Below are 57,671 nucleotides of genomic sequence, written 5' to 3'. Positions count from 1 at the left end.
CATGCCGCCGATAGCCGCTGCCGCCCCCAAATAGCCATAGGCAAACAGATAAATCAGAGAGACACGGATCCCGATACGGCGAGCGGATTCTGGGCTGCCACCCACGGCATAGAGCTGACGGCCAATATGCGTTTTATTCAGCAAAATCCAGGTCAACAGCGCGATGGCTAACATGATGACTAGCGGCAAGCCAATCTGGTAACTCTCGCCGTTAACGGTGAAGGGCAAAATAGAGCGCTGATCGACCCACCAGTTGGGTAAGTCATAAATACTGTGGCCGTTGGTCAGCCACATCAACATACCGAACAGCAATGACTGCATACTGATGGTGATAATGATCGAAACAATATTCAGGTAGTAAATCAGCACGGCATTAACGAACCCGAGCAACACGCCGATAGCTACCGCAATGACCAGACAGAGCACCGGGCTGGCAATCACATCATTAAGCAACAAGGAGGCGACCACGTATTGCACCACCGAGGCCACGGCTGCAAAGGAGATATCAATCCCCCCGGTGACCAGCACCACAAACAGGCCGAGGGCAAAAATACCGGTCACCGCGTAGCTTTCGGCCAGGTCCAGCACGTTTTGTATTGAGAGAAACTCGCGGCTAAGCAGAGAGAACAGGGCCAACATAAGAACGATGACCCAAGCCAGCCACCCTTCGACGGATTGCGGTTTGAGTCTGCCGAAATTAGCCATTGATGACCTCCGCCAGCTGTTGTTCAGTCATTTGATTCGGGATCAGCTCATTGACGATACGCCCCTGCTGCATATGCAGGATGCGATCGCAGTTGTAATAGGCTTCGGGGATTTCATCAGAGAGCAGCAACACCGAGATACCCACACCGGAGAGACGATGGATCAGCTTGTAAATACTGTCTTTGGCACCGATATCGACCCCCACCGTGGGGGAATCGAGAATTAACACTTTCGGTTTAGTCAGGATCCATTTTGCCAACACCACTTTTTGCTGATTGCCCCCTGACAACGTTGATAGCGCGTTGTCAGCATCTGTGATTTTGATGTCCAAATCTTTCACCCATTCTGCCACCAGCGCGTTCTGTTTGGCTTCATCAATCAGATAAAGTGGGGTACGGATACGTTGCAGAATCGACAGCACCATGTTGTCGGCGATAGATTGTTGCAATACGGCACCGAGGGTCAGGCGATCTTCAGACACATAGCCAATACCTAGCTCAATGGCACGGGTATTGTCTTTAATGCGCACTGGGTTACCGTCAATGGTAATCTTGCCGCTATCAGGATGGGTGATGCCAAATAGGCTAAGGGCCAATTCGGTCCTCCCAGAACCCAGTAAACCACACAGGCCGAGCACTTCGCCGCGATGCAGGCTAAAAGAGATATCTTCGAATTGCCCTTTACGGCTTAGGTTTTCCAGTTGCAACACCACCTTGCCTAATTCGGCATTGGGTAGTTTCTGCTCGTGGGTGATGGTTAGGCCGGTCATCAACTCGGTAATACGCCCGGTAGAAAGCTCAGCGGCTGGCCAGGTCCCCACCTTTTCGCCATCGCGGATCACTGTAATGCGATCTGAAATCTCTTTCACTTCATCCAATCGGTGGCTGACGAAGACGACGGTAATGTGCTTATCCCGCAGGTAATTTACTGTACGCAATAATTGGTTCACTTCGGTGCGCGTCAAGGAGGCGGTAGGCTCATCCATAATCACCAATCGCGCATCGGCAACCAACGCACGGCAGATAGCCACCTGCTGGCGTTGGGCAATAGGCAAATGTTGTACCCGCGTATCGGGATCGATACTAAAGGCCAGTTCATCTAATATCTGGCAGGCTTTCTGTCTGATTTTCTGCTTGTTGAACCAGCCGAAGTAACCTTTCAGGTTATATTCGAAGGCAATATTTTCAGCCACCGTTAGGTTAGGGAACAGCGAAAGGTCTTGGTAAATCACCTGTATGCCTAAAGCCCGTGCGCGATCAGGGGTCAGGCGGTGATAAGATTTGTCATCAATGATAATTTCACTGTCGTCATCGGGGGCATAAACGCCACTAATCGTCTTAATCAGCGTACTTTTTCCGCAACCATTGGCTCCGGCCAGACAGTGCACTTCGCCTTTATTCAACGTCAGAGTGATATTTTTCAGTGCCTGATGACCGCCAAAGCTTTTAGACAGCGCTTTTAACGTGATAAGCGGCACGTCTCTATCAACATCAGAAATATACGTCATCGTGCAGTTCCCCGGAAAACGACCTTAAAACAGCGGGTCGAAATAAGGGCCGGGCAGGTAAGTACCCGGCTTATCTCCCTCGCTGATTACGTCTACCTACAACGCTAATTATCTTGGGTGAAATCATATTTTTTGCTTGCGCGGTGCTTATAAACCGAGCTTCACCAGACGTTTGGTATTGTCGATATCCAGCTTTTCTGGGTTATCACTGAGGATGGTATTGCCTTGGGTTTTGATTTCGCCCATATCCCCCAGTTTGACGCCATCTTTGATAGGCTCACCATTCATTATGGCGGTAGCGACCTGGACGAAGACTTTACCTGCTACCATTGGGTTGGAGATGTAACCGCCATCAATGGCGCCTTTTTCCAGCAACTTAATGCCCTGGCCTGGTGTGAAGGTGCCGAATACACAGGTGGTATCGTTCTTTTTACGCTTATCAATAGCCCGGCCAGCCCCAATAGGGCCTTGTGAACCGAAAGACATAATGCCTTTCAGATCTTTATGTTTAGATAACAAATCATTGGCAGTACGCATGGAGTCATCGACAGACTCGGCGACACCGAAGCGGTCTTCAACCAGCACCATTTTCGGGTAATTGGCTTTTTGATAAGCAATGGCGGCATCTGCCCACTCATTGACCAGCGGTACGGTCAGGCTGCCAACAAACATGGCGTATTTGCCTTCTTCACCCATACACTGCGCCATATCTTTCATATGGTTAGCCCCCATGCTCTGGGTATCGAGCAGTTCAAAATCCCAGTCGGCATTGATCTGACCCGGTGACTCGTGGGTGATAACCTTAATACCGGCTTCTTGCGCTCGCTTCAGTACTGGCTCCAACACTTTGGCATCATTGGGAACCACCCCGATGACATCGACTTTTTTAGCAATTAAGTCTTCAATGGCCCGTACTTGCTCGGCTGGGTCAGCGGTCGTTGGCCCGACTTGCCAGGCGTTAACGCCTAATGCCTGACCTTCCTCTTTGATACCTTGCTCCATCACATTGAACCAGGGAATACCCCCTACTTTAACCACAACACCCATGGTAAAAGGCTTATTCGCCTTTTGCTGTGGGGTGCTGTCAGCAGACCAAGCTGCATGAGAAGCCAGCAAGGTCGTTATTAAGCAAGGCAATATTAACTTTCTCATCATTACATCCTCTGAAAGCGCAATAGGTAAGGCCGGCTTTATAATATTGATATAAAGCTAGTTGGCTTATTTTTATTGTATGGCTATTTTCTGGTACAACGGTTCTCTGGTGTTAACGCGGTTAATCTGGTGATGCTAATAATCCTTAATTAATTTTTGCCTATTTGTCTGATTCAATAATACTTAATTTGGGATTATCGCTACGATAGTTTTGTGAACTTAATCTATTGGTAATAAGAATATTGACTTCATCTAAAGTACATATTTTACAAAAGGCGTATTGATCGAATTTACTGGAGTCTGCCAATAAAATTTTTTGCCCAGACACCTGCAACATCACCTGCTTCAATTTGGCATTAATATCATTGCCGTCCCGAACGCCACTGTCTTGGTTAATCCCCTGACAGGAGAAGAAAAAGGTATTGATCTGGAAATTCCTGATGGCATTTTCTGCCACGGGGCCGTGGAAGTCATCGTGGCGGGCCGAGTATTCACCGCCAATCCCAATGATGCGTACTTTGTCACGGCAGGCCAGCGCTTGAATAATCTTGACCGAATTGGTCACTACGGTAATCTCAATATCTGGTATCTGTCGTGCTAAAAACCAACACGAGCTGCTGTTATCCAGCAAGATACAGTCGCCAGGGCGGATAAACTGCAATGCTGCTTTGGCAATTTTCATTTTAGTATCAGGGTGTTCCTCCGTTCGTTTACGGAAGGATTCCGCCCGATCGATGACATTGAGGCCATCGTGAGTTTCTTTAATATCAATTACCGTTATTTCAGGGCTATCCAGTGCGACAGCGCCGCCAAAACTGCGGATCAGTTTTTGTTTTTTTTGCAACACCGTCAGGTCACGGCGAATCGTCTCCTGCGATACCTGGCACAGAACCGATAGCTCGGTGACCAGCGCGGAACCTTGTTGTTGTACATGAGTGCAAATAATTTTATGGCGTTCAGCTTGTAACATGCTTACCTCAACACTCTGTACTTATCTGATTGTGCTTATCGGACTCGACTTCTTTAAAAATAAGCACCTGTTAAATTCATGCTGCTATATTGGTGCTAATCTGCTGTTTATACAGTGACTGAATTCAAGGATTGCCTTAAGCCACTTTTTACCCGCCATTTATGAGATTAAAGTCACTATTTATAATGTAATTCATACGCTATATAACTTTAAAATGGGTTATTAATCACATAAAAACCCCCTCTTTATTCATTAAATAGTCACGCATGGTAATAAAAAATTAAACTCGGGCATTAAATTAATGACCGAACATGACCGAATTAGGCCGATTTTGTTTGTTTGATGCTTTTGTTCCTATGGGTGACTTTAATTTAATCCTAAATATCGTTAGGTTAGTTTACGGCTACATTTTATTGGTGATTTTAATTATGACTAGCGGGAATTATGGCCTACATAAATAGTGGTTATGGAAAGAAACTAATGACTATAGAAAATAAATAATGGTCATGGAAAACAGTATCCGCCAATAATCTCCACCGTTAATCACTGGTGTTCACTAATGGCCATATTAAAATGAAGGCTATTGATCAAATAACGTCATCCGAATACCGAATGATATTTTTCATTATCGCCTGCCCATATTGAATACTATTTCATGAGGTGCACTATGTTAGAACAGTTAAAACAGCAGGTCTTTGAGGCTAACTTAGCATTACCCCAATATAAGCTGGTGACATTCACTTGGGGGAATGTCAGTGGTATTGATCGCGAACATGGGTTGGTGGTGATTAAGCCCTCTGGCGTTGAATATGATGTCATGAGTGTCAATGACATGGTGGTGGTCGATTTAGCAACCGGTAAGGTCGTGGAAGGGGATAAAAAACCCTCTTCGGATACGGATACCCATCTGGTGTTATATCGTGCTTTTGCTGAGATTGGCGGCATTGTTCATACGCACTCACGCCATGCCACGATTTGGGCGCAGGCGGGCAAATCATTATCAGCATTGGGAACCACCCACGCGGACTATTTTTACGGGCCGATCCCTTGCACCCGCCTGATGACCGAGGCAGAAATTACCGGTAATTATGAACATGAGACCGGTAAGGTGATTGTGGAGACCTTCGCTGAACAGGGGTTGCGAGCGGCAGATATTCCGGCGGTATTGGTCAATGGTCATGGCCCCTTCGCATGGGGGAGCAATGCGGCTAATGCGGTACACAATGCCGTGGTGTTAGAAGAGATAGCCTATATGAATCTGTTTACTCATCAGCTAACGCCCGCCGTAGGAGATATGCAGCAGACATTGTTGGATAAGCATTATTTGCGTAAGCATGGGGCAGCGGCGTATTACGGCCAATAAATCCCCTTCGTCCAATCCCCTTCGTCCTTGACGCTACAGCGTTGTTAGCTGCGTTCACTTACCCGAATCACTTACTAATGTAAGCTCATCGGGATGCGTTCTCTTGCTGCCTGGCTGTAACGCCAATGACGTTGGGGATTCTTTTCGGTCTTTGAGATTACAGCGTTGTTAGCTGCGTTTATTCATCACAAAAATGCTAAACGGGCAACCACTCTCATCGCTTTATTGATTACAGACAAACTCCCCCCTTCTCGAAAGAGGTAAGGTCTGACATAGCAGGAAGGCAAATTTATTATCCTACTTATAAAAACTCCTTTAATCGGGCCATTACGCCCTCACTGAAGACCCCTCTCTCCTGCTGATCTACTTATTTTTTTTGAATTATTCGGGTGCCATCCGTACAGGGTGACTCTCATTTTCTGGAATGCAACTAAGTGGGAATCTTATGAAAGAGACCAACGAATCCCGGCTGTTAACGGCAGGCGTCACCCGCCGAAAACTGGTCCAAACCACGCTTGTCGGCGGACTGGCTATGGCAACCGGGGCGTTTTCGTTACCGTTCCCCCGTCCCGCACGAGCCGTTCAATCCGTACTCAACCCGACTTCAGCCAATGACGGTAAAGTGATATGGAGCGCCTGTACCGTTAACTGCGGCAGCCGCTGCCCGCTGCGTATGCATGTGGCTGAGGGAGAAATCAAATATGTCGAAACGGATAACACCGGCGATGATGATTTTGAGGGGCTACACCAGGTACGAGCCTGTCTGCGAGGGCGCTCTATGCGCCGCCGGGTCTATAACCCAGACCGCTTAAAATACCCGATGAAACGTATTGGTGCCCGTGGTGAAGGGAAATTCAAACGCATCTCGTGGGAGGAGGCATTCGAGACTATCGCTGGCAGCATGCAGAATATTATTAAGGAATATGGCAATGAAGCCATTTACCTGAATTACGGTACCGGTACGATAGGCGGTACCATGACCCGCTCTTGGCCGCCGGGCGCGACGCTCTTGGCTCGCTTGATGAATTGCTGTGGTGGTTACCTCAACCAGTATGGTGATTACAGCACTGCACAGATTGCTGCGGGACTCAATTATACCTACGGTGGCTGGGCCGATGGCAACAGCCCGTCCGATATCGAAAACAGTAAGCTGGTGGTGTTGTTCGGTAATAACCCGGCTGAAACCCGGATGAGTGGCGGTGGGGTCACCTATTATCTGGAACAGGCGCGCGAGAAATCCAATGCCAAAATGATCGTGATTGATCCCCGTTATACCGACACCGCCGCAGGCCGTGAAGATGAATGGATCCCGCTACGACCAGGCACTGATGCCGCATTGGCCTCTGCGTTAGCCTATGTGATGATCACTGAAAATCTGGTGGATCAACCCTTCCTCGACCAATATTGCGTTGGTTATGACGAGAAAACTCTGCCAGAAGGCGCACCCGAAAATAGCCACTACAAAGCTTATATTTTAGGGCAGGGCGCAGATAAAACCGCCAAAACCCCACAATGGGCTGCGGCTATCACCGGTATTCCCGCTGCAAAAATCATTACGCTAGGCCGTGAAATAGGGTCGGTGAAGCCGGCTTATATTTCCCAAGGTTGGGGGCCACAACGTCATTCCAACGGTGAAAATACCAGCCGGGCCATTGCCATGTTGGCAATCTTGACCGGTAATGTCGGCATTAATGGCGGTAACTCCGGTGCTCGCGAAGGTTCCTACAGTTTGCCGTTTGTCCGTATGCCTACCTTTGAAAACCCAGTCAAAACCAGTATCTCTATGTTCTTGTGGACCGATGCCATTGAGCGTGGGCCTGAAATGACCGCCACCCGTGATGGGGTTCAGGGGAAAGATAAGCTGGATGTACCAATCAAATTTATTTGGAACTACGCCAGTAACTGTTTGGTGAATCAGCATTCTGAAATCAACCGTACCCATGACATTCTGCAAGACGATAAGAAATGCGAAATGATTGTGGTCATTGATAACCATATGACCTCATCGGCAGAATACGCCGATATTATCCTGCCAGACTGTACCGCCTCCGAGCAGATGGACTTCTGTCTGGATGCCTCCAGCGGCAATATGGCTTATGTTATTTTTGCTGATCAGGTGATTAAACCGCGTTTTGAGTGCAAAAATATTTATGACATAACCAGCGGGCTGGCAAGGCACATGGGGGTCGAACAGAAGTTTACCGAAGGGCGGACGCAAGAAGAGTGGATGCGTCATCTCTATCAGCAATCGCAAGCCGCAATCCCTGAACTGCCTTCTTTCGAGGAATTCCGCGCTCAAGGCATGTTTAAAAAACGTGATCCGGCAGGCCATCATGTTGCCTATCACGATTTCCGCACCGATCCGGTAGCTAACCCATTGAGTACCCCATCAGGCAAAATTGAGATCTATTCTGCGGCGCTGGCCGAGATTGCCGCGACTTGGGAACTGCAAAAGGATGATGTTATCGATCCGCTGCCCGTGTATGCCGCCGGATTTGAAAGCCATGTTGATCCGCTGATCGAGCAGTACCCGTTGCAGTTAACGGGCTTCCACTACAAGGCCAGAACCCACTCCACTTACGGTAACGTGGATGTGTTGAAAGCCTCCTGTCTTCAGGAGATGTGGATTAACCCGATGGATGCCGAACGACGAGGTATCAGTAATGGCGATATGGTGCGGATCTTCAATGGCCGTGGTGAGGTACAGATTAATGCCAAAGTCACTCCGCGCATGATGCCGGGGGTTGTCGCTTTGGGTGAGGGGGCGTGGTACAGCCCCGATGAGAAGCGGATTGATCGGGCGGGCAGTATCAACGTATTGACCACCCAGCGTCCTTCTCCGTTGGCGAAAGGGAACCCATCCCACACCAACCTCGTTCAAGTCGCCAAGGCATAAGGAGCTGACTGATGACAACGCAATATGGTTTTTACATCGATTCCAGCCGTTGTACAGGGTGTAAAACGTGCGAGCTGGCTTGCAAAGACTTTAAAAATTTATCACCGGATGTCAGCTTTCGACGTATTTACGAATACGCTGGCGGTGATTGGCAGCAGGATAACGGGACATGGCACCAGAATGTGTTCGCTTACTACCTGTCTATCGCCTGTAACCACTGTAGTGACCCCGCCTGCACCAAGGTGTGTCCGAGTGGTGCCATGCATAAGCGTGATGATGGATTTGTGGTGGTCAACGAAGATATCTGTATCGGTTGCCGCTACTGCCATATGGCCTGCCCTTACGGCGCGCCGCAATATGATGCTGAAAAAGGGCACATGACCAAGTGCGACGGTTGTTACGAACGGGTGGCGGTAGGGAAGAAACCTATCTGCGTCGATTCCTGTCCATTGCGCGCATTGGATATGGCCCCTATCGATGAATTACGCGAAAAATACGGTGATTTAGCTGAAATTGCGCCTCTGCCTGCCGCTCACTTCACGCTGCCGAATATCGTACTGAAACCTAATGCCAACAGCCGCCCGGTCAGAGATACCACCGGTCATCTGGCAAATCCGAAGGAGGTATAACATGGGCACAGGATGGCATGAATGGCCACTAATGGTCTTTACCGTACTGGGGCAGTGTGTGGTCGGGGGCTTTATTGTGCTCGGTCTGGCACTGATATTCGGTGGTTTGAGTCGTGGGCAACAACAGCGGGTTCACCGCAGCATGTTTGTGCTTTGGGTACTGATGGCACTGGCTTTTATCGCTTCTACACTGCATTTAGGTTCGCCAATGAGGGCGTTCAACTCATTGAATCGGATCGGTGAGTCCGCACTGAGTAATGAGATTGCCGCTGGTTCGCTGTTCTTTGCAGTAGCCGGTTTTTACTGGTTGTTGGCGGTGTTGGATAAAATGCCTGCCGCGCTTGGCAAGATCTGGCTGGTGGTGGCGATGGTGCTGGGTGTGCTCTTTGTCTACGCCATGTGCCGGGTCTATTCTATTAATACGGTACCGACGTGGGACAGTATTTATACCCCACTGGGCTTTGTCCTGACCATGTTTATCGGTGGCCCGCTACTGGGTTATCTGTTACTGCAATTGGCTGATGTTAATGGCCGGGCGATGTTACAACTGCCGATGATCAGCGTATTGGCACTGATTATCAGTGTGGCCAGTGTCATTATGCAGGCGGCGAGTTTGCCGATGATTTATAGCTCGGTGCAGCAAGCTTCAGCGCTGATCCCCGATTATGGCTCATTGATGGTATGGCGGTTAGTGCTGCTGGTGTTGGGGCTTGGCTGCTGGATTTGCCCGTTGATCAGAGGCCGTCGCCCGATGACGCTGGTGATGGTTTTGGGCACGTTACTGGTTATTGCCGGTGAGTTGATTGGCCGTGGAGTGTTCTACGGGTTACATATGACGGTCGGTATGGCGGTTGGGGGCTAATTCCCAGACGGCGGCGACATTTTGCCATTCTGGGGCTATGCAGTGCCGTGTTATGTACTGATGTACACTCCACGGGCTATGCTTGTACATTCAATGACTTGTACATTCAATGGCTTGTACACTGAGGAGCGCCCAGAATGGCTTTGCTCGCTATGCCTTTGGCGCTCTAAAAACCAAGGTCATACAGGGACGAACAATATGATCGTAACAATATGGTTATAACCATATGGTCATAACAACATGGTCGTAAGAAAATGATTAAAACAGATATGACTTATCAAGACATTGTTTATCAAGACATTGTTTATCAAAAAATCGTACTAACGGGGCGGGTGCTGGGTGCGCTTTTTTATTGTGAACCGGATAGCGCGGAGTGCCGTGATATTGTGGTGCAATTGCGTAATGGCACATGGGCCGCTGAATGGCCTTATGGCAGTGAAGACGAATTGATGTCAATTGCGGCATTACTGGCGGCAGATCAATCAACTGATCATCAGTCAGCAGCAACCCCGTTAGCAGAAACATTAGAAGAAGCCTGGCAACGGCTGTTTATTGGCCCTTATGCCTTGCCTGCGCCGCCTTGGGGATCCGTTTATCTGGATAAAGACATTGTGCTGTTTGGCGATTCCACGCTAAAACTGCGTAACTGGATGCTGCAACGGCACGTTGAAGTCACATTGAAGCAGCAGGAGCCTGAAGATCATTTCGGTTTATTGATGATGATGGCGGCCTGGCTGGCAGAGCATCAGCCGGTAGATCTCCCGGTTTTGTTGGCTGATCACTTATTACCCTGGAGTTATCGTTATCTGGCGCTGTTGCAATCCGATGCCGGCCACCCGTTTTATCAAGGGTTGGCAACGTTGGCCAGCCTAACCTTGACCCATTGGCAACATGAATTGCAGGTGACACCGGCTGTGGTTGAGTTATATCGCTAAATCTGAACATCTGAACTTATTTATTCGAGAACCCACTTATTCGATAACCCGCGTGATTTTTACCGATATTACCGGTCAGGCTAATTAGTGAATCAAGGGAGGGCCAGTTTTTTGCTTGGCGGCCTCAGAAACGCTCGGGCGTGACACCGGTAATCATCTGGCTGCACCCACTGGCTGTATTCCTTAAAATGTCCCGCAAACGCGGGACAAAGAAACAGAATAATTCAGCCTCTCTTATTCGGCATCATGCGCAATAGAGTATTATCTTTCAAAACGTAGTGATGCAATAAGGCCGCAAGAGTATGAAGACCAATAACGAAATAGCTCATATTTGCCAGAAATAGATGATACGCCTTCAGTGTATCCGCCAGATCAAAATTCGCCTGCTCGGCATGGGGCATTATCAGACCAAAGGCTATCCACGAGCTTCCTCGATAGTAAAGTATAGCGATACCGATTATAGGCAACGCGATAAACAGCAAGTAAATAACCCAATGTCCTACATGCGCCAACCCTACTATCATGGGGCTAAGCTTCGGTACTATCGGCGGTGTCGGGTACCTCAGTCGTATCAATATCCTTGTTATCATCAACACCAGGATAGCGATCCCACAGGAAAAGTGGATCATTTTCATCCAGGACTGATAGCTACGAGGTGCAAACCCGCGCAACTCCATGGAGCTCCAGGCGATAATAACCAGTAATAGGACTAGCCAATGAATACCTATTTGCAGGCAGGAATACTTATTGTGCATATACTTTCCTGAGATATACCCGTCGCCCTTCACGATGCAGGGGGTTAGCTGCCCTTATTACTCGGCCCGTCCATGAGCCTCGCCTCTGCGAGGCCGCTGCAAGCAGCGTTCAAATCTGCTCCCAGCAGATTTGTCACCCCAGTCACTGAGTTATCTAAGCTCTTGGGAATTGACTCGGTTGCTGCCTACCTGCATATTGAAGTCACTTGGGTATATAATTATTTTATATAAATACCTGTCTGGAGGTATATTCAATATTCCTCTATAAATTAATAAAATTTTAACGATATCTACTATGATAGGTATTACGAATATTGATTATTTTTCCAACCGATTTTTTTACCTCCTGAATATTTCCTTCTTCCGCCCATTGTTTTGTTTTGTCTATCTGTTCCATTAGTAGGTCAAAACCATGCCGATAGTCTTTTATTTCCGGACTATCCTCGGCTTTCCCTTCAAGCTTGGGTGGGATTTTTTTTTGAGCATCAAGGGCGGCATTACGCATTTTTTCCAATGATGATTTAATAACTTTTGCATCGGTTGATGAACTTACAATACCCAAATTGGCTATCAGAATATTCATATCATCCTGAAGGCTGGCGGCAAAAGTATAACTTGTAATGAGTAATGAGAAGATTCCCGCAATCATTGGAATTTTTCGCATTATTGTTACCTCTTATATTATGACTTTATTCTATTATAAATAGAGGGGGGAAGATAAATCCCCCCTGCTGATTTAGTTGTTTTTTATATCAAAGCGATCAAGGTTCATGACTTTTTCCCATACTTTAGTAAAGTCATGAACAAATTTTTCTTTGGAATCATCAGAGGCATAAACTTCAGCAACCGCTCTGAGTTCAGGGTTCGAGCCAAAGACTAAATCGACAGAACTTGCTGTCCATTTAAGTTTTCCCGTTTTCCTGTCATATCCATCGAAATATCCTTTATCTTTAGGTGATTTAGTCCATTTGGTTGACATATCAAGCAGATTGACAAAAAAGTTGTTATTAAGCTGCCCTGGAGTATTCGTCAACACACCAGCCTTAGAACCCCCGGAGTTAACATCCAGTACACGAAGTCCACCAATAAGTACTGTCATTTCGGGCACTGTCAGTTCCAGTTTATTCGCCCGATCAATCAACGATGCGATAGGAGAAACCGTGTTTCTTTTTGCATCGTAGTAATTACGGAATCCATCTGCTGTGGGTTCCAGTACCGCAAAAGAACTGACATCAGTTTCTTCCTGAGAAGCATCTGTCCGACCAGGTGTAAATGGAATACTGATACTGTATCCCGCTTTTTTAGCTGCATCCTCAATAGCTGCATTTCCGCCTAGAACAATCAGGTCCGATAGGGATACTTTTTTACCATCGCTTCTGTCTTTATTGAAATTGTTCTGAACATCTATCAGTGCCGTCAGTACACTGTGCAGCTCTGCGGGATCGTTGACTGGCCAGTCTTTTTGTGGTGCCAGACGAATTCGGGCACCGTTATCACCGCCACGGAAATCGGTACCACGAAATGTGGATGCTGAAGCCCAAGCGGCCTTAATCAGTTTTGTATCAGATAAACCTGTCTTCAATATTTTATCTTTCAGTTCAGAAATATCCGTACTGTCAATCATCTTATAATTGGCTGCAGGAAGCGGGTCTTGCCAGATAAATGTTTCTTTAGGTACATCAGCCCCTAGATAACGCGCGGCTGGCCCCATATCACGGTGCGTCAGTTTGAACCAAGCGCGGGCAAATGCCATCTTGAATTCTTCAGGGTTTTCCAGAAAACGTGTCGTGATTTTCTTGTATTCAGGATCAACTTTTAGGGCAATATCCGTTGTGAACATCATTAAAGGATGGAGCTTAGTTGGATCGGTTGCATCCGGAACGACATTGGCTGCATCTTTAGGCTTCCATTGCCAGGCCCCTGCTGGGCTCTTGGTCAATACCCACTCATGTTTGTATAAATTACTTAAGTATTGCATCGTAAAATGCGTAGGATCGGTTGTCCATGCACCTTCCAAGCCACTGGTTATCGTGTCCTTACCATTACCTGAACCACATTTATTCGCCCATCCTAAACCTTGTTGCTCTAACCCCGCTTCACCCGGTGCTGCACCCAGGCATTTTGCAGGAGACGCTGCGCCATGCGCTTTACCGAAGGTATGCCCTCCCGCAATCAATGCCACCGTCTCCTCATCATTCATTGCCATTCCTGCAAACGCTTCACGAATATCTTTTGCTGAAGCAACTGGGTCTGGTTTACCATTTGGTCCTTCGGGGTTTACGTAAATCAACCCCATTTGTGTCGCCGCCAGCGGTTTTGGCAGCTTGCCATTTTTATCCCTGTTATCAGACAGTATCTTATTGCCTGCTCCCCAGTAGACCAGGTCGGATTGCCAATCATCCTCACGGCCTCCTGCAAATCCCAGCGTTTTAAATCCCATAGATTCAAGCGCAACATTGCCGGTAAGAACCATCAGATCACCCCATGATATCTTAGCGCCATATTTCTTTTTTATAGGCCACAGAAGCCGACGCGCTTTATCAAGGTTGGCGTTGTCTGGCCAGCTATTGAGTGGCTCGAATCTTTGCTGCCCACCATCGGCACCGCCACGGCCATCATATACGCGGTATGTTCCTGCACCATGCCATGCCATACGAATAAAAAATGGGCCATAATTACCATAATCGGCAGGCCACCAGTCTTGTGATGTGGTAAGAACTGTTTTTATATCTTTCTTTACTGCGTCAAGATCCAGTGTTTTAAACTGTTGAGCATAATTAAAATCCTTTCCGTAAGGATTGGACTCTATATTGTGTAAACGAAGTGGAGAGAGGTCGAGGCTTTTTGGTAGGTAAAAACTATCAGCATTAGATGTTTCTACTGCCCAAGCCGTAGATGTATTATTTACAATGGCGAGAGTTATTAGTACAGGTAAGATTTTTTTTAACATGTATGGATCCCCTTTAACCAAAAGGCAACTATTCTTTAGCATGATTAACTTGAAAAATACAACTCGTTAGTCCTATTAATATGATAGATTCTATCTATTATAGATAAGGTATATATAGGGATTATGGCCTGCGAATATTGCGAGTTTCTAAGAGGGAATAACAACGTCTGACAACGATGCTGATCGAATCGCAAGAATAGAAGAAGATAGGTTTCTATGAATAACTCTGTGTAACCGCCGCGATATTAATTCAAGGTGACCGCCCATGCGGCCCGAGGATAAACGCCCTTGCCAACTGCCCATTCTGAAGCGGCAGGCTTCCTTTTTCACTCTACCCCGTGAGTCTCTGCAAAAGTGCAGTTTGTTTCTAAGATATCCCTCCGCCCGTATCGACTAATTTGTGACCGACTTCTACTTTCCTTGCTCTGATATTGGACAAGGCGTGGGGCGTTTGTATTATTAGATTGAATATAAATTTAATAGTGAATATATATTCAATGCGGAGAAAAATAATGAAAAATACCCTACTGAAATCCTGTCTTACCGCAGCATTAATCTCAATGGCAGGCGTTGCTGGTGCGGCCAGTAATGGTCTGATCGCCATCATCACCCCCTCCCATGATAACCCGTTCTTTAAAGCAGAGGCTGAAGGTGCCAAAGCGAAAGCGACGGAGCTGGGATACACCACACTGGTTGCTTCGCATGATGACGATGTGAACAAACAGAACCAACTCATTGAGACTGCTATCGCCCGTAAAGCCAAAGCGATCATTCTGGATAACGCAGGCTCTGACGCGACCATCGGCCCATTGAAAAAAGCCAAAGCCGCTGGTATCCCGGCCTTCCTTATTGACCGTGAAATCAATGAAACCGGGATTGCCGTTTCTCAGATTGTCTCTAACAACTATCAGGGTGCACAGCTGGGCGCTGAGAAGTTTGTCACTCTGATGGGGGGCAAAGGTAAATATATTGAATTACTGGGGCGCGAGTCTGACACCAACGCTCATGTACGTTCGCAAGGCTATCACGACGTCATCGATGAACATAGCGACATGAAAATGGTTGCTCAACAGACGGCAAACTGGAGCCAGACTGAAGCATTCAACCGTATGGAGTCCATTTTGCAGGCTAACCCAGATATCACTGGGGTCATTTCTGGTAACGACACGATGGCATTAGGGGCCGAAGCCGCATTAAAAGCGGCGGGCCGCAATGATGTGGTGGTGGTGGGATTTGATGGCAGTGACTATGTCCGCGACTCGATCATTAGCAACGGCAATATCAAAGCCACCGTATTGCAGCCGGGTTGGGCGCAAGCGCAGATGGCCGTCGTCCAGGCCGATCAGTATCTGAAAACCGGTAAAACCGGACTGGAAGAGAAACAGCTGATGGACTGCGTATTGATTGATGAAAACAACGCTAAGAACCTGAATGTCTTTGCGCTGAAAGACTAGCCGCTACAAGCGTGTTCGCTAAAGCCAGTGCGATAAAACATCCGCTTTAGCCGTAATGAGGGGCGATATCGCCCCTCCTTTCAGGAGGCATTATGGGGTTCCGTACGATATCGAAAGCAGGCGCTTTGCTGATGATCAGTGCTGTACTGGTGGCTTGCACCGTCGTGGATTTGGATGAAAACGGCAAACCGATCCTGCCGGTCGATCCGAACGCGGTGGTCAGTGACTATAACCAGACGCCAGATAAAGTGGCGGCCACTATTTGGGCGAAAAATGTCATGCCATTTGCCAATAGCAGCGCCATCAGTTGGCAAGAGGTGAAACAACAGCAAAGCCAGCCTGCGGTCGGGAAAAATAGCCAAAGCCGCTTTGTCCGCTTTACCGGCAAGGTCGTGGCAGTAGAAACCGAAGGGCGGGAAGGGGTGATCCGTTTGGCTATCGACGGTGATGAACAGGTCTTGCAATTGGGGCCAATTGTCAAAGGCAATGCTATTCGCGATGCCTCCACCTTTATTCGCTTTGACGATTTTAAAAACCAGGTGCAATACGCCCAGCTTGCCAAGGCATTAAGTCTGCGTGCGTTGCAGGATGTGGCCAAACCCGATGCCAGTTGGATTGGGCAGCAGGTTGAGGTACTGGCGGCAGTCACATTGACGCCAACCAGCCTGAGCAATGGTGTGCCACTGAGTTTGAATAAGGAGAGCCACTGATGAACCACAGACCTGACATTGTCATGCGTGCTGAGGACATTTCGATGCGTTTTCCTGGCACATTGGCACTCGATAGCGTCAGTTACAACGTCTATCGCGGCAAAGTTAACGTCATTATTGGCGAAAACGGAGCTGGCAAATCAACACTGATGAAAATTCTGGCCGGGGTACAGCAGCAAACCTCTGGGCAAATTTACCTAAACGGGCAGAGAGTCAGCATTGCCAATACTCGCGAGGCGACGGCACTGGGCATCGGCATGGTGCATCAGGAACTGAATTTATCGGAAAACCTCAATGTGGCGGAAAATATTTTTCTTGGCCGCGAAATCCAGCAAGGTTTGAAACCGATTAATCAGGCCGCGCAGGAACGGGTTACTGAACAACTGATGGTGCGCCTTGATCAGGTCATTTCACCGCAAGAGAAAGTGTCAAACCTGAAAGTGGGCCAGCAGCAGTTGATTGAAATTGCCAAGGCACTGGCAGAGCAAGCCGATATCCTGATTTTGGATGAGCCAACCTCAGCTCTCAGTAAAACGGAGGTTGATATCCTGTTCCGTGTGATCCGCGAACTCACTCGGCAAGGGGTTTCCATCATTTATATTTCCCACCGATTGGAAGAATTGATGGCGATTGGCGATTACATCACTATTTTACGCGATGGGCGCTTTCAGGCTGAAGCCGCAGTAAAAGACATTGATGTGCCGTGGATTGTTCGTGAAATGCTGGGTAGCGATCCGGTTTCCAGCTTCCTTCGTCCGGGGCGTACCTTTGGTGAACCAATGATGGAGGTGGAAGATGTCACCTTCATCAATGAATCCGGTAATACCGTGGTTAATCATGTCTCATTGCACGTCCGGGCAGGCGAGATTGTCGGTATTTATGGCCTGATGGGGGCGGGCCGTACCGAATTGTTCGAGTGTTTACTGGGCACGCAACAAAACTATCTTGGCACCGTTCGGCTCAATGGCACGGTCATGAATGCCAAAACCTCCACCGCAGAGCGTATCCGCCTTGGGATGAGCCTGGTGCCGGAAGACCGCAAAAAAGCCGGGATTTTCCCTGTCTCATCGGTTGCCTGTAATTTGACCATCTCCAGCTTATGGCGTCGGCTGAAACACCGCTTTGCTATCTGGCAGGAGAGTGAAGCGCAGGTGGTGGTGGCGACTATCGGTGATCTGTCGATCAAAGTTTCTTCACCCGATGTCGAAATTCAGGCACTCAGCGGGGGCAATCAGCAAAAAGTGGTCATTGGCCGCTCGTTACTGACCAGCCCGAACATTTTGCTGCTGGATGAACCGACGCGTGGCATTGATGTTGGCGCAAAAGCAGATGTGTTTGAAATGATGGTGAAACTCTCTGAGCAGGGGATCGGCATTCTGTTTTCCACCTCCGACCTAAAAGAAATTATGGCGGTATCCGACCGCATTCTGGTGATGTCGAACGGCAAACTGACGGCGAATTTATCCCGTCAATCGGCCAGTGAATCGGCATTGGTTACAGCAAGCGCACAAGGGTTTGAATGATGAAAGCAACAACTGGCACTGCGTTGGCGAGTCACCAGCCCGGTGGAGCGTCATGGTCACGGGAAAATATGCTGCTGCTTCTGTTAAAGATGCGCACCTTTATTGCCCTGTTTCTGATCCTGGGCTTCTTTTCAATCATGGTCCCTGGGTTCTTAGCCACGGGTAGTTTGATCATCATGGTGAAGCATATTGCGATTAATGCCTTCCTCGCACTGGGCATCACCTTCGTCATTATTACCGCCGGTATCGATCTCTCCATCGGCGCGACGCTGGGCCTGTGCGGCATGATTGCCGGTTGGATGATCACCCAAGGCATTGTCTTGCCGATGTTTGGCATCGCTATCTTTCCCAGTGTTTGGGTCGTGGTTCCGGTGGTGTTGGTTATCGGAGCACTCATTGGTGCGGTTAATGGCTGGATCATTACTCGCTACAACGTCGCCCCGTTTATTTGCACCCTTGGCACCATGTATGTGGTGCGTGGTGCCTCGATGCTGATCTCTGGCGGCGAAACCTTCCCCGGCCTACAGGGCAACCCGCAACTGGGCAATACCGGTTTTGACCTGCTGGGATCAGGAACGCTATTGGGTCTGCCGATCGCCATCTGGATCATGTTCATTCTGGCGCTGGTGATTGCTTATGTTGCCCGCCGCCTCCCGTTTGGCCGCCATGTTTATGCTATTGGGGATAACGAACGGGCCGCTGAACTTTCTGGCGTCAAAGTGCGTCAGGTGAAAATCTGGGTTTACACCCTATCTGGCTTCTGTGCTGCGATAGCGGGGATTATCGTGTCTGCCCAACTGGTTGCCAGCCACCCGGCCAATGGTAGTGGCTTCGAAATGAATGCCATCGCCGCGGTTGTTCTGGGCGGGACATCACTGGCTGGGGGGCGGGGTACCATTCTGGGTACGCTGATTGGCGCTTTTGTTATCGGCATCTTGGCTGATGGGCTGGTGATGATGGGCATCAGTGAATTCTGGCAAATGGTGATCAAAGGCATCGTGATTATCGTGGCCGTGATTATTGATCAGATGCAAAACCGGATGCAGCACAAAGCGGCGATTGTGTCGCAAAAAGTGACCGCTATGCCCTCTGATGCCGTCCCTCAGGTGGTAAAAAGTGAGTAACGGCCAGGTCATGCGTAAATAACGGCTAAAGGACTGAACGGCTCGAATTGAGATGAACTGAATAACAGGCCACTGCATAGGGCAGTTTGAGTGTGGTGAGTCACAAAACACTGAAGACGTTATACCGGAGGGAGATCTCCGGACAGGCTTGATGAAAGCTATTTTTTAGCCCTATCAAGAATAAATATTCGGTAATGAGTAAAAATTCAAGTGAGGTAATATCATGAATCCGTATTCACTGTCAATCGATGAGCTGGTGAGAAAGGCGCGGGCTATCCGACGCCGTATTGTCCTGCTTAATGCGAACAGCCCCGCAGGTGGGCATACCGGTGCTGATCTTTCGCAGGTAGAGATTCTGACGGCACTCTATTTTCGCATCCTCAATTGTGCGCCGGAGAGGCTTACGGATCCTGAGCGCGATATTTATGTGCAATCTAAAGGCCATGCGGTTGGCGGCTATTATTGCTGTCTGGCCGAAGCCCTCTATTTCCCAGAAGAGTGGTTGGCGACTTATCAACGTGCTGACTCTCATCTGCCAGGCCATCCGGTAAAACATAAGACACCGGGTATAGAACTCAATACCGGGGCTTTAGGGCACGGTTTACCGGTGGCAGTCGGTATCGCACTGGCAGCAAAACGCGCTAACAGCAAACGTCGGGTCTTTGTCCTGACAGGCGATGGTGAATTGGCCGAAGGCAGTAACTGGGAAGCCGCGTTAGTAGCTGCTCACTATCAATTAGACAATTTGGTGATCATCAACGACAAAAATAAACTCCAATTGGCAGGGACCACTAAATCAATTATGAACACCGATCCACTGGCAGATAAATGGCGGGCATTTGGTCTGCAAGTCACTGAATGCCGTGGGAATGATATGCAATCGGTGGTGGAAACATTGGAGACATTACAACAAAACGGTAAACCCAATGTGGTGATCGCCAACACCGAAAAAGGTGCGGGGATCTCGTTTATTCAAGGGCGTGTGGAGTGGCACCACCGGGTGCCGAAAGGTGCTGAAATTGATCTGGCGCTGGAGGAATTAAACGATGAGTAATGCAGAACATTTGGCCTCAGTGATGGTCGAGCAGTTTATCAAGGCGGTCGATAACGGGGTTGATTTGGTCCCCGTGGTTGCTGACTCTACTTCAACGGCAAAAATCGGGCCGTTTATCACGCGCTTCCCTGATCGAGTGGTCAACGTTGGGATTGCCGAACAAGCGATGGTAGGCATGGCGGTCGGTCTATCCATGGGGGGAAAAATTGCGGTGACCTGTAATGCCGCACCGTTTCTGATTTCGCGTGCTAACGAGCAGTTGAAAATTGATGTTTGTTACAACAACAGCAATGTAAAACTGTTTGGTTTGAACTCCGGTGCCAGCTACGGGCCACTGGCCAGTACGCATCACTGTATCGATGACATCGCCATCCTACGTGGCTTCGGTAATATCGAAATCTACGCCCCTGCTGATCCACAGGAGTGCCGTCAGATCATTGAGTATGCGTTGGCCCATCAGGGACCGGTATATATTCGGTTGGATGGCAAAGCGTTACCGCCACTGCATGATGAGCATTATCGATTTGCTCCCGGTCAAATTAATGTCTTGCAAGAGGGACGGGATATTGCTCTGGTCGCGATGGGATCTACAGTACATGAAGCGGTCAGCGCGGCAGCCATACTGGCAGACAACAATATTTCTGCTGCGGTGGTCAACGTTTCCTCTATCCGCCCGTGTGATACTCAGCAACTGTTCGCCATCCTCCAACAGAGTCAGCGGGTGATTACCATAGAAGAGCACAATATTAATGGCGGCGTGGGTAGCCTGGTAGCAGAAGTGTTGGCTGAGGCGGGGAGTGGTACTCCATTAGTGAGACTGGGTATTCCTGACGGCGGTTATGCGATTGCCGCTGATCGGGCTGAGATGCGAGCCTATCATGGTTTTGATGCGGCAGGCATTGTGGCCCGTGCTCTGCGGTTTTGCCGAGGGGAATAACAATGTCAACGCCAATCATTCTGGCTATTGATGAAGGGACAACCAACGCCAAGGCCATTGCGGTAGATCGCGCCGGGCGGATTCTGGCAAAAGCATCGGTACCATTACAACTGGAGCATCCTCAGCCCGGCTGGGCAGAACAGGATCCGCTGGCGATTTGGCTGGCGGTTTCTCAGGCGGTTGAGGGGTGCCTAAATCAATTGGCGGGCGCACAGGTGGCGGGGATTGCCATCAGTAATCAGCGTGAATCGGTACTGATTTGGGAACGGGAAACCGGCACGCCGCTCACGCCAGTCGTAAGCTGGCAGTGCCGTCGTTCAGAGGCTTTCTGTCTGGCTTTGCGCCAATTACCGGCTGCGGCGATGATTGCGGAACGGACTGGATTGCAGATTGATCCCCTGTTTCCTGCGGCCAAAATTCACGGCATGTTGGCGCAGATCCCCCATGGCGCTGAACGTGCCGCTCACGGTGAGCTGTGTGTTGGCACTCTTGATTGCTGGCTGACCTGGCAGTTTAGCGAAGGGCAAAGTTTCTCGACTGACTTCTCTAATGCGGCCCGAACCCAGCTGTTTAATATCCATTTAGGCCAATGGGACCCCGATTTGCTGGCGCTGTTTGGTATCCCAAGTCTTTGCCTGCCAGCCGTCTTACCCTCGGCATCCATCCACGGACACACCGCGTGCACCGGTATTATCGGCTTGGCGCAGGGCGTGCCTATCGTGGCACAAATTGGTGATTCGCACGCCGCGCTGTACGGACAAGGCGGCGACCAGGCCGGTGAAATCAAAGCCACTTATGGCACCGGTTCATCTCTAATGACGACCCTAAAACAGGCCAGTGCACAAAGCTACGGCTTAAGCACCACCATTGCCTGGCATGACGGCGAATTACGCTATGCCCTTGAAGGTAACATCACTCATACCGGCTCGGGTGTGGCATGGGTCTCGCGCATGTTAGGTATCAGTGACTTGTCACGTCTGACTGATATGGCACAAAGCCAATCAGGCAATCAAGGCGTCTATTTTGTACCGGCATTATCAGGACTGGGTGCGCCTTATTGGGACAGTCAGGCACGTGGTTTGTTCTGTGGCCTGACGGATGCCACGACACCGGCAGTACTGGCGCGGGCAGCGCTTGAATCGGTCGCCTATCAAATAGCCGATGTCTTTTTTGCGATGGAGAACGCGGCCCATCATCGCCTTGAACGGCTGCGAGTTGATGGTGGCGCGACCAGTAATCGCTGGCTGATGCAATTTCAGGCCGATTTATTACAGCGCACACTGATACGTAATCACACCGCAGAAGTGTCAGCGCTGGGTGCCGCTTATTTGGGAGGGAAAACCCTTGGCTGGTGGCAGGATAGCCAGCAACTGGCTACGCTCCCCCGTGAAGTGGAATACATCGAACCGCGCATTCAAAGTGCGGAGATGCAAGATAACTATAGCCTCTGGCAAACGGCCATCGCGCGTGCGCGTTTTCAGCCGAAATAACCCACACTAGGAGTAAGCATATGTCAGCAATACCTCGCAAGTTAACTTTTGCGGTGATTATCGGCAATCGGGGGTTCTTCCCAAGCTATCTGGTGAGCGACGCGCGCCGGGATGCTCAGGCGCTCTTTGACCGGCTGGGGATTAACATCATTATGCTTAATGAAGAGCAAACGCCACTAGGTGGTGTGGAAAACTGGCGTGATGCCAAGGTGTGCGCTGAATTATTCCGTAAACACAGTGAAGAGATCCATGGTGTAGTCGTTATTCTGCCTAATTTTGGCGATGAAAAAAGTGTCTCTGATGCTATTCGTTTATCTGGACTGAAAGTGCCGGTTCTGGTACAGGCAGAGGAAGATTCGCTGGATAAAATGGGGCTGGCAACCCGTCGTGACAGCTTCTGCGGCAAGATTTCACTGTGTAATAACCTGCGCCAATATGGCATTCCTTTCACATTGACCAAACAGCATGTCTGTAGCTTGAACAGTGAGATATTCAGCCGTGATGTCGAGCAGTTTGTGCAATTGTGCCGTGTCGTACATGCCATGAAGCGGGTGCGGGTTGGGGCTATTGGTGCCCGGCCAACTAACTTTAATACCGTACGCTATAGCGAGAAGCTATTGGAGAATTTGGGGATTACGGTAGAAACCCTCGATTTATCCGAGGTGTTTTTCCGGGTGGCTAACCTCAGTGATAACGATATCCGTGTCGGCGAAAAACTGGCATTACTGAAAGCCAATGGTGATACCAGCGCCATTCCACAAGACAAACTGCATAAAATGGCGAAGTTGTTTGTGGTGATCAGTGAATGGATTATTGCCAATGACATTGATACTACGGCAATGCAATGTTGGACGTCATTACAGCAGAACTTGGGGATCAACGTCTGTTCCATTATGAGCGTGATGTCGGGGCAATTGATGCCAAGTGCCTGTGAAGTGGATGTGATGGGTGCATTATCGATGTATGCGTTGGCCAGTTGCTCGCTGGCACCGGCATCCATAGCCGACTGGAATAATAACTTTGGTGCTGAACGAGATAAATGTGTGTTGTTCCATTGTGGCAACTTTGCCAGTGAAAGTTTGGAGAGTTCAACCATGGGTACCGCTGATATTATCGGGACAACTGTGGGGTGTGAGAATACCTGTGGCGCAGTTCATGGCCGGATGAAGTCTGGGCCATTGACCTATTTCCGCCTATCTTCTGACGATTTCACGGGGCAGGTCCGGGCTTATGTCGGCGAAGGGCGCTCTGTCAGTGATGAGTTGAATACAGTGGGCTGCCGCGCAGTGGTGGAAGTACCACAGTTGGAAAGTTTGCTCACGCATATTTGCAACAACGGTTTTGAACACCATGTGGCGATGAACCATTCAGCTACTGCTCAGGTCCTGCAAGAAGCATTCAGTAAATATCTGGGCGTTGATTGCTACTGGCATGGGAGGCCGTGAAACTGAGGCCCACAGCCTGTGATGGGGCAATTAGATAATCCGCGGCGTAACACGCTAGTTGTCTATACCCTAAAATAACGAGGCTAATGGCACCTGGATCACGATACAAAGCCAGACTGCTGACAAACCTCGATGATTCGATCTTGAACGGTGAGGATAGGCAGAAAAGTAAAGTGTCCGCCCCATGGCTGGGGCTGTTAACTAATATGTTGGCAGGGGGCTAGAGTAATGTTTCTGCGGTCAATCGGTCGGTAATCAGCACATCAATGTAGTTACCGGTCAGTGCGCCCCGAATAGCAGCACTTTTCTCTATCCCCCCTGCCAGTGCTACGACCCGTGGACACGCCCGCAATTGTGGTAATGACATTCCAATGACCGGGTCTTCCTCATCGCTGAGTACCGCGTTACCCGCCGCATCAAAATAATGTAAACACAAATCCCCCACAGCCCCGCGTTCGGCCAGTAATTTCAGCATCTCTTCATGATAATAGTTACCGGAATTTTTCAGTAATTGGGAGGGTTCCAGAACACCGACCCCCACTAATGCCAGATCAACTTCGGCAAATTTATTCACGACATCGGCCACTTCACCACTGGATATCAGGCGGGCACGATCCTCAGTAGAACGTTCAATGCTTTGTGCGGGCAGGAGATAGGCAGGGCAATTTAAAATATTTGCCAATGATTGAGTCAACAATGTGGCCTGCACGTTGCCATTAGGGCCAACACCTCCAAGCAATTGAATCACGCCGCTGGTTTTGATATTGAGGGGATGAAGGTTATCGACCATTGCCCGGATGGTGCTGCTCCATGAAGAAATACCCACCATATCGTTTGGACGAATACTGGTTTGCATATAATGGGCGGCAGCTGAGCCAATAGCCTGTTTTATCTGTGCGGGGCTGGCGTCATCGGTAATATCCACCACAATAGCCTGATCTATACCATAGTGTTTTTGAATACGTGATTCGATACCAATAAACATATTAGCGGGTTGAATCACACTGATTTTAACCACACCTTCTTTGACACAACGAGTTATCGCACGAGACACGAAGGATTGAGATAAATGCAGACTATCAGCAATCTCGGATTGCTTCATACCTTCGGTGTAATACAACGTGGCAATCTTTACCAGTAACCGTTGTTCATCTTGTCTTGACATGGTTCCATCCCGCTGAAGACCTCATGCTGGTATTTTTATTCAATGCTGAATAAATAACAAGCAGTACTCGATTTGCCTGTAGCCCAACCGCATATTATTGGCAGTGGTGCTGAGTGATGACCCCGCTGAATCAAGGTTACCAGTAATGTACTGAGGAAGAACGACGCTTACTTTGATAGGTATCATATTATTTTGCGACGCAACCCTGGTGTGTAATTAAATGTAAACCACATCATTGTGAGTGAGGTGATGAAGTTGTGTCGGCGTCAGGTATGTTGCCCTCCGGGGTGCTAATGGTTGCGGGTTGCTCTGGTGGTGGCATAACGTCGTGGATCATCTGCTCGTCAAAGCAGGGGTTCAATGCAGATGATAGCGGCGAACTGACCAGGCAATCGGGGATCGTCATGTGAGGTACTGGCGCATCATTAACAAATTCGTCTTGGTCCTGTTTTACGGTTCTGCTTAGCGCTATCAGGCCTAAGCCGCAGAGAGAAAAGAATGCATATAGGATATTCCCTCCCAATGGTGCAATCAGTGCGCCTACGACGAGAGGCCCAATACTGGCACCGACACCAAATGACATTAATAAACACGCCGCGAGTGAGACCCGCCTTTCTGGTTCAATCAGGTCATTGGCGAGTGCGACGACCAGCGGATAAAGCGTGAACTGCAACAGACTGACGACAAAGCCCAAACAGAGTAGGAATCGGAAAGAAATATTGGGTATCAGTGCCAGCGGTAATGCAGTTAATGCCAGTAAGAGTGCGTTAATTCGGATCAATTGCGTCCGGTTATAGCGGTCTGATAACCAACTGAGTGGAAATTGGGCCACAAGGCCGGCAAAGATAGATAATGCCATAAACAAGCCCGTCTCCTGTGTTGAGAGGGATTGTAAGCTGCTATAAACCGGAGCCAAACCATAAAACGAGCCAACAATCATGCCGATAACCAATGTTGACGCCAGTATTTTGGGGATCGAACTGACAAAAAATTTCAGCTCCATCGGTGCCGGGGACATTTGCTGAGCATTACTGCGTGTTGTCAGTGCAACAGGTACCAAACAGAGCGCAAAAAAGAGGGCAATAATCATTAAGGTAATCAGCCCCAGCGCAGGCTGAAACATAAGCACCACCTGGCCCAAGGCTAGCCCCGCATAGGTGGCCGCCATATAAAAACCAAATACTGCGCCACGCTGATTCGATGCCGCCTGATCATTAAGCCAGCTTTCCAGCACCATAAACTGGCACATCATGCAGAGGCCAATAATCAAGCGCAGAACCACCCATATGGGGATATATTCAGTAAGCCCATGACTTAATACGGCAGCGGTAATAATACCGGCACAGGCGACATAAGCGCGAATATGGCCGACTCTGGCGATCAGGAAATGACCGACTTTGCCACCGATAACCAGACCGATGTAATTAGCGGCAATGATAGCTCCGATTAATAGTGCTGAAACGTTGAACGCGGTTAAACGTAGCGAAATATAGGTGGTCAATAAACCTGAACCTAATAGCATCAATACCGTTGCGCTATAAAGTGGGAAGAAGGTATTAAGAGTTTTTTTCACGCTATTGTCCTTAGTTTCTCATCGCGGATAAATTACTGGCACCGCAGATGTCACTGTCGCCTCTTATTTTGTTGATAAGAAAGGCGATCATGAATTTTTAGTCCCTTCTACAAAGGGTTTTCTCCCCTCTCACCGCTATTCGCTCGGCTCTTTTGATACTAACAGCTAAGCCCCACAGGTAAAGCTTTGTACGGGAAAGTACTTATTTTCATTACATGCTGCGAGGTGTTTCGCATAACTGAGTGTGGTTGCTATCGCAAGCTAAAGAAGTGCTACTATCGGCAGCAAGAAATTTATTTAGAATGGGGGGCAACAATGAGCGAAGGACAACTACGTCAACTCAGTATTGCGGTTGGGCATAAGTTAAAAGAACACGGGGCATGGGTGACCTGTGCAGAATCCTGTACCGGGGGGTGGGTAGCCAAAGCCCTGACGGATATTGCTGGCAGCTCTGCTTATTTTGACCGCGGTTTTGTCACCTACAGCAATACGGCAAAGCATGATTTACTGGGTGTATCTGAAACGACCTTGGCGCGTTATGGTGCGGTGAGTGAAGCCGTGGTACGTGAAATGGCAATGGGGGCATTGAAACAAGCCAATGCAGACTTTGCTGTTTCCATCAGTGGGATTGCGGGGCCTGATGGTGGCAGTACAGATAAACCGGTAGGCACTGTCTGGTTTGGCTTTATCTCACGCGAAGGGCCAATTAGTGCAAAAAAACAACATTTTTACGGTGATCGTGACTCAGTACGGTTGCAAGCAGCTGTTTTCGCACTACAAACACTAATCGATGACTTTCTGTAAAAATAGGCTTGATACTGTATGATTGTACAGTATAATTAGCTGTAATTTCTTGTACAAAATAACATTCAGTGGCGATGGTAGGGGCAACCCTGGCATACCAGAGAGGGAATAAAAATGGCTATTGATGAGAATAAACAAAAGGCGTTAGCAGCAGCACTCGGCCAAATTGAAAAACAATTCGGTAAAGGCTCTATTATGCGCCTTGGCGAAGACCGCTCAATGGATGTTGAAACCATCTCTACCGGTTCCCTTTCCCTTGATATTGCACTGGGGGCTGGTGGCTTGCCAATGGGGCGTATCGTTGAGATTTATGGCCCAGAGTCATCAGGTAAGACGACTCTGACATTACAGGTTATCGCCTCCGCACAGCGTGAAGGCAAAACTTGTGCATTTATCGATGCCGAACATGCCCTTGACCCAATCTATGCCAAGAAATTGGGCGTAGATATTGATAACCTGCTGTGTTCTCAGCCCGATACTGGCGAGCAGGCACTGGAAATCTGTGATGCGCTGACTCGCTCTGGCGCGGTTGACGTTATTATCGTTGACTCCGTAGCGGCATTGACACCAAAAGCTGAAATTGAAGGTGAAATTGGCGACTCTCACATGGGCCTTGCGGCGCGTATGATGAGTCAGGCTATGCGTAAGCTGGCGGGTAACCTGAAGAATGCGAATACCTTACTGATTTTTATCAACCAAATCCGCATGAAAATTGGCGTGATGTTTGGTAACCCAGAAACCACTACCGGCGGTAACGCTCTTAAATTTTATGCCTCTGTACGTCTGGATATCCGCCGTATTGGTGCAGTAAAAGAGGGTGATGTGGTCGTGGGAAGTGAAACCCGCGTTAAAGTCGTTAAAAACAAGATTGCTGCGCCATTCAAACAAGCTGAATTCCAGATCCTTTATGGCGAAGGCATCAATATCAATGGCGAACTCGTTGATTTGGGTGTTAAACATAAACTGATCGAGAAAGCTGGTGCATGGTATAGCTACAACGGTGACAAAATTGGTCAGGGTAAAGCCAATGCCAGCAACTATTTAAAAGAAAATCCAGCCATTGCTGCTGAGTTAGATAAAAAACTGCGTGAAATGCTACTCAATGGCGGCAATGGTGAGCAACCTGTTGCTGCGGCGGCAGTAGAATTCGCCGATGGTGCAGATGAAACCAACGAAGAGTTTTAGTTCGCAAGTTTAACAAGTTAGAGTAAACAAACAGACCGTCACTTGTGGCGGTCTGTTTGTTTGAGTAAATAACATCAGTAAGTGATTTGAACGCTGCTTGCAGTGGCCTAGTAATGAGCGCAGCTAACACCGCTGTAGCGGCAAGTAAGAAGGGTATATGAATGACCAGTTAAGTCGCGCAATGAGACTACTCTCCCAGCGTGACCATAGTGAATCTGAACTGCGTCGCAAGCTTGCGGTACCGCCATTTTCGGCAAAAGGGAATTGGGGAAAGGGTTCAGGTGGTAAAAGCAGTGATGTAGTTGAAAGCAATCTAGTTGAAAGCAATCTAGTCGAAAATAAGCTAGTTGAAAGTAATGCAATTGAAGAGAGTGATCCTCAGGTTATCGAGCAGGTTATTGACTATTGTTATCAACACAATTGGTTGGATGATTCCCGTTTTGCCGTCAGTTATATTAAGAGTCGTAGCCGTAAAGGATATGGCGTACAGCGTATCCGTTCAGAACTGATGCAAAAAGGTGTCGATAAAGAACGAATTCTGGCTGCTTTTGAGAACAGTGAAATCGACTGGTGCCAACTGGCAAAAGAGGTCGCCCAGCGTAAATTTAGTGAAACTTTACCTGTTGAATGGAAAGAAAAGGCTAAAGTTCAGCGTTATCTCCTCTATCGTGGCTTCTTCCAAGAAGAAATTCAGTCGATTTACACTGATTCTGTCGAATGAATGCACGTGGGATTTTACTTCCTTCTGAAGAAAATTTATCTTATTCCAACTTTTGTTCGTGAGCTTATCCATTGCGTTGTCGCGAATCTGTACACGATTTGCTCACGGGCCATCCTTTTAGCTTGATTTCAGGACAATTATGAGCAAGAGCACCGCTGAGATCCGTCAAGCGTTTCTCGATTTCTTCCATAGCAAGGGACACCAGGTTGTATCAAGCAGCTCTTTGGTCCCTAATAATGACCCTACGCTGTTGTTTACCAATGCCGGGATGAACCAGTTTAAGGACGTTTTCTTAGGTTTGGATAAACGGGCCTATTCCCGTGCGACGACCTCTCAGCGCTGCGTGCGAGCGGGTGGTAAGCATAACGACCTGGAAAACGTAGGTTATACCGCACGTCATCATACTTTCTTCGAAATGTTGGGTAACTTCAGCTTCGGCGATTACTTCAAGCATGATGCTATCAACTTCGCTTGGGAGTTACTGACCAGTGAACAGTGGTTTAATTTACCAAAAGAAAAACTTTGGGTAACGGTATACGAGACCGATGACGAAGCCTATAACATCTGGGCTAATGAAGTCGGTGTTCCTCATGAGCGTATCATCCGTATCGGTGATAACAAAGGTGGTGCCTTTGCCTCAGATAACTTCTGGCAAATGGGTGACACCGGCCCTTGTGGCCCATGTTCAGAGATTTTCTTTGACCATGGTGATCATATATGGGGGGGCCCGCCAGGATCTGCAGAAGAAGATGGCGATCGCTATATCGAGATCTGGAATATCGTCTTTATGCAGTTTAACCGTCAGTCTGACGGCACGATGCTGCCATTGCCTAAGCCATCGGTTGATACTGGCATGGGGCTGGAGCGTATTGCTGCGGTATTACAGCATGTTAATTCTAATTATGAGATTGACCTGTTCCGCGATTTGATTACTGCAGTCGCAGATGTCACGGGAGCGACGGATCTGTCCAGCAAATCGTTGCGGGTTATTGCTGATCACATTCGCTCTTGCGCTTTCTTGATTTCAGATGGTGTGATCCCATCGAATGAAAACCGTGGCTATGTCTTACGCCGTATTATTCGCCGTGCAATTCGCCACGGGAATATGCTGGGTGCAAAAGAGACTTTCTTCTACAAACTGGTTGCTCCCTTGATCGCGGTTATGGGGCCTGCTGCTGCTGAGTTAAAGCAACAGCAAGCGATGGTAGAACAAGTATTAAAGACGGAAGAAGAACAGTTCGCCAGGACGTTAGAGCGTGGTCTGGCGCTGCTTGATGATGAGCTCAGCAAGCTTACCGGCGATACCCTTGATGGAGAAACGGCTTTCCGCTTGTACGATACCTACGGCTTCCCTGTTGATCTAACGGCAGATGTTTGTCGCGAACGTAACCTGAAAGTCGATGAAGCTGGTTTTGAGCAAGCAATGGAGGCTCAGCGTCGTCGGGCCCGTGAATCCAGTGGTTTTGGCGCAGATTATAACAGCCTGATCCGTGTTGATAGCGCAAGCCAATTTTCTGGTTATGACCATGTGCAACAACACGCGACGGTTACCGCTCTATTCCGTAATGGCGAGGCTGTTGATGAGATTCACGCGGGTGAAGAAGCCGTTGTCGTACTGAATCGGACACCATTCTACGGTGAATCAGGCGGGCAGGTTGGCGATAAAGGGGAGCTGAAAAATGCGACTGCAACCTTTAGCGTTACTGATACTCAGAAATATGGTCAGGCTATCGGGCATGTAGGAATATTGACTACCGGTACGTTACGGGTTAACCACAGCGTCGAAGCATTGGTTGATGTTGTGCGTCGTAACCGCATTCGTCTGAATCACTCCGCGACCCACTTATTGCATGCTGCGTTGCGTAACGTCTTAGGCGAGCATGTGGCCCAGAAGGGGTCACTGGTTAATGACAAATATCTGCGCTTTGACTTCTCCCATTTTGAAGCAATGAAGCCGGAACAAATCCGGTTGGTAGAAGATCTGGTCAATGAACAAATCCGCCGTAACATGCCGGTTCAGACCGAAGTGATGGAACTGGATGCGGCGAAAGAAAAAGGTGCGATGGCACTGTTCGGCGAGAAATATGATGACCAAGTACGTGTTCTGACCATGGGTGACTTCTCGACAGAGTTGTGTGGGGGAACTCATGCCAGCCGTACGGGGGATATAGGGTTATTCCGTATACTGACAGAATCTGGCACGGCTGCTGGTATTCGTCGCATTGAAGCCGTCACTGGCGAGGGCGCGATTGCTTTATTGCATCAGCAAAGTGACCTGTTACAGGACGTCGCTCATCTGGTGAAAGGTGATATTCATAATCTGGCAGATAAAGTCCGGGCGGTATTGGACCGCAGCAAAATGCTTGAGCGCGAGTTGCAACAGTTGAAAGATCAACAGGCGGCTCAAGAAAGTGCTTCGTTGTCCTCAAGTGCGAAACTGATCAATGGTGTGAAGCTTTTGGTCAGTCAGTTGGATAACGTTGAACCAAAAATGCTACGGACAATGGTCGATGACCTTAAAAATCAACTGGGTTCTGCCATTATCGTATTGGCCACCACAACTGATGATAAGGTAAGTTTGATTGTTGGGGTGACCAAGGACCTGACAGGTAAAGTAAAAGCGGGTGAATTAATCGCGGACATTGCTCAGCAGGTGGGCGGTAAAGGCGGTGGTCGTCCTGATATGGCTCAGGCGGGGGGGACTGATGTGCAGGCTTTGCCAGAGGCATTAGCCAGCGTAGAAGCATGGGTAGCATCCCGGATGTAAGTAATCATCTATTAAATCAACACGCCATATCTCGGTACTAGGTATGGCGTTTTTTAATTTTCCTGTCATAGTTCAATCACAAAGTTAAACGCAAAGTTGTTTGCTTCAGCTAAACTTGTATTAGTTAGGGACTCGACCAAGCTACTTACATTTTATATGAATGTAATGGCTTACGTTTTCACGGTGTATGATGGATAATGGCGGGGAAACAGAGAGACCCGACTCTTTTAATTTTTCAAGGAGCAAAGAATGCTTATTCTGACTCGTCGAGTTGGTGAAACACTCATGATTGGCGATGAGGTTACGGTTACTGTATTAGGGGTTAAAGGCAACCAGGTTCGAATTGGTGTAAATGCTCCGAAAGAGGTTTCTGTTCACCGTGAAGAAATCTACCAGCGCATCCAAGCAGAAAAGTCTCAACCGACGACTTACTGATTTTGAAGCAGCGTCTCGTGTTACACGAGGCGCTACTGCTGTTTATTGTTCCCACTCTCTGTTTTGTTTCCCTTAATTCTCTTTTCTTTTGGCTATTTCTCTATACTCCGCCTGTCCGGTTACTATTGCTCGGATAAATTCAATTTTCTCTGTATTTGGCTATATCCCAATAATCGCTATCTTGTCTGTTGATAAAACACTCTTTTTGGTTTCAAACTGGTCATGTTGTGTGTGAAGTGTGCAAATAAACGCGAGTTGGGAAAAATTGTTTGACTTATAAGTGCGGGAAAGTAATATGTGCGCCACGCAGTGCCGATGAGCTTCTTCAAAAGCAAGTTAGGTACAATTCGCAAGAAGCGTATGGTGAGGTGGCCGAGAGGCTGAAGGCGCTCCCCTGCTAAGGGAGTATACGGTCAAAAGCTGTATCGAGGGTTCGAATCCCTCCCTCACCGCCATTTACTATGCACCCATAGCTCAGCTGGATAGAGTACTCGGCTACGAACCGAGCGGTCGGAAGTTCGAATCTTCCTGGGTGCACCATATTTTGCAGTATGGTGAAATAGATAAATGAACATCAGGTAGTGTCAAAGAATTATTGCACCCATAGCTCAGCTGGATAGAGTACTCGGCTACGAACCGAGCGGTCGGAAGTTCGAATCTTCCTGGGTGCACCATATTAAGAAACCTCGCTATAGCGGGGTTTTCTGCTTTTGGCTCCCGTAAATTATCAAAACGAGCATCAGAACCGAGTGGTCGGAAGTTCGAGCCGAGCGTAGCGAGACAACGTTGCTTTAGCAACGGCCCGCAGGGCGAGGCGTAAGCCGAGTCATCTTCCTGGGTGCACCATATTAAGAAACCTCGCTGCGGCGGGGTTTTCTGCTTTTGGCAGTCATAAATTCACCCTACGCTACACATCTGAATTCTCTTATCCTATTTTTTACTCGCTTACTAAGCTGTTTTTACGCCATCTAATAGCAATTTAATTAAGTGATAAGTCTGTTTTCTATATAAAATTCAATTAATTATACAGTGAGCGACAATTTAGTTAGTTTGCGATAAAGTAGCTTTTCATTTTATTCATGGGGGGGGCTAACGATGTACGATCTTTATGAAGGTCTGATTTTTGATATGGATGGCACCCTCTTAGATACAGAGTCTACCCATCGTCAGGCATGGCGGCAGGTGCTTGCACCTTATGGCATGCACTTTGATGAGCAAGCTATGGTCGCTTTAAATGGCGCTCCTACCTGGAAAATTGCTGGTGTGATAATTGCTCATCACCAATCAGATCTGGATCCACATTTCTTAGCTGCACAGAAAACCTCGTTGGTGAATACGATGCTATTAGATAACGTGAAGCCTCTACCGCTTATAGACGTGGTTAAATCCTATTATGGTCGGCTACCTATGGCTGTTGGTACGGGAAGCGAACACAGCATGGCAGAGATGCTTTTACGCCATCTTGGCTTACGTAATTATTTTGATGTCATCGTAGGGGCTGATGATGTGACAAAACATAAGCCAGAACCCGAGACATTTTTACGCTGTGCAGAACTACTCGGTGTCCGACCGGATAAGTGTGTTGTCTTTGAAGATGCTGATTTTGGTATAGAAGCGGCAAAACGAGCGAATATGGCAATAGTCGATGTGCGTTTGCTGTGAGTAGTACTCTTGCTATTGCTTCATTGTTCGGGAGTAGTTTTCTCAGTGCAACGCTCTTACCCGGCAATTCTGAAATTCTGTTGGTCACCCTATTAACTGCGGATAGTGCACCCGTAGCGATACTGGTGTTATCTGCTACTGTCGGAAACACCTTAGGGGGATTAACCAATGTTGTTATAGGTCGTTTATTACCGGAATTAAAGCCACAGCGTGGTATGGGGGTGGCACTTGGCTGGCTCCAACGCTTTGGTCCGGCGGCTCTGTTATTAAGCTGGTTACCGATAGTAGGCGATTTGATGTGCGTGTTGGCAGGCTGGTTGCGTATGCCTTGGGGTTTTGTGGCTTTTTTCTTATTTTTGGGAAAAGCATTGCGTTACATTGTGTTAACGATGATTACGCTGCAAGGGATCGCTTGGTGGCAATAAAAGATGTGACAAACTTACGTAGTCACATCTATGCAGTTTCAGTATGCTGATGAGTTATGGTTTTCAAGAGCGGGAGGTCGATTTGATCCCGGATGTATCACACGCGTTGACTTGGTTGGAAGCGCATCCTAAAGCCCTAAAAGGGATCCGTCGCGGTATCGAGCGGGAAACATTGAGAGTGACTGCCGATGGCCATTTAGCCTCGACGGGCCATCCAGAATCACTGGGTGCCGCTTTGACACATCAATGGATCACTACCGATTTCGCTGAGGCACTACTTGAGTTTATTACTCCTGTCGATGGTGACATTGATCATCTGTTGACTTTTTTACGTGATATTCATCGTTATACTGCACGTAAGTTGGGTGATGAGCGCATGTGGCCGCTGAGCATGCCTTGTTTTATTGAGTCTGAACAGGATATCGAGCTCGCTAAATATGGTTCGTCTAATATTGGCCGCTTTAAAACACTTTACCGTGAAGGGTTAAAAAACCGTTACGGTGCGCTGATGCAAACGATTTCAGGTGTGCATTATAACTTTTCTTTGCCACTGGAGTTTTGGCAGGCATGGGCAGGTGTCACCGATGAGCAAAGTGGTAAGGAGGAGATTTCTGCAGGTTATTTCCGTCTGATCCGGAACTATTACCGTTTTGGCTGGGTTATTCCTTATCTGTTTGGTGCCTCACCGGCTATTTGCTCATCGTTCCTGCAGGGGCGTGAGACGGCGTTACCGTTTGAGCGCAATGGTAAGGGAATGTGTTATTTACCCTATGCTACGTCATTGCGGCTGAGTGATTTAGGCTATACCAATAAATCGCAAAGTAATTTAGGTATCACATTTAATGACCTACATACCTACGTCGACGGTCTGAAACGTGCGATTCAAACACCATCAGAGGAGTACGCGACTTTAGGTCTGAAAGACGGCGATCGCCATCTGCAACTGAATACTAATGTGTTGCAGATAGAGAATGAGTTATATGCCCCTATTCGGCCTAAACGGGTTACCCACGCTGGAGAATCACCGTCAGACGCTTTACTTCGTGGCGGTATTGAATATATAGAAGTGCGTTCGCTGGACATTAACCCATTCTCACCTATTGGTGTTGATGCGGTGCAAGCGCGTTTCCTCGATTTGTTCCTGATTTGGTGTGTGCTAGCTGATGCACCAGAGATGAGCAGTGATGAACTGCTGTGTACGCGTAAAAACTGGAATCGGGTCATTTTAGAAGGGCGTAAACCGGGGCAGACCATTGGGATGGGATGTAGTGATTCCCGTCAACCGCTGGAGAAGGTTGGTAAGGCACTGTTTGCTGATTTACGTCGGGTTGCAGAGGTTCTGGATGGTAGCGATAGCACGGCGTATCAGCAGGTTTGTGATGAACTTGTCGCATCGTTTGATGATCCTGACCTGACGTTCTCTGCCCGTATTCTAAAGGTAATGCAAGAGAAAGGGATCGGTGGTGTTGGGCTTGAATTGGCTGAGCATTATCGGGAAATGCTGCAAAACGAGCCACTGGAATTGCTGACGGAAGAACAGTTATCCGCAGAGCGTGATGCTTCACGGCAACGGCAACATGAGCTAGAACTCAAAGATAAGCTAAGCTTTGAAGAGTATTTGGCGCTTCATGGTGGCCAATAAAAAAGAAAAGGCCACATCACTGTGGCCAAATTAACATCTCTAATAGAAGGGATGATGATAACAAATGCGCGTCTTTCATAGATTAAGACGCGCAGGATGAGTAAAAGTTTCATCAGTTGCAAAAAAAGATTAGAAAAATATGACTTTTTTATGAGGAGGTAACTAAATGCCATTATTGGATAGCTTTACCGTAGACCATACCATTATGAAAGCACCGGCAGTACGTGTCGCTAAGACGATGAAAACTCCTCATGGCGACGAGATAACGGTTTTTGATTTACGCTTCTGTGTGCCGAATAAAGAAGTGATGCCGGAGAAAGGGATTCATACGCTAGAACACTTATTCGCTGGGTTTATGCGGAACCACCTCAATGGTAATGGTGTTGAAATTATTGATATCTCGCCAATGGGATGTCGCACGGGTTTCTACATGAGTCTGATAGGTACACCTGATGAACAGCGGGTTGCTGATGCCTGGAAAGCGGCAATGGAGGACGTGCTGAAGGTCACTGACCAGCGGAAGATCCCTGAGCTGAATGAATATCAGTGCGGGACTTATCATATGCACTCGCTGGAAGAAGCTCAGAGTATTGCTAAAGATATTATTGACCGTGATGTGCGTATCAATCACAACGAAGAGTTGGCACTGCCGAAAGAGAAACTGACTGAACTGCATATTTAGTGTTCAGTCGGCAGGGGAATGATAAAGGCGCTGATTAAAGCGTCTTTTTTATTAGATTAACTATCGCTTGTTAAACTGGCTATCGCTTAGACAGAATTATTTATAGGGTCGAATGTTCTGCGGAAGTCATTGGGGTCACTTTAACCCGTTTAATCATATTTTCCTGCACATCAAGCACTTCAATTTGGTAATTTCCAATGCGTACTTGAACATGTGCTTGCGGAATTTCTTCTAGTTCTTCTAGCAACATGCCATTGATAGTGCGGGCATCGACGGGTAATGACCAGTTAAAGGCTTTGTTCACTTCGCGGACGCTGGCACTGCCATCAATCAGTACCGAACCATCACTTTGTGGATTAACTTCTTCCGCAAGCGTTGGGGACATTGAGGTGGTAAAATCACCCACGATCTCCTCCAGAATATCTTCAACCGTCACTAAACCTTGGATATCACCATATTCATCGACAATCATGCCAACTTTCTTTTTATTCCGTTGGAATTTTACCAGTTGTACATTAAGTGGCGTGCCTTCGGGGATAAAGTAGATCTCATCGGCTGCACGCAGTAGGTTCTCTTTATTAAATTCCTTTTTCTCAGTCATCAACCGATAGGCTTCCCGCACACGTAGCATGCCAATAGCGTCATCCAAGGACTGGCGATATAACACAATACGGCCATGGGGCGAGTGTGTAAGCTGGCGCATGATTGACTTCCAATCATCATTAATATCGATACCGACGACTTCATTACGCGGCACCATGATATCGCTGACGGTCACTTTCTCTAGATCTAATACTGAAATCAGCATGTCTTGATTGCGACGAGAGATTTTTGATTGGGACTCACTCACTATCGTGCGTAATTCATCTTTACTCATCGCATCACTGCTATGCACATTTCCTCTAATGCCACATAAATGCATCAACCCGCGAGTAATGGTATTCAGTAGCCACACGAGTGGCAGCATGATTTTCTGCAGAGGGGCCAGTAGCATGCTGCTAGGGAATGCTACACGTTCGGGATAAAGGGCGGCGATAGTTTTTGGCATGACTTCAGCAAAAATCAGGACCACAAAAGTTAACACCCCGGTTGCGATGGCCACTCCGGCATCACCGTATAAACGGATACCGATAATCGTCGCCAGCGCAGATGCCAGTATGTTAACCAGATTATTGCCAATCAATACCAAACTTATCAGGCGATCTGGGCGGTGTAGGAGTTTTTCCACCCGACGTGCGGCACGGTTGCCTTGTTTGGATAAGTGACGCAGACGATACCGGTTAAGTGTCATCATGCCGGTTTCTGATGCAGAGAAGTAAGCTGAAACGATGATCATAATGACTAAGATAATGATCAATGAGCTAGTTGATACGTGCTCCAACACAGTATTCCTTATCGTGATGAGGCCTCAGCCAGTTCCGTTGGGCCTGTGTAGGTGGTTGCGGTAATCACTAGCGAACCATAATTTCCTGGACCAGACGGCTGCCAAAATAAGCCAGTGTAAGTAGAAATGCGCCCGCAAAACTGAACCAAATGACCCTACGCCCACGCCAACCTTCATGATAATGGCCCCACAGTAAAACGATATAGACAAACCAGGCCATAATCGATAACACAGCTTTATGGACATTTTCTTTACTGAAGAGATTATCCATGTAAAGCAAACCGGTACAAAGTGTCAGTGTAAGCAATACCACACCAATTTGGGTGATATGGAACATTTTCCGTTCAATGCTCATTAATGGCGGCATATCAGCATTAAATGTCAGTTTCTTATGTTTTAACTGATAATCAAGCCAAGCCAGTTGTAGTGCATACAGCGCCGCGATGATAAGCGTGGCATAAGCAAAAAGCGCCAGACCGATGTGGATAAATATCTCTGGGCTGGCCTCCAAATGGGTAATAAACTCCCCAGGAAGTAGGCTGGCTAGGGCTAGATTGATCATGGCGAAGCTATAGACGATAGGGAGTAAAAACCAGCCACGCCCTTGTGAGGCGACAATGGTCATAATCGTACAGATCATCAGCCCCACAATGGAACCAATGTTCAATAACGTAAGATTCTGACCAACGCCAACATCAAAAATTTGATGTTTCAAGGCAATAGCGTGGCACACTAGCGCCACGACAGCAGAAACCAGCGCTAACCGCCGGTAAGCACTGTTTTTTCGCACCAAACTTGGGATAATCAGCCCCAAGCTGAGCGAATAGGCAATCAAAGCCAAAATGGAAAACACAGGCATAGCGGTATATGGGTATCGGCTAAGTGAATTAGGTAGCCAGTATAGCGTTGAGATCGTTCCTCTCCAACCGTTCTCCGACGTGAGAGCAGAGATCGTTTGCACTTCGTGTTATAATCCTCTAATTGTGTCGCCAGAGCGGCCTGTTTCCACGTTGAGTATGAGACAATGTTTGAGAACTTAACTGATCGATTGTCGCGCACACTGCGCAATATCAGCGGCCGTGGCCGGCTGACAGAAGAAAATATTAAAGAAACGCTGCGTGAAGTCCGCATGGCATTGCTTGAAGCTGACGTCGCTCTGCCTGTTGTTCGTGACTTTATAAACCGGGTAAAAGAGCGTGCTGTTGGGCATGAAGTTAATAAAAGTCTGACGCCAGGCCAAGAATTCGTCAAAATAGTTAAAAATGAATTGATCAGTGCCATGGGCGAGGTCAATAACGAACTGAATCTGGCTGCACAACCGCCAGCAGTTGTGTTAATGGCTGGCTTGCAAGGTGCGGGTAAGACCACCAGTGTAGCGAAACTGGGAAAATTCCTTAAAGAAAAACAGAAGAAAAAAGTGCTGGTCGTGTCTGCTGACGTTTATCGCCCAGCGGCGATCAAACAGTTGGAAACTCTGGCTCAGGGTGTTGGCATTGATTTCTTCCCGTCTGATGCACAGGAAAAACCGATTGATATTGTGAATCGTGCCCTGCAACAGGCAAAGCTTAAATTTTATGATGTTCTGATTGTCGATACCGCGGGTCGCTTACACGTTGATGAAGCGATGATGGATGAAATCAAACAAGTTCATGCGGCGATTAAGCCTGTTGAAACCTTGTTTGTCGTCGATGCGATGACCGGTCAGGATGCGGCGAATACTGCCAAAGCATTCAACGAAGCACTGCCACTCACCGGTGTCGTGCTGACTAAAGTGGATGGCGATGCGCGCGGCGGTGCGGCTTTATCTATCCGCCATATCACCGGTAAACCCATTAAATTCCTTGGCGTCGGTGAGAAATCTGATGCACTGGAACCGTTCCATCCAGACCGAATAGCTTCACGTATCTTAGGTATGGGCGATGTGCTGTCGCTGATTGAAGATATCGAAAGTAAAGTTGACCGTGTGCAAGCGGAGAAACTGGCAACAAAACTGAAAAAAGGCGATGGCTTCGATCTCAATGATTTTCTCGACCAGTTGAAGCAGATGCGCAACATGGGGGGGATGGCCAGCATGTTGAGTAAAATGCCAGGGGCAGGTCAGTTGCCAGAAAACGTAAAATCGCAAATGGATGATAAAGTCACGGTGCGGATGGAGGCGATCATCAATTCTATGACGCTAAAAGAGCGCGCAAAACCTGAAATCATCAAAGGTTCACGTAAGCGCCGTATCGCAACCGGTTCTGGTGTGCAGGTACAGGATGTTAACCGTTTGCTGAAACAGTTCGATGAAATGCAGCGCATGATGAAAAAAATGAAAAATGGCGGTTTGGCCAAAATGATGCGGGGCATGAAAGGTATGATGCCACCCGGGTTTCCAGGCCGCTAACAGTCATCTCACACTGTGGCGTTAACCGGTGTGAAGTGAGTAAAGATTTCCCGCTGAAAATGGCGGTAAACGATGAAAATGGTACTCAGCACAAAATGTGCGAACAGGAATCTACGCTTTAGATTGCTTTTTTCGCCAAAATGAGTAAAATTTTCGGGCTTTTTATATTGCAACTGGACCCCGTTCCCCGATGGGGTCCAGTTGTTTTATTAACTAAAGAGGATGTTATGGTAACAATTCGTTTGGCTCGTGGCGGCGCTAAAAAGCGTCCGTTCTATCAAGTAGTAGTGACCGACAGCCGTAATGCTCGTGACGGTCGTTTTATCGAACGTGTAGGCTTCTTTAACCCGATCGCATCTGGTCAGGCTGAAGCTCTGCGTTTAGACCTGGACCGTATCGAACATTGGATCGGCCTGGGTGCTACCGTTTCTGATCGCGTATCTGTGCTGATCAAAGACGCGAAGAAAGCAGCTTAATCTGTCACGGTGGTGGTTATTATGAGCAAGCAACTCAATCCTGCGGTTCCCGACCAGCCGATTGTTCTCGGTAAAATGGGTTCTACTTACGGCATTCGCGGTTGGCTCAGAGTATTTTCATCCACCGAGAACGCCGAAAGCATTTTTGACTATCAGCCGTGGTTTATCCAGCAGGCGGGTAAGTGGCAGCATGTCGAGTTGGAAGACTGGAAGCGCCATAGTCAGGATCTGATCATCAAAGTGAAAGGTGTTGATGATCGGGATGCCGCGAATTTACTGACTAATTGCGAAATTATCGTAGATTCCACACAACTCCCTGCATTGGAAGAGGATGATTACTACTGGAAAGACCTTATGGGTTGCCAGGTAGTAACCACCACTGGTTATGAACTGGGTAAAATCATCGATATGATGGAAACCGGTTCTAACGATGTCATGGTCGTGAAGGCAAATCTGAAAGATGCATTCGGTATGAAGGAGCGGTTGGTCCCGTTTCTTCATGGGCAGGTTATCAAGAAAGTCGATCTCACTGCTCAACGTGTTGAAGTAGATTGGGATCCTGGTTTTTGACCTCCGAATTAAACGGCGATAATGAGTGGAACAAAACAATGTGGATCGGTGTTATTAGCCTGTTTCCTGAGATGTTCCGCGCAATAACCGATTACGGGGTAACTGGCCGGGCAGTAAAAAATGGCCTGCTGAGCGTGCAGTGTTGGAGTCCTCGTGACTTCACCTACGATCGGCATCGTACCGTGGATGACCGCCCATATGGCGGAGGCCCGGGAATGCTGATGATGGTGCAACCGTTAAGGGAAGCCATTCATGCAGCAAAAGCAGCGGCAGGCGAGGGAGCAAAGGTGATTTATCTGTCACCTCAAGGGCGCAAACTGGACCAACAGGGTGTTTGCGAACTGGCGATGAATCAGAAAATGATTCTGGTTTGTGGCCGGTACGAAGGAGTTGATGAGCGCGTAATCAAAACAGAAATTGATGAAGAATGGTCAATTGGCGATTACGTTCTTAGCGGTGGCGAGCTGCCAGCAATGACATTGATTGATTCCGTCTCCCGTCTTATTCCGGGCGTACTAGGACATCATGCCTCAGCGGAGGAAGACTCCTTTGTTGATGGGTTGCTGGATTGCCCACACTACACTCGTCCTGAGGTGTTAGAAGGGATGGAGGTACCGTCAGTATTACTGTCAGGTAACCATGCCGAGATTCGTCGCTGGCGCTTAAAGCAGTCGCTGGGCCGTACCTGGCTTAGAAGACCTGAACTTCTGGAAAGCCTAGCTCTGACTGACGAGCAAATGGTGTTGCTGGCTGAGTTCCAACGGGAACATAAGCCCTGAGCAACAGAACTATGAAGGGAACATTGTGCCGTGCGCAAATGGTCCTGATATATCAGTTTACCTAGGGTAAGAGACTTATTATGAGCAATATTATCAAGCAAATCGAACAAGAGCAGATGAAGCAAGATGTACCTGCATTCCGTCCGGGCGATTCCGTGGAAGTTAAGGTATGGGTTGTTGAAGGTTCTAAAAAGCGTCTGCAGGCATTCGAGGGCGTGGTTATCGCTATTCGTAACCGCGGTCTGCATTCTGCGTTCACCGTTCGTAAAATTTCCAACGGCGAAGGTGTTGAGCGTGTATTCCAAACTCACTCCCCAGTAATCGACAGCATTACTGTGAAGCGTCGTGGTGCCGTTCGTCAAGCGAAACTGTACTATCTGCGTGAGCGTACTGGTAAGTCTGCTCGTATTAAAGAGCGTCTTGGCTAAGATACAGCTAACGCTGCATCCAAAAGTTAATACTTATAAAGGGGCTAGCCATGGGTTAGCCCTTTTTTTACTTTTTTTAGTATACAAATATTATTTTTGAAAAAAATATTTTGAGACGCAAATATTAGGTATTAAAACAAGGAAGAGGCAGGGAGGAGAATTAGCGCGGCATCACACCACGCTATAAATACCAATGGCAGGTTACAGGCCGTAAACCAACGTTATTGACGTCGTAGTGTCCGTATTTTTGGGCGCACTGGCTGGCGGCTTAGTATTATAGGTCGCGATATAAGCTAAACGTAATGCGAAGCTTTTATTGATAGCAACATTCAACGCTGTTTCTGAGTTCAACGTCGTTTCTTCGTTTGCTAATGCTGAAACACCTTCACTGAATATCGTGTTATCCGTGAGCTGATAAGTATAATTCGCCCCACCATACGCTAATGCTTTAGTCGCTCGGCCACCGCCATAAAATTCATCATGGCGAATGCCTGGACCAAATTCTACCCGCAGATTGTGCAATGGGGTTGTCATAATCTGACGACCATAACCTGTTGTTAATACCGAGCGGGAGTCGAAACCATTATAACGATCAGTTAGCCAACTGGCTTGACCGAATATGTAATTACGATCCGTCAGATTATAACGGGTACGGCCACCGAGCTGATAACGTTCTGAAGAGCGTTGATTATTGGCGCTGGTGTTACGAGCCGCTCCCCATAAGCTATAAGCTGTATTGGGTTGGAACCAGGTCAATGTTGAGTTAGCCGTTAGTGACGAGTTTGTCGTATTGCCGGACTGAGCGGTATAACCTGCATCAATGGAACCATCAAAGCTTTTTTTAGCCGAGGAAGGATCGTCCAAGGCAGTAAAGACAGTCGCATCAGCAAATGCTGAGGCACTGAAAAAGGATAAAGTGAGTGTGCTGATATAAAACGGCAACGCCTTGGTATGACGTAAAGAAAACATAATGGACCTATGGTGAAAAATGATGTTTGTGATGCGGCTCGCATTGTAGCAGTTGTGATTAAACTTACTTGGAAGATATAGCGGATTGAGTAATTAATTATAATGACATCCTTTTTTTAATAAGTTCATTCTTAAAAATGATCCCAGAAAAATAATTTGGCGTCGCAATCAGGTAAAACGAATGGATCCCGATAAGTAGACTCAGGTAAGTCATTGAAGTGAATGAATGTCATTAACACAATGGCAGCATCAAGTCAGAGGGGAATAAAGGGACAGAAAATAAACTGGCCCTACAAAGTATCTCCTCAGATTACTGACACATCTTGAGGACTCAATTTAAAACGGTGAGGATAGGCAGGGGAGTAAAGCGTCCACGCCACGGATAGCGCGGTTCGAACCCACAAGGATGGGTTGGCACGTTGTTATCACCCCTAGCCCCATAGCTTTATGACTCACTACATAAACGTCGTTACCAGCAAATAGCCCGTGATACAGGAGCAAATGACGCCAATAAGGCCTGGAATGATAAAGCTATGGTTGATAATGAATCTACCAATTTTGGTGGTACCAGAGCGGTCAAAACCGATACAGGCCAGATCGCTTGGGTAGGTTGGCAGAACAAAATATCCGTAAGCCGCTGGGAAAAATGCGATGAGCATTTTAGGTTCAACACCTAATTGTAAGCCCATTGGTGCGATCGCTGCTAGCGCCGCGGCTTGACTGTTCACCAGCTTCGAGACTAAGAACAACACAATGGCATAAGTCCAAGGGTGGCCTTTTACCACATCTTCTAGTACTAATCTCAACTCGCCCATATGAGCCTGGAAGAAGGTATCACTCATCCAGGCAACACCGAATACCGAGAAGATGGCGACCATTCCGGCTTTGAATACGGCACCGTTAGAGATATCACGGGGTTTGACTTTACAGCCAATCAAAATAACAGCACCAGCGATCAGCATCATCATCTGAATCACCAGATTCATCGACAAAGACTGTAATTTGCCTTTAACTTCAAAAGCAGGGCGCAGGTCTGCAAAAGCGCCCAACAATACGACAATGACGATAGCGGCAAAGAATATCCAGGTCGACCAATAAGCTTGTTTTGGAAAAACCTGATTTAGCAACGTATCTGTTGAGCCATAAATATAGGCCCGCTGCTCTGGGTCTTTTATTTTTTCCTGAAAATCAGGATCTTTATCCAGATCTTTACCACGGCGCAGGCTCCATAGGGCTGCGACTAGCACTCCAACCAAAGAGGCGGGAACTGAAACAGCCAGAATTTCCAGAATGCTATAGGCATGGCCGATGCCATGGTTAGCACCAATAATTGAAACTAATGATACGACAGCGACTGATACTGGAGATGCTGTAATTGCCATCTGTGAGGCAACGGATGCAACCGCCATTGGCCGTTCTGGACGAATACCTTTTTTAATGGCGATATCGGAAATTATGGGGAACATGGTGTAAACGACATGTCCTGTGCCACAAAGAAAGGTTAATGACCAGGTTGTGAAAGGCGCTAATAGCGTAATGTGCTGCGGGTGGCGGCGTAATAATCGCTCGGCAAATTGCATCATTACATTTAAACCGCCAGCGGTTTGTAGTACTGAAGCACAACCAATAACCGCTAATATTGTTAGCATTACATCTACAGGTGGTTTTCCCGGTTCGAGGCCAAAAATAAAGGTCAGAATAAATAAGCCGATACCACTTATTAACCCCAGGCCCATCCCTCCGTAACGCGTACCTAGCAGCAAACATAGAATTATAATTATAAATTGTAGAGTTATCATGATATCCCTCGCTTCAAATATGAATGAAATTCGGTTATGTACTTGTTAGTTTTATTCGTTGAATATAATCCTTACTCGATTTCTCTTATCAGAGCACAGATCACATTGATTAAAACTTAGCTAATATCAAGGGAGTACTGTTTATTTATGTAATTAATTAAATAAAGTGAAATAAGTAGGAGAGGTAAAGTAATATGAAATTTAAATGTAAAATTAATGTATTAATATTGTGCTTTAAATTAATGCATTAATTTTTTAACGGCTATTTCTCATCTATACCTTAAATAATTCGAGTTGCATGAAGGCGGCAAGCGAGAGACAAATCGGTCAGGAGTAGATTTGAACGCTGCTTGCAGCGGCCTCGAATAGGTGAGGTCCATGGATGGCGTAGCCAACGCACACGCGACTTGAAGTATGACGGGTAGATCTATTCATTTTGAGGCCTATTTATGCAATGCCTAATTTCTCCTTCAGGGATTTTAAATAGCGGCGACTAACAGGGATATGTTTTCCTGAACGAGTGATGACTTCAGCCGCACCATTATCCATAAGCTGAATTTCCCCCAATTGTTCGGTATTCACCATGTATTGCCGATGGCACCGGATAAACGGAGTTTTCTCCTCCAGTGTTTTTAACGATAGCTGGGTATAGCCTGATTGCACGGTCCCCACCACATGTACCCCGCTAAGCTCGGAGCTTAAGTATTCTACTTCTTCAATTTTCAGCAAAAAAATACGGTTGTGGCCTGAGCAGGGGATATGGCGAAGTATCGGTTCGATAATTTTGTGTAAACTATTTTTTACACTTGTGTTGCGCCTTAGACGTGTCAGTGTCTTCGCCAAACGTTGATGGTCGAGTGGTTTTAGCAGATAGTCAAAGGCATGTTCTTCAAAAGCGCGAATGGCATATTCATCGTAAGCGGTGACAAATACGATATGTGGCATGCTTTCAGGGTTCAGCATTGAGGCCAATTCTAAACCATTTATTCTGGGCATCTGGATGTCGAGAAATGCCACATCAGGTTGTAGGCGCTGGATCGCAGGTATTGCTTCCAGCGCATTGCTGCATTCGGCGACGATCTCGATATCGTGTTCTTCATTTAGTCTTTCGCGTAAATCTTCACGCGCAGGTTGTTCATCGTCGACGATGATGACTCTTAACATACAGCCTCCATAAATTTCTTCTATTTTATCATGGCCTCTGAGGGAGAGCGGAACCAAGAATGGAAACTGCGACTCACCGCAAAAGTTAAATTGAGATGTACCTGTAAAAATAACAGTAATTATTTATTTACAGCAATGGATTGAAATCTTTACATCTCGTGGTATTGTGAAGCTCTCAAACGATAAATACGCCAGCGACATCCGCTAAACAGAGATAGGTAAAGATTATGATCATGCAAAAAGACTCGCTCAATAACGTCCATATCAGTGCCGAACAAATACTGATAACTCCGGAAGAACTGAAAAATCAGTTTCCACTGAGCGAAAATGATCAGTATGCGATAGAAAATGCGCGTAAAACCATTGCTGACATTATTCAGGGGCGAGATCCGCGTCTGTTGGTCGTTTGTGGGCCCTGTTCAATTCATGATGTGGATGCGGCACTGGATTATGCGCGTCGTTTGAAAAAACTCTCTGTGGAATTGGATGACAGCTTATATATCGTTATGCGGGTCTATTTTGAGAAGCCAAGAACTACTGTGGGTTGGAAAGGCCTGATCAATGACCCAGCAATGGATGGTTCATTTGATGTAGAGGCAGGCTTACACATCGCTCGTCGTTTATTGCTGGATTTAGTGGGTGTAGGGTTGCCATTAGCGACCGAAGCTCTGGATCCTAATAGCCCACAATATTTAGGTGACCTATTCAGTTGGTCGGCCATTGGTGCCCGTACGACGGAGTCACAGACCCACCGTGAAATGGCATCAGGCTTGTCTATGCCGGTTGGATTTAAAAATGGGACTGACGGTAGCTTGGGTACGGCAATCAATGCAATGCGCGCCGCTGCCATGCCACATCGCTTTATGGGGATCAATCAGTCGGGTCAGGTCTGCCTGTTACAAACTCAGGGTAACCCACACGGCCATGTCATTCTACGTGGTGGTAAAACACCAAACTACAGCGCACAAGATGTCTCTCAGTGTGAAAAACAGATGCAGGATGCGGGACTCATCCCGTCCTTAATGATAGATTGCAGTCACGGTAATTCAAATAAAGACTACCGCCGTCAGGTTGCGGTCGCTGAATCTGTGGTTGAACAGATCAAAGCGGGCAATCGTTCAATTACGGGTGTTATGCTGGAAAGCCACATCCACGAAGGAAATCAGTCATCTGAACAGCCACGTGCTGATATGCGCTACGGTGTTTCTGTGACTGACGCTTGTATTAACTGGGAAAGCACTGAAACCCTGTTACGTGGTATGCACCAGGAATTGCTTGCGGCACTGACGGCACGGACTGCATGAGGAAAAGTAAGTATGGTGGCTGAGCTGACTGCTTTACGCGATCAAATTGATGAAGTCGATAAAGCGTTGTTGGATTTGCTGGCTAAGCGCCTGCATTTGGTGGCCGAAGTCGGTGAAGTAAAAAGCCGTTATGGCTTACCAATATATGTCCCGGATCGTGAGGCGGCAATGCTGGCCTCACGCCGACAAGAAGCCGAGACGTTAGGTGTCCCGCCGGATTTAATTGAAGATGTGCTACGTCGGGTGATGCGGGAATCTTATACCAGCGAAAATGACAAAGGCTTCAAGACGTTATGTCCGCAACTGCGACCAGTGGTTATCATTGGTGGGCAAGGGCAGATGGGCCGGTTATTTAGCCGGATGCTTAATCTGTCCGGTTACCAGGTGAAGACACTGGAGCAAGAAGATTGGCCACGCGCTGAATCTATTCTGGCTGACGCCGGGATGGTGATTGTGAGTGTCCCCATCCATATCACTGAAGATGTGATTAATCGGCTACCCAAATTACCATCAGATTGTATCTTGCTGGATTTGGCCTCGGTAAAAAATAAACCTTTGCAAGCTATGCTGGCAGCCCATGAAGGGCCCGTTTTGGGGTTGCATCCGATGTTTGGCCCTGATGTTGGCAGCTTGGCGAAGCAAGTCGTAGTGTATTGTGATGGCCGCGATCCACAGGCGTATCAGTGGTTACTGGAGCAGCTACAGGTCTGGGGAGCAAGATTGCACCGTATCAGCGCAGTCGAACATGACCAAAACATGGCGTTCATTCAGGCTCTGAGGCATTTTGCGACCTTTGCGTACGGGTTACATCTGGCTGAAGAGAACGTGCAATTGGAACAATTGCTGGCACTGTCTTCGCCAATTTATCGCCTGGAACTGGCAATGGTTGGGCGGCTATTTGCACAAGATCCACAGCTTTATGCTGATATCATTATGTCGTCGGAAGATAATCTGGCGCTGATTAAACGTTACTACAAACGCTTTGGTGAGGCGCTCACCTTGTTAGAGCAAAAAGATAAACAAGCGTTTGTTCAAAGCTTCGAGAAAGTAGAGCACTGGTTTGGTGATTATGCGGAACGTTTCTTGGTGGAAAGCCGTTCATTACTGCGTCAGGCGAACGATAATCGTCAGTAGCCTTAATCAGCAAGTGACAGATTCTTTATATGTCATCCCGACACAGCCTGTCGGGATGACTTTTTTATGATGTGGCATAAGGTGAGTCTGAATAAAGGGCGTTACCGAGGCTCGACGGGAACCACGTTCTCACTTGGGTAGCAGCCCAACACTTTTAAGGAACGGGTCATCGGTGTTAGATCGGCCAATGCTTTTTGCATCACTTCTGAACGTATATTGGCCTGTACATCTATATAAAACATCTCTTCCCACGGGTTGCCATTAATTGGCCGGGATTCCAGTTTCGTCATGATGATGCCATGCTCTCTGAGTACCAACAGGGCCTCTACTAATGCCCCAGATTGCTGCCCGGTCGCCATTATTAAGGTGGTTTTGGCCGGGATTTGCTCGGATACATCAATGGGTTTACGGGCAAGGACAATGAATCGAGTAATATTTTGTTGCTGATTTGCCAGATTGTGCTCCAGCACTTGCAGATTATAGAGCGCACCGCCCGCTTCGCTACCTAATGCAGCCGCCGTTGGTGATTTCATTCCTGCAACTTTTTCCATCGCGGCAGCCGTACTCTCGCAATACTCAATTTTCCAATGTGGGAAACGGTTAATGAACTGACTGCATTGCTGGAAAGGCTGCGGATGACTGTATACGGTCTCAATTTTGTTCAAGTCTGTTTCTGTGGCAATGAGCACGCAGTGATCGATAGGGTTGGTTATTTCGCCCACAATGGACAAACTGGTGTGTTGTAGTAAGTCATACACATCATTAATAGAACCTGAACTGGTATTCTCGATCGGTAATACGGCGTAATCCGCTTGCCCAGTTTCAACTTGAGTAAAAATGTCCTGGAATTTCTGGCAACCACATTCAATTAATTGCTCAAAATGGCGTGCTGCATATTGGCGCGCCGCCAGATGTGAATATGAGCCCTTAGGACCAAGGAATGCGATACGGGCAGAGAGCAGGGCTGTTTGATTAAGCTGATGTTGCAGTAAAGCCTGCTGGGTCAATACGGAATCTTCAATAATCAGCTGAAACAGGCGTGTGACATAGAATCCATCAAGATTATAAGGCTTAGCGGCATCGACCAGTGTGTCTAATAAGTCACGCTCACGTTCTTTATCGCGAATTGGGCGATGATGGAGTTGCTTGGCTTTAGCGACATCCAGTGCCAGTTCACGTCGCTCCGCCAGCAAAGCCAGCAGTTTTAAATCTAACGCACTGATACGTTCACGTAGCACTAGTAATGGATTATCGTTCATAGACTTTTGCCTTATAATTTTTCTGAATGATTACACCTTCAATAATTCGACTTGCATGAAAGCGACCAGCGCACATGCAGCTTGAAGTATGACGGGTATATACATAAAAAAAGCCTCCCGCTTGGGAGGCTTTCTTGTTCGTCTTCGCATTCTTTATCACACGACGAAACGCCTCCCAATCAGGGGAAGGTAAAAAAGAATGCGAAGAAAAACACTTTATTGAGAATCACTACGGTTTACCTGTTTTAAAATCACATGGTTTCTAAAAAATGAACAACCCTAAATTAACCGCCAGTCTGAATTGATGTCAATGAAAAACGCGCCCGAAGGCGCGTTACATCGAAATTAGAAGATTTAGTTGACTATTGTTCCTGCTCGGATTCTGTTTCCTCTTCATCTACAGACTCCAAATTAGCTTCTTTAACGCTGCTTGCCGCGCGACGAGCTTCACCTTTATGTTGAACTTTATTTAATTGGCGTTCTAGTTTGGCGATCAGTTCATTAATGGCAGCATACATATCATCATGCTTGGCGCTAGCGACCAAGGGACCCATTGGTGTACTGATAGAGGCATCGGCAACAAATCCTTGCGGCTCTTTAGACAGTACAATATGTGGGTTTATCAACTGGGCCTGCCATTTATCCAGTTTGGTGAGACGGTCCTCAACGTGTTTACGAATTGCCGGGGTAATATCCATTTGCTTACTGGTAATATTAACTGTCATATGACTTACCTCTCTGTCTACTCCGTCTTGGATAACTTCAGCATACCTCGCTTTACCGTAGAATGTATGATCAAAATCACTTTTTTCTGTCACTTTTTGCAAAGCCCGTGGGAACTGTGATTTAACCTCAGGAATGGGCTTTGAGGGCTTGAATCATCGGTTATAATGTCGCATTATCGATAAGTTAGATCGCCCGCATATTGTTAAGAATGACACTATTTTTGGTCTTGGTGTGGGGAGTGTTTTGATCTTTTAGGTGGGAAAGCTGCGCCGCAATTTATAGTCATCAATGGCGTCTAAAAACAGCTATCTAGCTGAAAAACCTAAATTAAAAACGGCAGCCTGAGCTGCCGTTGGTGTTTTTATAGTTCAGGATAATGTTAGGTTGGATTGGCCGCCATTATCTTGGCGACTTTGTCTGCCTGAGCATTCAGTTGCAGCTGCTTATAAGCATTTTCCATCAACGGAAAGGCATCACGAGTGGCTTGCGTATCTGGATAATCTCTCATCATTTGATCTACACGGTTAACAACCGCGACGTAAGCGCCTCGTTTAGTGTAATATTGCGCCACGGCCAATTCATATTTGGCCAGACGATCTTTCAGGAACACCAAGCGTTTTTGCGCATCAGTTGCGTATTGGCTATTCGGATAGTTTTGAATCAACTGGTTAAAATCGCGGAATGCGGCCCGAGCATGTTGCGGATCGCGGTCTGAACGATCAATTCCGAAAAAGCCTTGCAACGCGCTATCATCCAGAGCCATGTCCGTTAAACCACGCATATATAATACGTAATCGATGTTAGGATGGGTGGGATTGAGGCGCATAAAGCGATCGATTGAGGCTTGCGCCATAGGCAGATCAGCAGATTTATAATACGCATAAATCAGATCAAGCTGAACCTGCTGGGAGTAAGGCCCAAAAGGATAGCGGTTATCTAACGCTTCTAGTTGCGTAATAGCTCCCTTAAAGTTACCGTCCTGCAACTTTTGCTGTGCGGTAGCATAGAGCTCAGAAGGCGGGTTATCGGGAACCACGTCCTTGTTACTGGAGCAACCGGTCAGCACCAGGCTCAACGTGGCGGCAGCCACCAGATATTTCATACGCGTCATGACGTTTTGATTATCCTCGAAGTGTTATTCCGGGAGACTGTCCGTTAAGCTCCCGATCAAGATCTAGATACAATAGCACATTATATTAAACGGCATCGCCGTCAAAACCCAACGTTAACGAACAAGAAGCTGCATATGGCACAACAAGTACAACTCAGCGCAACGGTGGCCGAATCTCAACTCGGTCAACGATTAGATCAGGCTTTGGCCGAATTGTTCCCAGATTATTCAAGATCTCGCATAAAAGAGTGGATTTTGGATAGTCGGGTTACAGTCAATGGTAAAAAAATTAACAAGCCTAAAGAAAAAGTGTTGGGTGGTGAGCTCGTCGCAATTGACGCGCAAATTGAGGAAGATGCCCGTTGGGCGCCTCAAGAAATCCCACTTGATATCGTGTATGAAGATAACGATATTCTGGTCATTAATAAACCCCGAGGTTTAGTGGTTCATCCTGGTGCTGGTAATCCTGATGGCACAGTACTGAATGCTTTGCTGTATTATTATCCAGAAATCATGGATGTTCCCCGCGCAGGCATTGTACATCGCCTGGATAAGGACACCACCGGATTGATGGTGGTTGCAAAAACAGTCCCGGCACAGACCCGCTTGGTTGAAGCGTTGCAAGCACGTGAAATTACACGTGAATACGAAGCTGTCGCCATCGGGAATATGACTGCTGGCGGTAGAGTGGATGAGCCAATTTCTCGCCACTCAACTAAACGTACCCATATGGCAGTGCACCCAATGGGCAAACCCGCGACGACACACTACCGCATTATGGAGCATTTCCGTGCCCATACCCGTCTGCGTCTGCGTTTGGAAACCGGCCGTACGCACCAGATCCGTGTGCATATGTCTCATATTAACCACCCTCTGGTGGGTGATCAGCTTTATGGTGGCCGTCCGCGTCCACCTAAAGGTGCGTCTGATTCCTTTATTGCCATCTTGCGTGGCTTCGATCGTCAGGCTCTGCACGCAACCATGCTACGTTTGTATCACCCAATCAGTGGTATTCAAATGGAATGGCATGCCGCATTACCAGAAGATATGGTTGAGCTGATTAATGCGTTAAAAGCCGATACTGAAGAATTTAAAGATCAGATGGATTGGTAATATGAGCACACTGATACTTCCCGATTGGCCGATGCCTGCCCGGGTCCGGGCTTGTAGCACCACTCGTCATGGTGGTGTCAGTGTGCCGCCTTATGATTCATTAAACCTTGGCACGCATGTGGGCGATGTTACTACCCATGTGGCGGCCAATCGCCAACTTCTGCTGAAACAAGCCTGCCTACCACAAATGCCTGTTTGGTTGGACCAGGTACACGGTACCCGAGTCCTAACACTAGAGGGACGTTCGGTCTCAGATACACAAGCTGATGCGGTGTATAGCCGAGTGGCAGGGCAAGTCTGTGCGGTCATGACAGCAGACTGTTTACCGGTTCTGTTTTGCTCCTTAACGGGTGATGAAGTTGCTGCAGCCCATGCAGGGTGGCGTGGTTTATGTTCTGGTGTGCTGGAACACACGGTTGCGCAATTCAATGCGGCACCGTCCTCTATTATTGCTTGGTTAGGCCCTGCGATTGGTCCTCAGCAGTTTGAGGTAGGTGAAGATGTAAAACAGGCATTTATCAGTATCGATGCTAAATCAGCTTTGGCATTTACCCCTTTCGGTTCTAAATACCTCGCCGATATTTATCTGCTAGCGCGTTTACGGCTACAGGCGGTGGGTATTCAAGCTATCTATGGCGGTAATCGCTGTACTGTGACTGAAAAACAACAATTTTTTTCTTATCGGCGTGATGGAATCACCGGACGTATGGCAAGTTTAATCTGGCTGAGATAATCTATTGTGTCAGGACGATCCGCTGACGTAGAACGCATTATTTTAATATAGTGTCAAAATAACCTTGAAAAATTGAGGGATGACCTCATCTAATCTCCAGTAGCAATTTTGACCAATATTGGAGGTGTTATGCGTCTGGATCGTCTTACCAGTAAGTTCCAGCTTGCCCTCGCCGATGCCCAATCTTTAGCTCTTGGGCGCGACAATCAATTTATTGAACCGTTACATTTGATGAGCGCACTGCTCAATCAGGATGGGGGGACGGTTCGCCCTTTATTGACCTCGGCAGGGATTAATGTTGCTCGTTTACGTAGTGACATTGAGCAAGCTTTAGGTCGTCTTCCTCAAGTTGAAGGTACCGGCGGTGATGTTCAACCATCAAACGAGCTGGTTCGTGTATTGAATCTTTGCGACAAATTAGCGCAGAAACGTTCGGATAAGTTTATCTCTTCCGAGCTGTTCGTTCTGGCAGTGCTTGAAGATCGTGGCACGTTAACTGACATGTTAAAGGCCGCAGGTGCAACCGTCGCTATAATAGATAAGGCAATTGAAAACATGCGTGGTGGTGACAAAGTCGATGATCAGGGGGCTGAAGATCAGCGTCAGGCGTTGAAAAAATTCACTATCGACCTGACTGAGCGTGCTGAGCAAGGCAAACTCGATCCGGTTATTGGCCGTGATGAAGAAATTCGCCGTACTATTCAGGTATTACAACGTCGAACCAAAAATAACCCTGTGCTGATTGGTGAGCCTGGGGTGGGTAAAACCGCTATCGTGGAAGGTTTGGCGCAACGCATTGTGAACGGCGAAGTGCCAGAGGGCCTGAAGCATAAGCGCGTACTCTCATTAGATATGGGGGCGCTGATTGCTGGTGCCAAATATCGTGGTGAATTTGAAGAGCGTTTGAAAGGCGTACTGAATGACTTATCAAAACAAGAAGGCAGTGTGATCTTGTTTATTGATGAGTTGCATACCATGGTCGGTGCCGGTAAAGGCGATGGGGCGATGGATGCCGGTAATATGCTGAAACCTGCATTAGCGCGGGGTGAGCTACATTGTGTGGGGGCCACTACCCTCGATGAATACCGTCAATATATAGAGAAAGATGCTGCGCTCGAGCGGCGTTTCCAAAAAGTGTATGTTGCGGAACCGACGGTAGAAGACACTATCGCTATTTTACGTGGGCTGAAAGAGCGCTATGAACTGCACCACCACGTGCAGATCACTGACCCAGCCATTGTGGCCGCCGCAACATTGTCACACCGGTATATTTCTGATCGTCAGTTACCGGATAAAGCTATCGACCTCATTGATGAGGCTGGTTCCAGTATCCGTATGCAAATGGATTCAAAACCCGAATCATTGGATCGTCTGGAACGTCGTATTATTCAGCTAAAACTGGAACAGCAGGCCCTGAAGAAAGAGTCAGATGAAGCCAGTAAAAAACGTTTGGAAATGCTCAATACAGAGTTAGAGCAAAAAGAGCGTGAATATTCTGAGCTGGAAGAAGAGTGGAAAGCAGAAAAAGCCTCACTCACCGGGACTCAGAATATCAAAACAGAACTGGAACAAGCCAAAATCACCTTAGAACAAGCACGTCGTGTGGGTGATCTGGCTCGGATGTCAGAACTTCAGTACGGTACAATCCCTGAGTTGGAAAAACAGCTAGCAGCGGCAACTGCGTTAGAAGGGAAGACCATGAAGTTGCTGCGTAACCGCGTCACAGAAGTCGAAGTTGCTGAAGTTTTGGCTCGCTGGACCGGTATCCCGGTATCTCGCATGTTGGAAAGTGAGCGGGATAAACTGCTACGTATGGAACAGGACTTACATCAACGAGTCATTGGACAAGATGAAGCTGTTGAAGCCGTCTCCAACGCTATCCGCCGGAGCCGTGCAGGGTTGTCTGATCCAAACCGACCAATTGGTTCGTTCTTATTCTTAGGGCCAACTGGCGTTGGTAAAACTGAATTGTGTAAAGCGTTGGCAACGTTCTTGTTCGACAGTGACGATGCCATGGTGCGAATCGACATGTCCGAGTTTATGGAGAAACATTCCGTATCCCGGTTGGTTGGCGCACCTCCTGGCTATGTTGGCTACGAAGAAGGTGGCTATCTGACGGAAGCGGTACGTCGTCGTCCTTATTCTGTGATTTTGCTGGATGAAGTTGAAAAAGCACATCCAGACGTTTTCAACATATTGTTACAGGTATTGGATGATGGTCGTTTGACCGATGGGCAGGGGAGAACTGTCGACTTCCGTAACACGGTAGTCATTATGACCTCTAACCTTGGTTCAGATTTGATTCAGGAACATTTCGGCCAAATGAATTACACCGAAATGAAAACAGTGGTTATGGATGTTGTTAGTCACCACTTCCGCCCTGAATTTATTAACCGTATAGATGAGGTTGTTGTCTTCCACCCACTTGGTCGGGCGCACTTGGCTTCTATTGCCAACATTCAACTGGAACGTTTGTATAAACGTCTGGAAGAACGTGGTTATGAAGTGAATATTACTCAACCTGCATTGGAGTTCTTGGGTGAGGCTGGGTTCGACCCTGTTTATGGGGCGCGGCCATTAAAACGTGCAATTCAGCAGGAAATTGAGAACCCACTGGCACAGCAGATACTTTCCGGCAAACTAATACCGGGAATCCCAGTGACTTTAGATGTTGAAGATGGGCATATTATTGCTAAGCAGTAATAGCTAATCCTCTGAGGGGCGAGAAATCGCCCCTTTTTTGTTGTTTTTTTCTTCATATATCGTATTTGTGATGTATTAGTGAGCGGTTGAAAAGTTTTTTGAAATTAGGGG

Annotated in this window: 49 protein-coding genes, 3 tRNA genes, 1 other RNA gene and 1 other annotated feature (1 of these 54 running past the window's edge); of the genes, 36 read left to right on the top strand and 17 right to left on the bottom strand. The window is 47.5% G+C overall.

The features are described from left to right. From AC971_RS15130 to AC971_RS15115, 4 genes are all read right to left on the bottom strand, one after another. Positions 1–705: the 5' portion of an ABC transporter permease gene (locus AC971_RS15130; protein WP_002209421.1), read on the bottom strand. The gene continues 285 nt to the left of window position 1, outside the view; only the first 705 of its 990 coding nucleotides appear in the window; its start codon is at positions 703–705; its stop codon lies off the left edge, out of view. Further along, positions 698–2,212: a sugar ABC transporter ATP-binding protein gene (locus tag AC971_RS15125; protein ID WP_025382698.1), complete on the bottom strand. Its 1,515-nt coding sequence runs from the start codon at positions 2,210–2,212 to the stop codon at positions 698–700. Before AC971_RS15125 ends, AC971_RS15130 begins: the two co-directional genes overlap by 8 nt. 147 nt (positions 2,213–2,359) lie before the next feature. Then, positions 2,360–3,364 (bottom strand): substrate-binding domain-containing protein, encoded by a 1,005-nt coding sequence (locus tag AC971_RS15120; RefSeq protein ID WP_025382699.1) that lies wholly within the window; start codon positions 3,362–3,364, stop codon positions 2,360–2,362. A 160-nt stretch (positions 3,365–3,524) separates the two neighbouring features. Beyond that, complete coding sequence (locus AC971_RS15115) at positions 3,525–4,334, bottom strand: DeoR/GlpR family DNA-binding transcription regulator (RefSeq protein WP_025382700.1); 810 nt, start codon at positions 4,332–4,334, stop codon at positions 3,525–3,527. Between the two features lie 667 nt (positions 4,335–5,001). Between AC971_RS15115 and AC971_RS15110 the strand changes: the two genes are divergently transcribed. The 5 genes from AC971_RS15110 to dmsD all read left to right on the top strand — a co-directional run bounded on the left by AC971_RS15110 (position 5,002) and on the right by dmsD (position 11,019). Beyond that, positions 5,002–5,697, top strand: a complete 696-nt coding sequence (locus AC971_RS15110; protein ID WP_025382701.1) for an L-ribulose-5-phosphate 4-epimerase — start codon at positions 5,002–5,004, stop codon at positions 5,695–5,697. Between the two features lie 445 nt (positions 5,698–6,142). Continuing rightward, on the top strand, positions 6,143–8,593 hold the full coding sequence (gene dmsA / locus AC971_RS15105; RefSeq protein ID WP_048677741.1) for a dimethylsulfoxide reductase subunit A: 2,451 nt from the start codon (positions 6,143–6,145) through the stop codon (positions 8,591–8,593). 11 nt (positions 8,594–8,604) lie between these two features. After that, positions 8,605–9,222, top strand: coding sequence for a DMSO/selenate family reductase complex B subunit (locus AC971_RS15100; RefSeq protein ID WP_002209428.1), 618 nt, complete (start codon positions 8,605–8,607; stop codon positions 9,220–9,222). A gap of 1 nt (position 9,223) precedes the next feature. After that, positions 9,224–10,084, top strand: coding sequence for a dimethyl sulfoxide reductase anchor subunit family protein (locus tag AC971_RS15095; RefSeq protein WP_025382703.1), 861 nt, complete (start codon positions 9,224–9,226; stop codon positions 10,082–10,084). 254 nt (positions 10,085–10,338) lie between these two features. After that, a complete protein-coding gene (gene dmsD, locus AC971_RS15090; protein WP_025382704.1) occupies positions 10,339–11,019 on the top strand; it encodes a Tat proofreading chaperone DmsD in 681 nt (226 codons plus the stop codon). A 224-nt stretch (positions 11,020–11,243) separates the two neighbouring features. Here the strand turns inward: dmsD and cybB are convergent, their stop codons facing one another. From cybB to katG, 3 genes are all read right to left on the bottom strand, one after another. Beyond that, positions 11,244–11,774: a cytochrome b561 gene (gene cybB, locus AC971_RS15085; RefSeq protein ID WP_025382705.1), complete on the bottom strand. Its 531-nt coding sequence runs from the start codon at positions 11,772–11,774 to the stop codon at positions 11,244–11,246. Between the two features lie 280 nt (positions 11,775–12,054). Next, complete coding sequence (cybC, locus tag AC971_RS15080) at positions 12,055–12,438, bottom strand: cytochrome b562 (RefSeq protein WP_025382706.1); 384 nt, start codon at positions 12,436–12,438, stop codon at positions 12,055–12,057. Between the two features lie 72 nt (positions 12,439–12,510). Continuing rightward, positions 12,511–14,724 (bottom strand): catalase/peroxidase HPI, encoded by a 2,214-nt coding sequence (katG, locus tag AC971_RS15075; RefSeq protein ID WP_025382707.1) that lies wholly within the window; start codon positions 14,722–14,724, stop codon positions 12,511–12,513. 512 nt (positions 14,725–15,236) lie between these two features. Between katG and AC971_RS15070 the strand changes: the two genes are divergently transcribed. The 8 genes from AC971_RS15070 (at position 15,237) to AC971_RS15035 (ending at position 24,461) form a co-directional block, all read left to right on the top strand. Next, complete coding sequence (locus tag AC971_RS15070) at positions 15,237–16,178, top strand: D-ribose ABC transporter substrate-binding protein (protein WP_025382708.1); 942 nt, start codon at positions 15,237–15,239, stop codon at positions 16,176–16,178. A 92-nt stretch (positions 16,179–16,270) separates the two neighbouring features. Further along, a complete protein-coding gene (locus tag AC971_RS15065; RefSeq protein WP_025382709.1) occupies positions 16,271–16,888 on the top strand; it encodes a DUF2291 family protein in 618 nt (205 codons plus the stop codon). After that, on the top strand, positions 16,888–18,411 hold the full coding sequence (locus AC971_RS15060; RefSeq protein WP_025382710.1) for a sugar ABC transporter ATP-binding protein: 1,524 nt from the start codon (positions 16,888–16,890) through the stop codon (positions 18,409–18,411). Before AC971_RS15065 ends, AC971_RS15060 begins: the two co-directional genes overlap by 1 nt. Next, entirely contained in the window at positions 18,411–19,535 is a 1,125-nt protein-coding gene (locus AC971_RS15055) for an ABC transporter permease (RefSeq protein WP_038402137.1), read from the top strand. Before AC971_RS15060 ends, AC971_RS15055 begins: the two co-directional genes overlap by 1 nt. A 223-nt stretch (positions 19,536–19,758) precedes the next feature. Continuing rightward, a complete protein-coding gene (locus AC971_RS15050; protein ID WP_025382712.1) occupies positions 19,759–20,589 on the top strand; it encodes a transketolase in 831 nt (276 codons plus the stop codon). Beyond that, on the top strand, positions 20,582–21,526 hold the full coding sequence (locus AC971_RS15045; protein WP_025382713.1) for a transketolase family protein: 945 nt from the start codon (positions 20,582–20,584) through the stop codon (positions 21,524–21,526). The genes AC971_RS15050 and AC971_RS15045 overlap by 8 nt, the downstream gene beginning before the upstream one ends. A gap of 2 nt (positions 21,527–21,528) precedes the next feature. Further along, positions 21,529–23,016: an FGGY family carbohydrate kinase gene (locus tag AC971_RS15040; RefSeq protein WP_025382714.1), complete on the top strand. Its 1,488-nt coding sequence runs from the start codon at positions 21,529–21,531 to the stop codon at positions 23,014–23,016. A 20-nt stretch (positions 23,017–23,036) separates the two neighbouring features. Next, positions 23,037–24,461: an L-fucose/L-arabinose isomerase family protein gene (locus AC971_RS15035; protein ID WP_025382715.1), complete on the top strand. Its 1,425-nt coding sequence runs from the start codon at positions 23,037–23,039 to the stop codon at positions 24,459–24,461. Positions 24,462–24,681: 220 nt separating this feature from the next. On the opposite strand, the gene AC971_RS15030 is transcribed toward AC971_RS15035, so the two are convergent. Next, positions 24,682–25,626: a sugar-binding transcriptional regulator gene (locus AC971_RS15030; protein ID WP_025382716.1), complete on the bottom strand. Its 945-nt coding sequence runs from the start codon at positions 25,624–25,626 to the stop codon at positions 24,682–24,684. 232 nt (positions 25,627–25,858) lie between these two features. Then, a complete protein-coding gene (locus AC971_RS15025; protein WP_025382717.1) occupies positions 25,859–27,199 on the bottom strand; it encodes an MFS transporter in 1,341 nt (446 codons plus the stop codon). Positions 27,200–27,514: 315 nt separating this feature from the next. Here AC971_RS15025 and pncC point away from each other — a divergent pair, with 315 nt between their 5' ends. From pncC to luxS, 13 genes are all read left to right on the top strand, one after another. Continuing rightward, positions 27,515–28,003: a nicotinamide-nucleotide amidase gene (gene pncC / locus AC971_RS15020; RefSeq protein ID WP_025382718.1), complete on the top strand. Its 489-nt coding sequence runs from the start codon at positions 27,515–27,517 to the stop codon at positions 28,001–28,003. Positions 28,004–28,117: 114 nt separating this feature from the next. Further along, complete coding sequence (gene recA, locus AC971_RS15015) at positions 28,118–29,188, top strand: recombinase RecA (protein WP_025382719.1); 1,071 nt, start codon at positions 28,118–28,120, stop codon at positions 29,186–29,188. A gap of 157 nt (positions 29,189–29,345) precedes the next feature. Next, complete coding sequence (gene recX / locus AC971_RS15010; RefSeq protein ID WP_025382720.1) at positions 29,346–29,909, top strand: recombination regulator RecX; 564 nt, start codon at positions 29,346–29,348, stop codon at positions 29,907–29,909. A 139-nt stretch (positions 29,910–30,048) separates the two neighbouring features. Beyond that, positions 30,049–32,676 carry an alanine--tRNA ligase gene (gene alaS, locus AC971_RS15005; protein WP_025382721.1) on the top strand — a complete coding sequence of 876 codons (2,628 nt, stop codon included), beginning with the start codon at positions 30,049–30,051 and terminating at the stop codon, positions 32,674–32,676. Positions 32,677–32,925: 249 nt separating this feature from the next. After that, positions 32,926–33,111 (top strand): carbon storage regulator CsrA, encoded by a 186-nt coding sequence (gene csrA, locus AC971_RS15000; RefSeq protein WP_002209449.1) that lies wholly within the window; start codon positions 32,926–32,928, stop codon positions 33,109–33,111. Between the two features lie 362 nt (positions 33,112–33,473). Next, positions 33,474–33,566: transfer RNA gene (locus AC971_RS14995), tRNA-Ser, on the top strand. Positions 33,567–33,574: 8 nt separating this feature from the next. Beyond that, positions 33,575–33,651: transfer RNA gene (locus AC971_RS14990), tRNA-Arg, on the top strand. 57 nt (positions 33,652–33,708) lie between these two features. Then, positions 33,709–33,785 (top strand) — tRNA-Arg (locus tag AC971_RS14985). 46 nt (positions 33,786–33,831) lie between these two features. Beyond that, a non-coding RNA gene (locus tag AC971_RS23215) (RtT sRNA) lies at positions 33,832–33,957 on the top strand. Between the two features lie 249 nt (positions 33,958–34,206). Continuing rightward, entirely contained in the window at positions 34,207–34,773 is a 567-nt protein-coding gene (yqaB, locus tag AC971_RS14980) for a fructose-1-phosphate/6-phosphogluconate phosphatase (protein WP_025382722.1), read from the top strand. Then, positions 34,770–35,198 carry a YqaA family protein gene (locus tag AC971_RS14975; RefSeq protein ID WP_025382723.1) on the top strand — a complete coding sequence of 143 codons (429 nt, stop codon included), beginning with the start codon at positions 34,770–34,772 and terminating at the stop codon, positions 35,196–35,198. Before yqaB ends, AC971_RS14975 begins: the two co-directional genes overlap by 4 nt. Positions 35,199–35,241: 43 nt before the next feature. Continuing rightward, positions 35,242–36,840: a glutamate--cysteine ligase gene (gene gshA / locus AC971_RS14970; RefSeq protein WP_025382724.1), complete on the top strand. Its 1,599-nt coding sequence runs from the start codon at positions 35,242–35,244 to the stop codon at positions 36,838–36,840. A 166-nt stretch (positions 36,841–37,006) separates the two neighbouring features. Next, positions 37,007–37,522 (top strand): S-ribosylhomocysteine lyase, encoded by a 516-nt coding sequence (luxS, locus tag AC971_RS14965; protein ID WP_025382725.1) that lies wholly within the window; start codon positions 37,007–37,009, stop codon positions 37,520–37,522. Between the two features lie 100 nt (positions 37,523–37,622). Here luxS and AC971_RS14960 read toward each other — a convergent pair whose 3' ends face one another. Further along, positions 37,623–38,903: an HlyC/CorC family transporter gene (locus tag AC971_RS14960; RefSeq protein ID WP_162471861.1), complete on the bottom strand. Its 1,281-nt coding sequence runs from the start codon at positions 38,901–38,903 to the stop codon at positions 37,623–37,625. A 70-nt stretch (positions 38,904–38,973) separates the two neighbouring features. Then, complete coding sequence (locus AC971_RS14955; RefSeq protein ID WP_025382727.1) at positions 38,974–39,765, bottom strand: cytochrome C assembly family protein; 792 nt, start codon at positions 39,763–39,765, stop codon at positions 38,974–38,976. A gap of 165 nt (positions 39,766–39,930) precedes the next feature. On the opposite strand from AC971_RS14955, the gene ffh reads away from it, so the two are divergent. The 5 genes from ffh to rplS all read left to right on the top strand — a co-directional run bounded on the left by ffh (position 39,931) and on the right by rplS (position 43,545). Continuing rightward, the gene (gene ffh, locus AC971_RS14950) at positions 39,931–41,292 is read left to right on the top strand and encodes a signal recognition particle protein (protein ID WP_011191811.1); all 1,362 of its coding nucleotides are present in this window, start codon (positions 39,931–39,933) and stop codon (positions 41,290–41,292) included. 227 nt (positions 41,293–41,519) lie between these two features. Next, positions 41,520–41,768, top strand: a complete 249-nt coding sequence (rpsP, locus tag AC971_RS14945) for a 30S ribosomal protein S16 (protein WP_002209458.1) — start codon at positions 41,520–41,522, stop codon at positions 41,766–41,768. A 21-nt stretch (positions 41,769–41,789) separates the two neighbouring features. Continuing rightward, entirely contained in the window at positions 41,790–42,338 is a 549-nt protein-coding gene (rimM, locus tag AC971_RS14940) for a ribosome maturation factor RimM (RefSeq protein WP_025382728.1), read from the top strand. 38 nt (positions 42,339–42,376) lie between these two features. Next, positions 42,377–43,117 (top strand): tRNA (guanosine(37)-N1)-methyltransferase TrmD, encoded by a 741-nt coding sequence (trmD, locus tag AC971_RS14935; protein WP_025382729.1) that lies wholly within the window; start codon positions 42,377–42,379, stop codon positions 43,115–43,117. 80 nt (positions 43,118–43,197) lie between these two features. After that, a complete protein-coding gene (gene rplS / locus AC971_RS14930; RefSeq protein ID WP_002209461.1) occupies positions 43,198–43,545 on the top strand; it encodes a 50S ribosomal protein L19 in 348 nt (115 codons plus the stop codon). Positions 43,546–43,746: 201 nt separating this feature from the next. Here rplS and AC971_RS14925 read toward each other — a convergent pair whose 3' ends face one another. The 3 genes from AC971_RS14925 to btsR form a co-directional block, all read right to left on the bottom strand. Beyond that, positions 43,747–44,514, bottom strand: coding sequence for a DUF481 domain-containing protein (locus tag AC971_RS14925; protein WP_025382730.1), 768 nt, complete (start codon positions 44,512–44,514; stop codon positions 43,747–43,749). Positions 44,515–44,969: 455 nt separating this feature from the next. Then, on the bottom strand, positions 44,970–46,313 hold the full coding sequence (locus AC971_RS14920; RefSeq protein ID WP_025382731.1) for an anaerobic C4-dicarboxylate transporter: 1,344 nt from the start codon (positions 46,311–46,313) through the stop codon (positions 44,970–44,972). A 447-nt stretch (positions 46,314–46,760) separates the two neighbouring features. Further along, on the bottom strand, positions 46,761–47,477 hold the full coding sequence (gene btsR, locus AC971_RS14915) for a two-component system response regulator BtsR (RefSeq protein ID WP_025382732.1): 717 nt from the start codon (positions 47,475–47,477) through the stop codon (positions 46,761–46,763). A 233-nt stretch (positions 47,478–47,710) separates the two neighbouring features. Here btsR and AC971_RS14910 point away from each other — a divergent pair, with 233 nt between their 5' ends. After that, on the top strand, positions 47,711–48,781 hold the full coding sequence (locus tag AC971_RS14910) for a 3-deoxy-7-phosphoheptulonate synthase (protein WP_025382733.1): 1,071 nt from the start codon (positions 47,711–47,713) through the stop codon (positions 48,779–48,781). 12 nt (positions 48,782–48,793) lie between these two features. After that, positions 48,794–49,915, top strand: a complete 1,122-nt coding sequence (gene tyrA, locus AC971_RS14905; protein WP_025382734.1) for a bifunctional chorismate mutase/prephenate dehydrogenase — start codon at positions 48,794–48,796, stop codon at positions 49,913–49,915. A gap of 101 nt (positions 49,916–50,016) precedes the next feature. On the opposite strand, the gene pheA is transcribed toward tyrA, so the two are convergent. The 3 genes from pheA to bamD form a co-directional block, all read right to left on the bottom strand. Further along, on the bottom strand, positions 50,017–51,174 hold the full coding sequence (gene pheA / locus AC971_RS14900) for a bifunctional chorismate mutase/prephenate dehydratase (protein ID WP_025382735.1): 1,158 nt from the start codon (positions 51,172–51,174) through the stop codon (positions 50,017–50,019). Between the two features lie 103 nt (positions 51,175–51,277). Then, positions 51,278–51,402: a sequence feature (Phe leader region), on the bottom strand. A gap of 134 nt (positions 51,403–51,536) precedes the next feature. After that, positions 51,537–51,899: a ribosome-associated translation inhibitor RaiA gene (gene raiA, locus AC971_RS14895; RefSeq protein ID WP_025382736.1), complete on the bottom strand. Its 363-nt coding sequence runs from the start codon at positions 51,897–51,899 to the stop codon at positions 51,537–51,539. 380 nt (positions 51,900–52,279) lie between these two features. Continuing rightward, positions 52,280–53,011, bottom strand: a complete 732-nt coding sequence (gene bamD / locus AC971_RS14890; protein WP_025382737.1) for an outer membrane protein assembly factor BamD — start codon at positions 53,009–53,011, stop codon at positions 52,280–52,282. Positions 53,012–53,146: 135 nt separating this feature from the next. On the opposite strand from bamD, the gene rluD reads away from it, so the two are divergent. From rluD to clpB, 3 genes are all read left to right on the top strand, one after another. Continuing rightward, entirely contained in the window at positions 53,147–54,124 is a 978-nt protein-coding gene (gene rluD / locus AC971_RS14885) for a 23S rRNA pseudouridine(1911/1915/1917) synthase RluD (protein ID WP_025382738.1), read from the top strand. 1 nt (position 54,125) lies between these two features. Next, positions 54,126–54,857: a purine nucleoside phosphorylase YfiH gene (gene yfiH, locus AC971_RS14880; protein ID WP_025382739.1), complete on the top strand. Its 732-nt coding sequence runs from the start codon at positions 54,126–54,128 to the stop codon at positions 54,855–54,857. Between the two features lie 129 nt (positions 54,858–54,986). Continuing rightward, the gene (clpB, locus tag AC971_RS14875; protein WP_025382740.1) at positions 54,987–57,560 is read left to right on the top strand and encodes an ATP-dependent chaperone ClpB; all 2,574 of its coding nucleotides are present in this window, start codon (positions 54,987–54,989) and stop codon (positions 57,558–57,560) included. Positions 57,561–57,671 lie beyond the last annotated feature (111 nt).

The sequence above is a fragment of the Yersinia similis genome, from assembly GCF_001053095.1.
GTDB classification, from domain to species: Bacteria; Pseudomonadota; Gammaproteobacteria; order Enterobacterales; family Enterobacteriaceae; genus Yersinia; species Yersinia similis.
This window is presented reverse-complemented; position numbering and strand designations above follow the sequence as displayed.

Bases quoted from the DNA above. Each gene is read 5' to 3' on its own strand.
- AC971_RS15125 (WP_025382698.1), bottom strand. From the start codon at position 2,212: ATGACGTATATTTCTGATGTTGATAGAGACGTGCCGCTTATCACGTTA.
- AC971_RS15120 (WP_025382699.1), bottom strand. From the start codon at position 3,364: ATGAGAAAGTTAATATTGCCTTGCTTAATAACGACCTTGCTGGCTTCT.
- AC971_RS15115 (WP_025382700.1), bottom strand. From the start codon at position 4,334: ATGTTACAAGCTGAACGCCATAAAATTATTTGCACTCATGTACAACAA.
- AC971_RS15110 (WP_025382701.1), top strand. From the start codon at position 5,002: ATGTTAGAACAGTTAAAACAGCAGGTCTTTGAGGCTAACTTAGCATTA.
- dmsA (WP_048677741.1), top strand. From the start codon at position 6,143: ATGAAAGAGACCAACGAATCCCGGCTGTTAACGGCAGGCGTCACCCGC.
- AC971_RS15100 (WP_002209428.1), top strand. From the start codon at position 8,605: ATGACAACGCAATATGGTTTTTACATCGATTCCAGCCGTTGTACAGGG.
- AC971_RS15095 (WP_025382703.1), top strand. From the start codon at position 9,224: ATGGGCACAGGATGGCATGAATGGCCACTAATGGTCTTTACCGTACTG.
- dmsD (WP_025382704.1), top strand. From the start codon at position 10,339: ATGATTAAAACAGATATGACTTATCAAGACATTGTTTATCAAGACATT.
- cybB (WP_025382705.1), bottom strand. From the start codon at position 11,774: ATGCACAATAAGTATTCCTGCCTGCAAATAGGTATTCATTGGCTAGTC.
- cybC (WP_025382706.1), bottom strand. From the start codon at position 12,438: ATGCGAAAAATTCCAATGATTGCGGGAATCTTCTCATTACTCATTACA.
- katG (WP_025382707.1), bottom strand. From the start codon at position 14,724: ATGTTAAAAAAAATCTTACCTGTACTAATAACTCTCGCCATTGTAAAT.
- AC971_RS15070 (WP_025382708.1), top strand. From the start codon at position 15,237: ATGAAAAATACCCTACTGAAATCCTGTCTTACCGCAGCATTAATCTCA.
- AC971_RS15065 (WP_025382709.1), top strand. From the start codon at position 16,271: ATGGGGTTCCGTACGATATCGAAAGCAGGCGCTTTGCTGATGATCAGT.
- AC971_RS15060 (WP_025382710.1), top strand. From the start codon at position 16,888: ATGAACCACAGACCTGACATTGTCATGCGTGCTGAGGACATTTCGATG.
- AC971_RS15055 (WP_038402137.1), top strand. From the start codon at position 18,411: ATGAAAGCAACAACTGGCACTGCGTTGGCGAGTCACCAGCCCGGTGGA.
- AC971_RS15050 (WP_025382712.1), top strand. From the start codon at position 19,759: ATGAATCCGTATTCACTGTCAATCGATGAGCTGGTGAGAAAGGCGCGG.
- AC971_RS15045 (WP_025382713.1), top strand. From the start codon at position 20,582: ATGAGTAATGCAGAACATTTGGCCTCAGTGATGGTCGAGCAGTTTATC.
- AC971_RS15040 (WP_025382714.1), top strand. From the start codon at position 21,529: ATGTCAACGCCAATCATTCTGGCTATTGATGAAGGGACAACCAACGCC.
- AC971_RS15035 (WP_025382715.1), top strand. From the start codon at position 23,037: ATGTCAGCAATACCTCGCAAGTTAACTTTTGCGGTGATTATCGGCAAT.
- AC971_RS15030 (WP_025382716.1), bottom strand. From the start codon at position 25,626: ATGTCAAGACAAGATGAACAACGGTTACTGGTAAAGATTGCCACGTTG.
- pncC (WP_025382718.1), top strand. From the start codon at position 27,515: ATGAGCGAAGGACAACTACGTCAACTCAGTATTGCGGTTGGGCATAAG.
- recA (WP_025382719.1), top strand. From the start codon at position 28,118: ATGGCTATTGATGAGAATAAACAAAAGGCGTTAGCAGCAGCACTCGGC.
- recX (WP_025382720.1), top strand. From the start codon at position 29,346: ATGAATGACCAGTTAAGTCGCGCAATGAGACTACTCTCCCAGCGTGAC.
- alaS (WP_025382721.1), top strand. From the start codon at position 30,049: ATGAGCAAGAGCACCGCTGAGATCCGTCAAGCGTTTCTCGATTTCTTC.
- csrA (WP_002209449.1), top strand. From the start codon at position 32,926: ATGCTTATTCTGACTCGTCGAGTTGGTGAAACACTCATGATTGGCGAT.
- yqaB (WP_025382722.1), top strand. From the start codon at position 34,207: ATGTACGATCTTTATGAAGGTCTGATTTTTGATATGGATGGCACCCTC.
- gshA (WP_025382724.1), top strand. From the start codon at position 35,242: ATGCTGATGAGTTATGGTTTTCAAGAGCGGGAGGTCGATTTGATCCCG.
- luxS (WP_025382725.1), top strand. From the start codon at position 37,007: ATGCCATTATTGGATAGCTTTACCGTAGACCATACCATTATGAAAGCA.
- AC971_RS14955 (WP_025382727.1), bottom strand. From the start codon at position 39,765: ATGCCTGTGTTTTCCATTTTGGCTTTGATTGCCTATTCGCTCAGCTTG.
- ffh (WP_011191811.1), top strand. From the start codon at position 39,931: ATGTTTGAGAACTTAACTGATCGATTGTCGCGCACACTGCGCAATATC.
- rpsP (WP_002209458.1), top strand. From the start codon at position 41,520: ATGGTAACAATTCGTTTGGCTCGTGGCGGCGCTAAAAAGCGTCCGTTC.
- rimM (WP_025382728.1), top strand. From the start codon at position 41,790: ATGAGCAAGCAACTCAATCCTGCGGTTCCCGACCAGCCGATTGTTCTC.
- trmD (WP_025382729.1), top strand. From the start codon at position 42,377: ATGTGGATCGGTGTTATTAGCCTGTTTCCTGAGATGTTCCGCGCAATA.
- rplS (WP_002209461.1), top strand. From the start codon at position 43,198: ATGAGCAATATTATCAAGCAAATCGAACAAGAGCAGATGAAGCAAGAT.
- AC971_RS14925 (WP_025382730.1), bottom strand. From the start codon at position 44,514: ATGTTTTCTTTACGTCATACCAAGGCGTTGCCGTTTTATATCAGCACA.
- AC971_RS14920 (WP_025382731.1), bottom strand. From the start codon at position 46,313: ATGATAACTCTACAATTTATAATTATAATTCTATGTTTGCTGCTAGGT.
- btsR (WP_025382732.1), bottom strand. From the start codon at position 47,477: ATGTTAAGAGTCATCATCGTCGACGATGAACAACCTGCGCGTGAAGAT.
- AC971_RS14910 (WP_025382733.1), top strand. From the start codon at position 47,711: ATGCAAAAAGACTCGCTCAATAACGTCCATATCAGTGCCGAACAAATA.
- tyrA (WP_025382734.1), top strand. From the start codon at position 48,794: ATGGTGGCTGAGCTGACTGCTTTACGCGATCAAATTGATGAAGTCGAT.
- pheA (WP_025382735.1), bottom strand. From the start codon at position 51,174: ATGAACGATAATCCATTACTAGTGCTACGTGAACGTATCAGTGCGTTA.
- raiA (WP_025382736.1), bottom strand. From the start codon at position 51,899: ATGACAGTTAATATTACCAGTAAGCAAATGGATATTACCCCGGCAATT.
- bamD (WP_025382737.1), bottom strand. From the start codon at position 53,011: ATGACGCGTATGAAATATCTGGTGGCTGCCGCCACGTTGAGCCTGGTG.
- rluD (WP_025382738.1), top strand. From the start codon at position 53,147: ATGGCACAACAAGTACAACTCAGCGCAACGGTGGCCGAATCTCAACTC.
- yfiH (WP_025382739.1), top strand. From the start codon at position 54,126: ATGAGCACACTGATACTTCCCGATTGGCCGATGCCTGCCCGGGTCCGG.
- clpB (WP_025382740.1), top strand. From the start codon at position 54,987: ATGCGTCTGGATCGTCTTACCAGTAAGTTCCAGCTTGCCCTCGCCGAT.